The sequence below is a fragment of the Flexivirga sp. YIM B11880 genome, from assembly GCF_058148645.1.
Window position 1 is genome coordinate 56634 of record NZ_JBMAMH010000006.1, and the last position, 54733, is coordinate 111366.

Annotated in this window: 58 protein-coding genes (2 of these 58 only partly in view); 32 read left to right on the top strand and 26 right to left on the bottom strand. The window is 69.2% G+C overall.

Annotated features, from left to right (window positions below):
* On the bottom strand, positions 1-918 hold the 5' portion of the coding sequence (locus ACN8HC_RS10855; protein WP_490074849.1) for a glycosyltransferase family 9 protein. Its footprint begins 57 nt before the window's first position; 918 of the gene's 975 nt are visible here — the first part of the coding sequence; it begins with the start codon at positions 916-918; the stop codon falls past the left edge of the window.
* Between the two features lie 122 nt (positions 919-1040).
* Here ACN8HC_RS10855 and ACN8HC_RS10860 point away from each other — a divergent pair, with 122 nt between their 5' ends.
* The 3 genes from ACN8HC_RS10860 to ACN8HC_RS10870 all read left to right on the top strand — a co-directional run bounded on the left by ACN8HC_RS10860 (position 1041) and on the right by ACN8HC_RS10870 (position 4532).
* Positions 1041-1622, top strand: a complete 582-nt coding sequence (locus ACN8HC_RS10860; RefSeq protein WP_490074850.1) for a hemerythrin domain-containing protein — start codon at positions 1041-1043, stop codon at positions 1620-1622.
* Entirely contained in the window at positions 1619-2797 is a 1179-nt protein-coding gene (locus ACN8HC_RS10865; protein WP_490074851.1) for a zinc-dependent alcohol dehydrogenase, read from the top strand. Before ACN8HC_RS10860 ends, ACN8HC_RS10865 begins: the two co-directional genes overlap by 4 nt.
* Before the next feature lie 433 nt (positions 2798-3230).
* Positions 3231-4532, top strand: a complete 1302-nt coding sequence (locus ACN8HC_RS10870; RefSeq protein WP_490074852.1) for an HNH endonuclease signature motif containing protein — start codon at positions 3231-3233, stop codon at positions 4530-4532.
* Positions 4533-4562: 30 nt separating this feature from the next.
* Here ACN8HC_RS10870 and ACN8HC_RS10875 read toward each other — a convergent pair whose 3' ends face one another.
* Both ACN8HC_RS10875 and ACN8HC_RS10880 read right to left on the bottom strand, forming a co-directional pair.
* Entirely contained in the window at positions 4563-5138 is a 576-nt protein-coding gene (locus ACN8HC_RS10875; protein WP_490074853.1) for a GrpB family protein, read from the bottom strand.
* Between the two features lie 39 nt (positions 5139-5177).
* Positions 5178-5834: a UdgX family uracil-DNA binding protein gene (locus tag ACN8HC_RS10880; protein ID WP_490074854.1), complete on the bottom strand. Its 657-nt coding sequence runs from the start codon at positions 5832-5834 to the stop codon at positions 5178-5180.
* Between the two features lie 84 nt (positions 5835-5918).
* Between ACN8HC_RS10880 and ACN8HC_RS10885 the strand changes: the two genes are divergently transcribed.
* Positions 5919-6470: a type 1 glutamine amidotransferase domain-containing protein gene (locus tag ACN8HC_RS10885; RefSeq protein WP_490074855.1), complete on the top strand. Its 552-nt coding sequence runs from the start codon at positions 5919-5921 to the stop codon at positions 6468-6470.
* Between the two features lie 2 nt (positions 6471-6472).
* On the opposite strand, the gene ACN8HC_RS10890 is transcribed toward ACN8HC_RS10885, so the two are convergent.
* Positions 6473-7165, bottom strand: a complete 693-nt coding sequence (locus tag ACN8HC_RS10890; protein WP_490074856.1) for an HAD family hydrolase — start codon at positions 7163-7165, stop codon at positions 6473-6475.
* Entirely contained in the window at positions 7162-7779 is a 618-nt protein-coding gene (locus ACN8HC_RS10895; protein ID WP_490074857.1) for a D-sedoheptulose-7-phosphate isomerase, read from the bottom strand. The genes ACN8HC_RS10890 and ACN8HC_RS10895 overlap by 4 nt, the downstream gene beginning before the upstream one ends.
* 70 nt (positions 7780-7849) lie before the next feature.
* Between ACN8HC_RS10895 and ACN8HC_RS10900 the strand changes: the two genes are divergently transcribed.
* Both ACN8HC_RS10900 and ACN8HC_RS10905 read left to right on the top strand, forming a co-directional pair.
* Positions 7850-8899 carry an FUSC family protein gene (locus ACN8HC_RS10900; RefSeq protein ID WP_490074858.1) on the top strand — a complete coding sequence of 350 codons (1050 nt, stop codon included), beginning with the start codon at positions 7850-7852 and terminating at the stop codon, positions 8897-8899.
* Positions 8900-8980: 81 nt separating this feature from the next.
* The gene (locus ACN8HC_RS10905; RefSeq protein WP_490074859.1) at positions 8981-9940 is read left to right on the top strand and encodes a TIGR03557 family F420-dependent LLM class oxidoreductase; all 960 of its coding nucleotides are present in this window, start codon (positions 8981-8983) and stop codon (positions 9938-9940) included.
* Positions 9941-9992: 52 nt separating this feature from the next.
* On the opposite strand, the gene ACN8HC_RS10910 is transcribed toward ACN8HC_RS10905, so the two are convergent.
* Positions 9993-11873 carry a transketolase gene (locus ACN8HC_RS10910; RefSeq protein ID WP_490074860.1) on the bottom strand — a complete coding sequence of 627 codons (1881 nt, stop codon included), beginning with the start codon at positions 11871-11873 and terminating at the stop codon, positions 9993-9995.
* A 177-nt stretch (positions 11874-12050) separates the two neighbouring features.
* Between ACN8HC_RS10910 and ACN8HC_RS10915 the strand changes: the two genes are divergently transcribed.
* Complete coding sequence (locus ACN8HC_RS10915; protein WP_490074861.1) at positions 12051-13220, top strand: enolase C-terminal domain-like protein; 1170 nt, start codon at positions 12051-12053, stop codon at positions 13218-13220.
* 3 nt (positions 13221-13223) lie between these two features.
* Here ACN8HC_RS10915 and ACN8HC_RS10920 read toward each other — a convergent pair whose 3' ends face one another.
* From ACN8HC_RS10920 to ACN8HC_RS10930, 3 genes are read right to left on the bottom strand one after another with little or no spacing between them, the layout of a single operon-like run.
* Positions 13224-14894, bottom strand: a complete 1671-nt coding sequence (locus ACN8HC_RS10920; RefSeq protein WP_490074862.1) for an alpha-amylase family glycosyl hydrolase — start codon at positions 14892-14894, stop codon at positions 13224-13226.
* Positions 14887-16515, bottom strand: a complete 1629-nt coding sequence (locus tag ACN8HC_RS10925; protein WP_490074863.1) for an alpha-amylase family glycosyl hydrolase — start codon at positions 16513-16515, stop codon at positions 14887-14889. The genes ACN8HC_RS10920 and ACN8HC_RS10925 overlap by 8 nt, the downstream gene beginning before the upstream one ends.
* Positions 16496-16774 carry a DUF7218 family protein gene (locus tag ACN8HC_RS10930; protein ID WP_490074864.1) on the bottom strand — a complete coding sequence of 93 codons (279 nt, stop codon included), beginning with the start codon at positions 16772-16774 and terminating at the stop codon, positions 16496-16498. The genes ACN8HC_RS10925 and ACN8HC_RS10930 overlap by 20 nt, the downstream gene beginning before the upstream one ends.
* 131 nt (positions 16775-16905) lie before the next feature.
* Here ACN8HC_RS10930 and ACN8HC_RS10935 point away from each other — a divergent pair, with 131 nt between their 5' ends.
* Positions 16906-17445: a hemerythrin domain-containing protein gene (locus ACN8HC_RS10935; protein WP_490074865.1), complete on the top strand. Its 540-nt coding sequence runs from the start codon at positions 16906-16908 to the stop codon at positions 17443-17445.
* Positions 17446-17517: 72 nt separating this feature from the next.
* Here ACN8HC_RS10935 and ACN8HC_RS10940 read toward each other — a convergent pair whose 3' ends face one another.
* The 7 genes from ACN8HC_RS10940 to ACN8HC_RS10970 are packed head-to-tail and all read right to left on the bottom strand — an operon-like array spanning position 17518 to position 26005.
* Entirely contained in the window at positions 17518-18213 is a 696-nt protein-coding gene (locus tag ACN8HC_RS10940; protein WP_490074866.1) for an SDR family oxidoreductase, read from the bottom strand.
* Complete coding sequence (locus ACN8HC_RS10945; protein WP_490074867.1) at positions 18197-19585, bottom strand: PfkB family carbohydrate kinase; 1389 nt, start codon at positions 19583-19585, stop codon at positions 18197-18199. Before ACN8HC_RS10945 ends, ACN8HC_RS10940 begins: the two co-directional genes overlap by 17 nt.
* Entirely contained in the window at positions 19582-20808 is a 1227-nt protein-coding gene (locus ACN8HC_RS10950) for a glycosyltransferase (protein ID WP_490074868.1), read from the bottom strand. Before ACN8HC_RS10950 ends, ACN8HC_RS10945 begins: the two co-directional genes overlap by 4 nt.
* Positions 20805-21779 carry a glycosyltransferase gene (locus tag ACN8HC_RS10955; RefSeq protein WP_490074869.1) on the bottom strand — a complete coding sequence of 325 codons (975 nt, stop codon included), beginning with the start codon at positions 21777-21779 and terminating at the stop codon, positions 20805-20807. Before ACN8HC_RS10955 ends, ACN8HC_RS10950 begins: the two co-directional genes overlap by 4 nt.
* Positions 21767-22831: a glycosyltransferase family 9 protein gene (locus ACN8HC_RS10960; RefSeq protein WP_490074870.1), complete on the bottom strand. Its 1065-nt coding sequence runs from the start codon at positions 22829-22831 to the stop codon at positions 21767-21769. The genes ACN8HC_RS10955 and ACN8HC_RS10960 overlap by 13 nt, the downstream gene beginning before the upstream one ends.
* Positions 22828-24345: an HAD-IIIA family hydrolase gene (locus tag ACN8HC_RS10965; RefSeq protein ID WP_490074871.1), complete on the bottom strand. Its 1518-nt coding sequence runs from the start codon at positions 24343-24345 to the stop codon at positions 22828-22830. The genes ACN8HC_RS10960 and ACN8HC_RS10965 overlap by 4 nt, the downstream gene beginning before the upstream one ends.
* Positions 24338-26005 carry a carbamoyltransferase family protein gene (locus tag ACN8HC_RS10970; RefSeq protein ID WP_490074872.1) on the bottom strand — a complete coding sequence of 556 codons (1668 nt, stop codon included), beginning with the start codon at positions 26003-26005 and terminating at the stop codon, positions 24338-24340. Before ACN8HC_RS10970 ends, ACN8HC_RS10965 begins: the two co-directional genes overlap by 8 nt.
* Positions 26006-26260: 255 nt before the next feature.
* Between ACN8HC_RS10970 and ACN8HC_RS10975 the strand changes: the two genes are divergently transcribed.
* The 4 genes from ACN8HC_RS10975 to ACN8HC_RS10990 are packed head-to-tail and all read left to right on the top strand — an operon-like array spanning position 26261 to position 29262.
* Entirely contained in the window at positions 26261-27067 is an 807-nt protein-coding gene (locus tag ACN8HC_RS10975; RefSeq protein ID WP_490074873.1) for a SigB/SigF/SigG family RNA polymerase sigma factor, read from the top strand.
* Complete coding sequence (locus ACN8HC_RS10980; protein WP_490074874.1) at positions 27064-27999, top strand: glycosyltransferase family 2 protein; 936 nt, start codon at positions 27064-27066, stop codon at positions 27997-27999. The genes ACN8HC_RS10975 and ACN8HC_RS10980 overlap by 4 nt, the downstream gene beginning before the upstream one ends.
* The gene (locus ACN8HC_RS10985) at positions 27996-28271 is read left to right on the top strand and encodes a hypothetical protein (RefSeq protein ID WP_490074875.1); all 276 of its coding nucleotides are present in this window, start codon (positions 27996-27998) and stop codon (positions 28269-28271) included. The genes ACN8HC_RS10980 and ACN8HC_RS10985 overlap by 4 nt, the downstream gene beginning before the upstream one ends.
* Positions 28246-29262, top strand: a complete 1017-nt coding sequence (locus ACN8HC_RS10990) for a DNA topoisomerase IB (RefSeq protein ID WP_490074876.1) — start codon at positions 28246-28248, stop codon at positions 29260-29262. The genes ACN8HC_RS10985 and ACN8HC_RS10990 overlap by 26 nt, the downstream gene beginning before the upstream one ends.
* On the opposite strand, the gene ACN8HC_RS10995 is transcribed toward ACN8HC_RS10990, so the two are convergent.
* Genes ACN8HC_RS10995 through ACN8HC_RS11015 form a run of 5 tightly spaced genes read right to left on the bottom strand, consistent with a single transcriptional unit; the run spans position 29259 to position 31798 of the window.
* The gene (locus ACN8HC_RS10995; RefSeq protein ID WP_490074877.1) at positions 29259-29480 is read right to left on the bottom strand and encodes a hypothetical protein; all 222 of its coding nucleotides are present in this window, start codon (positions 29478-29480) and stop codon (positions 29259-29261) included. The genes ACN8HC_RS10990 and ACN8HC_RS10995 overlap by 4 nt on opposite strands.
* Positions 29477-29818, bottom strand: a complete 342-nt coding sequence (locus ACN8HC_RS11000) for a PRC-barrel domain-containing protein (RefSeq protein WP_490074878.1) — start codon at positions 29816-29818, stop codon at positions 29477-29479. The genes ACN8HC_RS10995 and ACN8HC_RS11000 overlap by 4 nt, the downstream gene beginning before the upstream one ends.
* Positions 29815-30204, bottom strand: coding sequence for a hypothetical protein (locus ACN8HC_RS11005; RefSeq protein WP_490074879.1), 390 nt, complete (start codon positions 30202-30204; stop codon positions 29815-29817). The genes ACN8HC_RS11000 and ACN8HC_RS11005 overlap by 4 nt, the downstream gene beginning before the upstream one ends.
* The gene (locus tag ACN8HC_RS11010; protein WP_490074880.1) at positions 30204-31433 is read right to left on the bottom strand and encodes an NRAMP family divalent metal transporter; all 1230 of its coding nucleotides are present in this window, start codon (positions 31431-31433) and stop codon (positions 30204-30206) included. Before ACN8HC_RS11010 ends, ACN8HC_RS11005 begins: the two co-directional genes overlap by 1 nt.
* Positions 31430-31798, bottom strand: coding sequence for a hypothetical protein (locus ACN8HC_RS11015; RefSeq protein ID WP_490074881.1), 369 nt, complete (start codon positions 31796-31798; stop codon positions 31430-31432). The genes ACN8HC_RS11010 and ACN8HC_RS11015 overlap by 4 nt, the downstream gene beginning before the upstream one ends.
* A 246-nt stretch (positions 31799-32044) precedes the next feature.
* Here ACN8HC_RS11015 and ACN8HC_RS11020 point away from each other — a divergent pair, with 246 nt between their 5' ends.
* The 12 genes from ACN8HC_RS11020 to ACN8HC_RS11075 all read left to right on the top strand — a co-directional run bounded on the left by ACN8HC_RS11020 (position 32045) and on the right by ACN8HC_RS11075 (position 42335).
* Positions 32045-32332, top strand: coding sequence for a hypothetical protein (locus tag ACN8HC_RS11020; protein WP_490074882.1), 288 nt, complete (start codon positions 32045-32047; stop codon positions 32330-32332).
* Positions 32329-33270, top strand: a complete 942-nt coding sequence (locus ACN8HC_RS11025; protein ID WP_490074883.1) for an SDR family NAD(P)-dependent oxidoreductase — start codon at positions 32329-32331, stop codon at positions 33268-33270. Before ACN8HC_RS11020 ends, ACN8HC_RS11025 begins: the two co-directional genes overlap by 4 nt.
* A 37-nt stretch (positions 33271-33307) precedes the next feature.
* Complete coding sequence (locus tag ACN8HC_RS11030; RefSeq protein ID WP_490074884.1) at positions 33308-33529, top strand: hypothetical protein; 222 nt, start codon at positions 33308-33310, stop codon at positions 33527-33529.
* 11 nt (positions 33530-33540) lie between these two features.
* A complete protein-coding gene (locus ACN8HC_RS11035; RefSeq protein ID WP_490074885.1) occupies positions 33541-35751 on the top strand; it encodes a catalase in 2211 nt (736 codons plus the stop codon).
* Positions 35752-35821: 70 nt separating this feature from the next.
* On the top strand, positions 35822-36961 hold the full coding sequence (gene tal, locus ACN8HC_RS11040) for a transaldolase (protein ID WP_490074886.1): 1140 nt from the start codon (positions 35822-35824) through the stop codon (positions 36959-36961).
* Positions 36948-37070, top strand: a complete 123-nt coding sequence (locus ACN8HC_RS11045; protein ID WP_490074887.1) for a hypothetical protein — start codon at positions 36948-36950, stop codon at positions 37068-37070. The genes tal and ACN8HC_RS11045 overlap by 14 nt, the downstream gene beginning before the upstream one ends.
* Positions 37071-37081: 11 nt before the next feature.
* Positions 37082-37822: a class I SAM-dependent methyltransferase gene (locus tag ACN8HC_RS11050; protein WP_490074888.1), complete on the top strand. Its 741-nt coding sequence runs from the start codon at positions 37082-37084 to the stop codon at positions 37820-37822.
* A 70-nt stretch (positions 37823-37892) separates the two neighbouring features.
* Positions 37893-38060: a CsbD family protein gene (locus ACN8HC_RS11055; protein WP_490074889.1), complete on the top strand. Its 168-nt coding sequence runs from the start codon at positions 37893-37895 to the stop codon at positions 38058-38060.
* A gap of 142 nt (positions 38061-38202) precedes the next feature.
* Entirely contained in the window at positions 38203-39891 is a 1689-nt protein-coding gene (ilvD, locus tag ACN8HC_RS11060) for a dihydroxy-acid dehydratase (protein WP_490074890.1), read from the top strand.
* 76 nt (positions 39892-39967) lie between these two features.
* The gene (locus ACN8HC_RS11065) at positions 39968-40171 is read left to right on the top strand and encodes an antitoxin MazE-like protein (RefSeq protein WP_490074891.1); all 204 of its coding nucleotides are present in this window, start codon (positions 39968-39970) and stop codon (positions 40169-40171) included.
* On the top strand, positions 40168-40509 hold the full coding sequence (locus ACN8HC_RS11070) for a type II toxin-antitoxin system PemK/MazF family toxin (protein WP_490074892.1): 342 nt from the start codon (positions 40168-40170) through the stop codon (positions 40507-40509). The genes ACN8HC_RS11065 and ACN8HC_RS11070 overlap by 4 nt, the downstream gene beginning before the upstream one ends.
* A 5-nt stretch (positions 40510-40514) precedes the next feature.
* Complete coding sequence (locus tag ACN8HC_RS11075) at positions 40515-42335, top strand: glycoside hydrolase family 15 protein (protein WP_490074893.1); 1821 nt, start codon at positions 40515-40517, stop codon at positions 42333-42335.
* Positions 42336-42376: 41 nt separating this feature from the next.
* Here ACN8HC_RS11075 and ACN8HC_RS11080 read toward each other — a convergent pair whose 3' ends face one another.
* Positions 42377-42712: a hypothetical protein gene (locus ACN8HC_RS11080; RefSeq protein WP_490074894.1), complete on the bottom strand. Its 336-nt coding sequence runs from the start codon at positions 42710-42712 to the stop codon at positions 42377-42379.
* Positions 42713-42956: 244 nt separating this feature from the next.
* On the bottom strand, positions 42957-43541 hold the full coding sequence (locus tag ACN8HC_RS11085; protein ID WP_490074895.1) for an SACE_7040 family transcriptional regulator: 585 nt from the start codon (positions 43539-43541) through the stop codon (positions 42957-42959).
* A 109-nt stretch (positions 43542-43650) separates the two neighbouring features.
* Here ACN8HC_RS11085 and ACN8HC_RS11090 point away from each other — a divergent pair, with 109 nt between their 5' ends.
* Genes ACN8HC_RS11090 through ACN8HC_RS11110 form a run of 5 tightly spaced genes read left to right on the top strand, consistent with a single transcriptional unit; the run spans position 43651 to position 49091 of the window.
* Positions 43651-44163 (top strand): MaoC family dehydratase, encoded by a 513-nt coding sequence (locus tag ACN8HC_RS11090; RefSeq protein ID WP_490074896.1) that lies wholly within the window; start codon positions 43651-43653, stop codon positions 44161-44163.
* The gene (locus ACN8HC_RS11095) at positions 44160-45020 is read left to right on the top strand and encodes an HpcH/HpaI aldolase/citrate lyase family protein (RefSeq protein ID WP_490074897.1); all 861 of its coding nucleotides are present in this window, start codon (positions 44160-44162) and stop codon (positions 45018-45020) included. Before ACN8HC_RS11090 ends, ACN8HC_RS11095 begins: the two co-directional genes overlap by 4 nt.
* On the top strand, positions 45017-46564 hold the full coding sequence (locus ACN8HC_RS11100; protein WP_490074898.1) for a carboxyl transferase domain-containing protein: 1548 nt from the start codon (positions 45017-45019) through the stop codon (positions 46562-46564). The genes ACN8HC_RS11095 and ACN8HC_RS11100 overlap by 4 nt, the downstream gene beginning before the upstream one ends.
* A gap of 5 nt (positions 46565-46569) precedes the next feature.
* Entirely contained in the window at positions 46570-48495 is a 1926-nt protein-coding gene (locus tag ACN8HC_RS11105; RefSeq protein WP_490074899.1) for an acetyl/propionyl/methylcrotonyl-CoA carboxylase subunit alpha, read from the top strand.
* A gap of 20 nt (positions 48496-48515) precedes the next feature.
* Positions 48516-49091, top strand: a complete 576-nt coding sequence (locus tag ACN8HC_RS11110) for a biotin transporter BioY (protein WP_490074900.1) — start codon at positions 48516-48518, stop codon at positions 49089-49091.
* Here ACN8HC_RS11110 and ACN8HC_RS11115 read toward each other — a convergent pair.
* Together ACN8HC_RS11115 and ACN8HC_RS11120 are read right to left on the bottom strand one after the other, a co-directional pair.
* Complete coding sequence (locus tag ACN8HC_RS11115; protein ID WP_490074901.1) at positions 49088-49588, bottom strand: MaoC/PaaZ C-terminal domain-containing protein; 501 nt, start codon at positions 49586-49588, stop codon at positions 49088-49090. The genes ACN8HC_RS11110 and ACN8HC_RS11115 overlap by 4 nt on opposite strands.
* 3 nt (positions 49589-49591) lie before the next feature.
* Positions 49592-50005: an ANTAR domain-containing protein gene (locus ACN8HC_RS11120; protein WP_490074902.1), complete on the bottom strand. Its 414-nt coding sequence runs from the start codon at positions 50003-50005 to the stop codon at positions 49592-49594.
* 241 nt (positions 50006-50246) lie between these two features.
* Here ACN8HC_RS11120 and ACN8HC_RS11125 point away from each other — a divergent pair, with 241 nt between their 5' ends.
* The 3 genes from ACN8HC_RS11125 to ACN8HC_RS11135 all read left to right on the top strand — a co-directional run bounded on the left by ACN8HC_RS11125 (position 50247) and on the right by ACN8HC_RS11135 (position 53397).
* On the top strand, positions 50247-51299 hold the full coding sequence (locus tag ACN8HC_RS11125) for a zinc-binding dehydrogenase (RefSeq protein WP_490074903.1): 1053 nt from the start codon (positions 50247-50249) through the stop codon (positions 51297-51299).
* A 108-nt stretch (positions 51300-51407) separates the two neighbouring features.
* Entirely contained in the window at positions 51408-52373 is a 966-nt protein-coding gene (locus ACN8HC_RS11130; protein ID WP_490074904.1) for an alpha/beta hydrolase, read from the top strand.
* 46 nt (positions 52374-52419) lie between these two features.
* Positions 52420-53397, top strand: coding sequence for a hypothetical protein (locus tag ACN8HC_RS11135; protein WP_490074905.1), 978 nt, complete (start codon positions 52420-52422; stop codon positions 53395-53397).
* A gap of 46 nt (positions 53398-53443) precedes the next feature.
* On the opposite strand, the gene ACN8HC_RS11140 is transcribed toward ACN8HC_RS11135, so the two are convergent.
* Positions 53444-54733: the 3' portion of an NAD-binding protein gene (locus ACN8HC_RS11140; RefSeq protein ID WP_490074906.1), read on the bottom strand. 45 nt of this gene lie beyond the right edge of the window; only the last 1290 of its 1335 coding nucleotides appear in the window; its start codon lies beyond the right edge, outside the window; the stop codon is at positions 53444-53446.

Consider the following 54733-nt stretch of genomic DNA (forward strand, 5'->3'; position numbering starts at 1 on the left):
CACCTCCTCGACGGTGATGGAGTCGAGCCGCGGGTCGATGTGGTCGCTGTGCGGGTCGCCGGCCCCGCCGTCGTCGTGCCAGATCACCCGGTGCAGGTCGGTGTCGATCGTCGGCCCCCACACGCGGGGAGACACCGGGCCGAACAACGTCACGGAGCGCACGCCGTATGCCGTCGCGAGATGCGCGATACCGGTGTCCCCGGAGATGACCAGCCTGCTGCCCACGACCAGGGCGGCGAGCTCGGCCAGCGTGGTGTCGCCGGCGCAGCACTCCACGGGCAACGCCTCGGACACCGCCCGGCAGATCTCCTGTTCGGCGGAGGTTCCGGTGACGACCACGGGGTGACGACTCGGCAGTCGGGTGATCACCTCCCGCCACCGCTCGACCGGCCAGCGCCGTGCTCCTGACGCGGCGCCGGGGTGGACGAGCACCCGAGTCGGCTCACCAGGTCCGCCGCTGCCCGGCAGCCGCAGGTCTTCCCGGTCGCACGCTCCGCCGATCCACCGGACCAGCGTGCACCAGCGGTCGACCTCGTGTTGGCGGCTGTCCCAGTCGGGCCCCTCGGTGAATCCTGCTGCAGGACAGGAGAACCCGAACATTTCTCCGGGCTGGGTCGCGCGGAGGACGGCGTGGCTCTGCGGGCCGCGTCCGTGCAGGTTGACGGCCACATCGGGACGAGGGACGTGGGGGAGTGGCGTCATACCTCTCGCCATACTCTTCGTCGGCACGACGTCGTCGACGATGCCCATGCCGGCCAGCCAGTTGCCCACGTGTTCGTCGCAGGCGAGCAGCAGCCGCGCGCCGGGAAAGGCGCGCCGTAGCCCGCGCAGCGCTGGGACGCCGGTCAGTGCATCACCGAGGCCGAGTGCGCGCAGGACGAGCACCGTCTGTGTGGCATGACGTCGTGGGGCAGCCATGCCGGTCGATTACCCGTGGCGGAGCGGCGGCAATCCGGCCGGTCCGCGGTTCGGTGCCCACGCTGCCGGGTAGGGGCTGAGGCAGCCAGCCCGAGACAGTTGTGTCGCAAAGGAGATCGATCATGGGTAGCGCCGCTGAGGACCGCGCGAAGGCAGCGAGTCTGCCGGAAGGAGACGTCATCCGGATCCTGCTGGAGCAACACGCGCGGATCCACGACCTGTGCGACGAGGTCGCATCCACCCGAGGCGACCACAAGCAGGCGGCGTTCGGCGAGTTGCGCGCGCTGCTCGCCGTGCACGAGACCGCCGAGGAAATCGTCCTGCGGCCGGTGTCGAAGCCACTCGCGGGAGACGGCATCGCGGACGCACGGAACGAGGAAGAGGCAGAGGCCAACGAGGTGCTCGCCACGCTGGAGAAGTTGGACATCTCGTCCACCGACTTCGACACCAAGTTCCAGGCGTTCCGCACCGCGGTCGACCAGCACGCCGAGAACGAGGAGAAGGAGGAGTTCCCCGCGGTGGTCGCCCAGTGCGACCTGGAGAAGCGGCGGGACATGGGCAGCAAGCTGAAGCGCGTGGAGTCGCTGGCCCCGACGCACCCGCACCCGTCGACTGCGGGATCGACTGCCGCCCAATTGGTGGTCGGCCCGTTCGCGTCTCTGGTGGATCGCACCCGGGACGCACTGAGCAGCGCAGACCAGTGAAAGCGCTGACCTGGCAAGGGCGCCAGCACGTCGCGGTGTCCGAGGTCGCCGACCCCGTGCTGCAGGAGCCGACGGACGCGATCGTGCGGGTCACGTCGACGGCGATCTGTGGTTCGGACCTGCATCTGTATGACGTGCTCACGCCCTTCATGCAGCCCGGCGACGTCCTCGGCCACGAGGTGATCGGCATCGTGGAGGAACTCGGTCGAGAGGTCGACCGGCTCACCGTGGGTGACCGCGTCGTCGTGCCGTTCAACATCTCGTGCGGGCACTGCTGGATGTGTGAGCGGGGATTGCAGTCGCAGTGCGAGACGACGCAGGCGCGCGAAACCGGAAAGGGCGCAAAGCTGTTCGGCTACAGCAGCCTCTATGGTTCGGTGCCCGGCGGTCAGGCGGAATACCTCCGAGTGCCGCAGGCCCAGTACGGACCGATCGTCGTCCCGTCGCTGCGCCCCGACGAGCGCTACCTCTACCTGTCCGACATCCTCCCGACCGCGTGGCAGGGCGTGCAGTATGCCGATGTCCACGCCGACGACTGCCTCGCCGTCATCGGGCTGGGCCCGATCGGTCAGCTCGCCTGCCGGGTCGGGTCGCGCCTCGGTGCCCGCGTGATCGGAGTGGACCGGATCGGTGACCGCCTGGAGACTGCTGCGCGGCACGGGGCGGAGACCATCGACATGCGCTCTGTGGACGACGTGCCGGCAGCGATTTATGACCTCACGAACGGCCGCGGTGCAGACGGGGTCGTCGACGCGGTCGGCATGGAGGCGCACGGCGACCCGATCGCCGAGACGGCGGCGGTCGTCGCGAGCCGGTTGCCGGCGGCGATCGGCCGGCCGGCCATGGAGCACTTCGGCATCGATCGCCTGGCTGCCCTGCGGACGGCCTTCGCCGCTGTGCGGCGTGGGGGGACGGTCTCGATCAGCGGGGTGTATGGCGGGAGCGTCGACCCCATTTCGATGATGGACCTGTTCGACAAGGGCATCACCATCCGGATGGGCCAGGCGAACGTGCGGCGCTGGACGGGCGAGCTCATGGACATGATCTGCGACGAGGACGTGTTCGACCTGGAAAACCTTGCCACGCACCGGCTTCCGTTGTCCGCCGGCCCCGACGCCTACCGGATGTTCCGGGACAAGTCCGACGCGTGCCTCAAGGTGGTCCTGCAGCCCTGAGCGCTCGGTCTCGGCGATGGCCGGACGAGGTCGGTCACCGTGGCCGGGTTCGGCACTTCGGTCATCGCTCGAGGTGCAGAACTTCTGCGCTACATACACGCGCCTCAAGTGAGGACCGCGATCCGGTCCGTCATACGGATGACGCCTGGCCGGCAAAGTGATCACCTCCCGCGTCGCGTGACCGGAGAACGGCTTCAGAACTCCTGGTCGACTCACCGCTGAACATCAACGCTCCTCTGGCTGCAAACCGGCGTTCGCACGCACGTTCCATTTCTGGAAAGGGATTGTCGGTGGTGCCCGCTAGCCTGAGAGCAGTCGAAATAGTTGTAGTGGGAGGAGGTGAGGCGTTATGGCAGTCGATTCCAGGATGGTGTTGCCGGAGCAACCAAGACGGAATGAGTCGCTCGAAGGCGTAGACGGTTCCGCGCGTCCGGTGCCGGGTCGGGGGCCGGAGGTGCTCGCGCAGTTGCGCGCCATGGTGGGGTTGTTGGAGGAGGTGCCGGGCACGGTGCATCAGCTCGGCGGGTCCGAGTTGACCGAGTTGGCGCAGGTGTTGCTGCGGGTGCATGTCCGGTCCGGGCAGGTGGTCACGGTTGCGACCGGTGATGCGGTCCAGCGGGGCACGGTGGCGGAGTCGGATGCGGCCAGCACCCAGCAATGGGTGCTGGGTGCGGCCGCGTCGGTGGGGTGTGCGCTGGAGCCTCGGGAGGCGCACACGATCGCGGTGGTGGCCGAAGCGTGTCGGGAGCGGCGTAACGAGGTTCTTGCCGCAGCGGTCGGTGATGGTGGGTGCACGTTGGCGGTGGCCAAGACGGCGCTGAACGCGGCGAAGAAGGTCGCGCCGGTGATCCCGACCGCGGACCGTGGCGAGATCCTGGGCTGGTACCTGCAACTGGACCCCTCGCTCGGGACCGCCGGGGTGGACGCGTTGACCCGGAAGATTCTGGCCGCTTACGGCCCGGAGGAGTTGTCGGTGGATGACGCGGAGTTGGAGGAGGCGGAGTCGCTGACCTGGTCACGCACCCCGGCCGGGATGCTGCGCCTGGTGGCCGAACTATCCCCGGCCAACGCGGCGATTGTGAAGGCGGCGATCAGCGCCGGGTCGGCACCCAAACCCGCCCCGGGTGGGTGTGCCGGGCACGACGAGCACGCCCACGCCGGGCGGGGAGAGGACTGCGCACGGGATGCGCGGACGCCGGGGAAGCGGCGGGCGGATGCGTTGCTGGAGCTGATCAATGCGGGCGCGAAAGCACTGACCGGGAAAGGCTGCCCGGCCGGGGCGGCGACCGTGCTGGTGACGATGGGGTTGGAGGCGTTGACCGCGGGTGTGGGTGGGGCGTCCACGCCGACCGGGGACGTGCTGGACGCGGGCGCGGCGCGCCGGTTGGCGTGCAACGCCACCCTGATCCCGGTGGTGCTGGGCGGCCCGAGTGAGCCGTTGGATGTGGGGCGTGAAGTGCGCCTGGTCACCGGCGGGTTGCGGGCCGCGGTGCTGCTTCGCGATGGCGGGTGCACGTTCCCGGGCTGTGACCGGCCACCAGGGTGGTGCGAAGTCCACCACGTGACCCCGTGGTGGGCCGGCGGTGATACGTCCCTGACGAATTCGGCCATGCTCTGCCGGCGCCACCACCACACCGTCCACCAACGGGGCTACACCGCAACGGTTTCCGGCACCGGCATCACCTGGCACCTGATCCCCGGCCGCATGCCCGGACACACCATCAACGCCGCGTGACCGGCGGCGGTACGCCGCGTCGCTCTTCGTTCAGTTCCGCGCGCCCTGCCCTGCGGGCGGCGCGCCGGGATCGGGCAGCAGTGGCAGACCGAGTCGCTCGAGCGTGTCGCGCACCCAGTGAATTTTGCGCACGGAGTACTCGGTCGGGTCAGTGGCACCAGAGGCGACTGCGTCGTGCTTGACCGCGGCGTACTGCTTCCGCAGAGCGAGATCGTCACGTAACGCCTGCGCGAGGCCGTGCTGCGCGCGAGCCTCATCGGATCCGGCGACGATCACATGCACGTGCACGTTCGTCACCTCCGCGTCGTGCTCGACCGCGCCGAGGAAGAACGGCCGGTCAGGGCGTGACCCTCGGGCATGCTCCAAGCCCAGCTGCTCCAATCCGCCGGACACAGAAGCGATCTCCGTCTTGCTCGCCGGTAGCACCATGACGTCGACATAGCCCTTGCCGGGCATGCCAGGCACCGAACTGCTGCCGATGTGTTCCACCGCCACGTCGGGCAGTTCGGCTGCGACCCGAGCTCGAACGGACTCGAAAACGTCTTCGGTCGCCGCGTCCCAGTCACGGACCTGCGCCGCCGCTCGCTGATAGGAGGTGAACTCCATGCTTCCCAGCGTATGACGGGCGGCGACGCCAGGAACCGGCTATGCGGCGCCGGACGCGACCCGGCGGGCGTGTTCGAGATCCTCGACCAATCCGGCGCGCAGCTCCTCACGCTGCTCACGACCGCGCAACACCGCCGACGGGTGCACGGTCGCAATGAGTGCGGGTGGGCGTTCGAGCGGGACCTCGTTCTCCGGCCAATCGAGCAGCGTCCCGCGGCTGCGCCCCACCCGGAAGGACGGGCCGAGCACGGCCTGCCCGGCGCTGGCACCCAGGAGCACGACCACATCCGGTTGCACGAGCTGGATCTCGGCCACCAGCCAGGGCCGGCAGGCGACGATCTGGGTGCGGTTCGGGGCCTGATGGATGCGCCGCTTGCCGCGCTCCCGGAACCGGAAGTGCTTGACGGCGTTGGTCATGAACGTTTCCGCGGGGTCGATGCCGGCCGCCTCCAGGGCACTGTCGAGCACCTTGCCGGCAGGCCCGACGAACGGCTCGCCGGCGATGTCCTCGCGGTCCCCGGGCTGTTCACCGACGAGCAGGTAGGCCGCCCGTGTGGACCCGGAGCCCATCACCGGCTGCGTCGCATCCCGGTACAGGTCACAGCCCCGGCACTCGCGAGCGCCCTCGAGCATCGTCTCGAGCGTGCGGTCCGCCGGCGCCGGCACCCAGGGCGACGCATCCGATCGCGAATTCATGGTGACGCTCTACCCGGGCCGACGACGAGCAATCCGGTCCACGAACACCCGTGTGAGTGCGCCACCGTTGGGTAACCCTGTCGCATGACTGATGAATTGCGAGGACGAAAAGTCGCGTTCCTGGCCACCTCCGGCGTGGAGCAGGTCGAGCTGACCGGCGCGTGGGACGCGGTCGAGAACGCCGGCGGCACACCGGTGCTGGTCAGTCCCGAGGCGGAGAAGGTGCAGGCCTTCAACCACGACGTCGAGCAGGCGGACACCTTCCCGGTCGACGTGCAGCTGGCGGACGCGAAGGCCGACGACTACGACGCGCTCGTGCTGCCGGGAGGCACCACCAACCCGGACAAGCTACGCATGATCGGTGAGGCCGTGCAGTTCGCGCTGGCCTTCCGCGACAGCGGCAAGCCGGTCGCCGCCATCTGCCACGGGCCGTGGACGCTCGTCGAGGCGGACGTCGTGCGCGGCAAGCAACTGACCAGCTGGCCGAGCCTGCAGACCGACATCCGCAACGCCGGGGGAGAGTGGCACGTCGACGAGGTCGTTATATGCCGGGCAGCCGGCTGGACCCTCGTCACCAGCCGCAAACCCGACGACCTGCCCGCCTTCACGCGCGAGCTGGTCAAGGCGTTCGGCTGACTTCAGCCGTTCTCCCGCGGAGCGCGAGTTCCGAGCACGGAGGACGGTATCCGCTCGACGAGCGCGAGCGCGTCGTCATACACCTCGTCCGCTCCGGCCCGCTGCAACTCGAACCTGCCGATGCCGCCGCTGGTGAGCCCGATGCACGGGTAACCGGCCCGGCCGGCTGACTCGACGTCCCAGACCGCGTCCCCTACGGCGATCGTGGCGTCAGTCGCCAGACCGTGCGCGTGGGCGGCCTCGGTCATGACCTCGGGGTCGGGCTTGCCGTGCGTCACGTCCTCCGACGTCGTGACGCCGGCGATCACGTCGTCGGCATCGATGATCGGCAGCATCCAGTCGAGGTCGGCCTTGCGCGCACTGGTGGCGAGCACCACGGTCCAGCCGAGTTCACTGCACCGACGGAGCAGATCGCTCGCGCTCTTCATCGGCTGCACACCGTAGCGCTCGCGCAGGCGCTGAAAGTGATCAGCGTGCGCGTCGACCAGGTCGGGGCGCTCCGCACCCGCCAGTCGCTCCACCAGCGCGGCGCTCGGCATGCCGATCGAACGGTGTATGTCGGCCATCTCGACACGCACCTCGTGGTCGCAGAACGCAGCCGACCAGGCGACGACATGCAGATAGTTGGTGTCCAGCAACGTCCCGTCGATGTCGAAGACGACGCCGGGACGAGCCGTGCTGTCCGTTCCGCTCATCCGACCGGGTCCGCGGTCCGGGCCCGGTCCAGCGCCGGGCGAATGCCCAGCGACTCGTCGACCGCCGCGCAGATGCCGTGCACGGCGATCAGGTGCCCCTCCTGGACCGCTGCTGTCGAGCGCGACGCGATCGATATGCATTCGTCGGCGTGGCGCGCCAGCGGGTTGGGCACCCGGCCGGTCATCGCCCAGACCCGCAAGCCGAGATCACGGCCGACGCCGGCCGCCCGGAGAACGTTCGGGCTGCGACCACTCGTCGAGAGCAGCACCAGCACATCGCCGGTGCGACCGTGCGCCGCGACCTGCCGGGCGAAGATCTCCTCGGTGCCGTAGTCGTTGAGAATGGCTGTCACGCTTGAGGACTCGGCAGATAGGCAGATGGCGGACAGCGGACGGCGCTCCTCGTCGAACCTGCCGACCAGCTCCGCCGTGAAGTGTTGCGCCTCGGCCGCGCTGCCGCCGTTTCCCGCGACGAGGAGGCGGCCACCGGTCACCAGGTGCGAGGCGAGCCGGGAGCCCCAACTCCGGATGCGCTCGTGCTGGCGCGCGAGCGACTCGATGCCGGCCTGCAGGTCTTGCACGTGCTCGGTCATCCACTGCGAATCAGCTGTCATGACCGCCCAGTACCCACCTGCTCGGTCGTCGAACCGAGTGGACCCGCTGGGTCTGGGGTACAGCCCCGGAATGGCTGAACGAGCCGACGAGCGCGCATCCAGCATCGCTCGCGCGGGCCGGCGCACGCACCACCGGATGGTCGCAGTGACGCTGAAAACCGCGCTCGCCGCAGGTGTCGCCTGGCAACTCGCGACGATGTTGCCGGCATTCCTGCCGCAGTACGCGTACTACGCGCCGCTGGGTGCTCTGACGGTGATGTACTCCGCTCTCTACGACTCCTTGGTCGAAGGGGTGCGTGCCGTCTGTGCCGTGTCCCTCGGCGTCCTCGTGTCCGTCCTGCTGCATCTGATAGCGGCACCCGACGCCTTGACGGTCGCGGTCGCGCTCGGAGTGGGCATGGTGCTGGGCAGCCTGCGGCGGTTCGGCGACCAGGGTTCGTGGGTGCCGATCGCCGCGCTGTTCGTCTTCACCGCCGGACGAACGAACACGCTGCACTACGTCGCGGGTTACGTCACCCAGCTGACCCTCGGCGCCGTGGTCGGGCTGGTGATCAACACCGCACTCTTCGCTCCGCTCGGACTGCACGAGGTCGAACGTGCGACACGGGCGGTCCGGCAGCAGATCGTCCGTGTGCTGAGCTCCCTGGTCGACCTGGTGGACGCCGACGAGGAGTCGATCGACGCGCGCGCCGAGGCCGTCGAGGCGGCCCTCGCCGATCTGCCCGAGACACGGCAACGGCTACGGACAGCACGAGCGCAGGCTCGGCGGGCGCAACACGGCAACCCGCGGCGACGGCGCTGGCGCCAGGAGCATACGGACGTCCTGGCACTCGCGACGTTCACCGACCGGGCGGCGAGTCTGCTGGAGGACCTGGCCCTCGAGATGCTCGAGGAACGCACGCCCCTGCGGCGAGCCGACAGCGCCCGGCTGGCGCAGGCAACCGCGGCGTTGCGGGATGTGATCGCCCAGTCGCGTCACGGCATACCCGACGAGGACCTGGTGCACCGGACCCGTGAATTGCTGGAGGACGCCGTGCCGGAGAACGCGCCGTTCGTCATGCAACGCACCGCCGACGGGCTGCGCCGCTGTCTGCGGATCGCCACCAGCTGGACCGAGTGACTGCGGCCTTGCGCGGTTTTGCTGCTCGAACCCGCGGGTACCCCACCGTGAGCAGCCACGCCACCACGTTGGAGGACCCACATGCGGATCGGCTATTTCCTCTCGTGCGAGGAATACACCCCGTACGAGCTCGTCGACCAGGCATGGGCCGCGGCAGACGCCGGCTTCGACTGCTTGTGGATCAGTGATCATTACCACCCGTGGAACGACGAGCAGGGGCAGAGCGCGTTCGTCTGGTCGATCATCGGTGCTGTGTCGCAGGCGTGCGAGCTGCCCGTGATGACCGCCGTGACGTGTCCGACGACGCGGATCCACCCGGCGATCATCGCCCAGGCGGCCGCATCGAGCGCTGTGCTCCTCAACGGTCGGTTCACCCTCGGTGTCGGCACCGGTGAAGCGCTGAACGAGCACATCACCGGCGACGTGTGGCCGCACGAGCAGACCCGGCTGGACATGCTGGAGGAGGCCGTGGACGTCATCCGCCGGTTGTGGACCGGTGAAGTCGTCTCCCACGAAGGGCAGTACTACACGGTCGACACCGCCCGGGTGTACTCGCTTCCGGAGGAGCCGCCGAAGATCTACATGTCCGGCTTCGGTCCCAAGGCCATCGATCTCGCCGGCAAGATCGCCGACGGCTTCATCTCGATGAACCCGGATGCCGGTGCAGTGGAACGGTTTCGGTCGGCGAAGGGAACGCACGCACCTGCGGAGGCAGGACTCAAGGTGGCCTTCGCGCCGACCGAGGAGGAAGGCATCGACCACGCGCACCGGCTCTGGGCCAACTCCGGTGTGCCCGGTGAGCTGGGCCAGGTGCTGCCCTCGCCGCAGCACTTCGAGCAGGCGTCCCAACTGGTCACCCGGGACATGACGGCGAAATCGGTTGCCGCCGGCGCCGATCCGGAAGCCCACCTGGCCGCGATCCGTCCGTTCGTCGACGCGGGCTACGACACGATCGCCATCGGCAACATGGGTCCGCACTACCGCGAGATGATCAACTTCTACGGTTCGGTCATCCTTCCCGAACTCGAATCGGACGACTGACGGCCCGAGTCGCGCGACGGACGATCACCGACTGATGATCACCGACCGACGATCACGCCGAGTCGTCGCCAGCACGCGCCGGCTGTTCGGCGCACACGTTCCGGGCAGCGTCGACGATGGCTTCCGCATCGATCCCGGCCGCTCGCATCAGCTCCTCCGGAGTGCCCGACGTCGGCATGATGTCCACGGCGAGCTTGACCACCGGCGGCCGGTCCGGCGCGTCGGCCAGCACGGCGAGCACCGCGTCGCCGAGACCTCCCTCGGCACGGTGGTCCTCGACGGTGACGATCGCGCCTGTCTCGGCGGCCGCGCGGCGGACCGTCTCCTCATCGAGCGGCTTGACCGAGTAGCAGTCGATGACGCGCGCCGAGATCCCTTGCTTGGCAAGCGTTTCCGCGGCATCCATCGCCTCGTCCACGGTGACGCCGCAGGCGATCAGGGTCACGTCGTCGTCAACGTCCTCCCGCAGGGTGCGGCTGCCACCGATCCGGACCGGCTCGTCGGCCGGGGTGCGGACGGTGGTCTTCCCGCGCAGCACCCGCAGGTAGGTGATACCGCTGCGGTCGGCCATCTCCTCCAGCAGTCCGGTCACCTGGTTGGCGTCGGACGGATGCAGCACGGCGCTGCCGTGGATGGCCCGCAGGGATGCCATGTCCTCCAGCGCCATCTGCGACGGCCCGTCCGCGCCGATGGAGACGCCGGCATGCGATCCGCACAACCGCAGATCGGCCCGGGACACGGCGGCCATCCGCACGAAGTCGTAGGCGCGGGCCCAGAACGCGCCGAAGGTGGACGCGAACGGCGTCCAGCCACGGGTGCCGATCCCGACCGCCGCGGCGGCCATCTGCTGCTCGGCGATGAACATCTCGAAGTAGCGGTCCGGCTCGACCTCGGCGAAATCGGCCGAGTGCGTGGAGTTCGACACTTCCCCGTCGAGGGCCACGATGTCCTCACGCGACATGCCGAGCCAGGCCAGCGCCGCGCCATACGCCTCCCGGGTCGAGCCCTCGGCACCGACCTCCCAGCCCGGACGGTCGGCGCTCTTGGTCGGGAAGCGGTGCGGCTGCGCGCTCGTGTCGGGAGGCTGCACCTCCACCTCGAGATCGCGGAAGCCGCCCAGCTCCTGAACCGCCGCCGTCGCGTCCTCGAGCGGCTTGCCGTGCTTGCCCGGTTGGTCCTCGGTCTCCTTGACGCCCTTGCCCTTGAGCGTCCGCGCGATGATCACCGTCGGCTTCCCGGTGACTCCCTCAGCCTCGTCGTACGCACGGTCGATGGCCGCCACGTCGTGTCCGTCGACCGTGATCGGGTGCCAGCCGAAGGCCGTCGCCCGCTCGGCATACTCCGACAGGTCGTGCCCCAGCATGGTCTCCCGCGTCTGGCCCAGCCGGTTGACGTCGATGATCGCGGTGAGGTTGTCCAGGCCGCGCCAGCCGGCATACTGGAACGCCTCCCAGATCGAGCCCTCGGCCATCTCCGAGTCGCCGCACAACACCCAGACCCGATAGGGCAAGCGGTCCAATTCCTTTCCGGCCAAGGCTATTCCGACACCGATCGGCAGCCCCTGGCCGAGTGATCCGGTCGCGACATCGGTCGGCGGGATCCGCGGCGTCGGGTGACCCTCCAGTCTGCTGCCGAACTGCCGGTAGGTGCGCAGTTCCTGCTCGTCGATCACGCCGGCGGCGTGCAGCATTGCGTAGTACAGCGGTGAGGCGTGACCCTTGGAGAAGATCAGGTGGTCGTTGTGCGGGTCGTCATTGAGGTCGGAGCGCAGGTGCCGGCACAGCAGCACCGCCATGAGGTCGGCCGCCGACATCGAGGAGGTCGGATGGCCCGATCCCGCCCGGTCACTCATCACCACTGAGTCGAGCCGTAGCTGTTGGCCCAGCTCCGTGCAGAAGTCGAGGTCCGGCCGGGTGTCCTGCGAGTCGCTCATGACCTGGCGCTCCTTCGTCGCGCTCCGTCATTCGCCTGTGCCTTTGGTCGCTCGCTGCGCTCGCTCATGAGTTCGCGCTCCTTTCAACGCTGATTCGGTGCCCTACCCGTCGCTCAAGGCGTGGAAACCGGCGCGGCGGAGCGAATGTGACTACGAACGGCCGGGTATTCGGCGGCCATGACGCCTGCAGCGGTGGTGGACCAGGTGGAAGTACGCGCGCTGTCGTTCCCCACGGCGGCGCCGCAGAGCGACGGGACCCTGACGTGGGACCACACAGACGTCGTGACCGTCGAGATCCGTGCCGGCTCGCGCGTCGGGCTCGGCTGGTCGTACACCTCGCCCGCGGCCGTGGAACTCATCCGGTCGGTCCTCGCGCGGGAGGTGCTGGGTGCGGACCCGTCCAGCCCCGGGCGGCTCTGGGCGCAGATGCACCGTGCCTGCCGCAACTTCGGGACGCGCGGCATCGTCCTGGCCGCGATCAGCGCCGTCGACATCGCACTCTGGGACCTGCGCAGCAAGCTGCTCGGCGTGCCGCTGGCGGAGCTGTGGGGTAGCCATCGCGACTCGGTCCCGGTGTACGGTTCCGGCGGCTTCACCTCGATGAGCATGGAGCAACTCGACGCCCAGGTTGCCGAGTGGCTCAGTGCGGGATGCGCAGCGGTCAAGGTGAAGATCGGGGAGGACTGGGGACGCAACGTCATACGGGACCTGGACCGTGCGGCGCGCGTTATGACGCTGGTGAACGGTGACGCCGATGTCATGGTGGACGCGAACGGCGCCTATTCGCGCTCCCAGGCGATGCACGTCGGTCAGGATCTCGACCTGCTCGGTGTCACCTGGTTCGAGGAGCCCGTGTCGAGCGAGGACCTGCGCGGACTGGCTGCGCTACGGGACGGTCTGAGTCTCGACGTCGCGGCGGGGGAGTATGTCGCGGAGCTGTCCGACGCCCGCTCGATGTGTGAGGCGGTGGACTGCCTCCAGCTCGACGTCACACGGTGCGGCGGGTTCACCGGGTGGCGGCGCTGTGCGGCATACGCGCACGCCGCCCACGTGCCGGTCTCGGCGCACTGCGCCCCGGCCCTGCACCTGCCGCTCGCCCTTGCCGACGACGCAGTCCGGCACGTCGAGTGGTTCAGCGATCACGTGGCGGTCGAAGCGCAATTGGTCGAGGGCGCCCCCACGGTCCACGACGGCCGTATGACGGCCCCGCGCTCGCCGGCTCCGGGGCACGGCTACCGGCTCAAGGACGTGTCGCAGTTCGTCGTCGACGAAGCCTCTTCCGAGCCGTCCGGCCTGCACGTCGTCACCTCGCTGGACTCCCGCCGCCATCGCCGGCGATCCACCTGAACCTCACACGGGATGGCGCCGCCGGGCGGGCGGTTCGGCGCGGATCCAGCGCGACTCGTAGGGACCGAGCCGCACGATGTGCTCCGGAGTGGGGTCGTCCTGCCGGCTCGGGCTGTTGCCGAGCACCCGGTAGGGTCCGTCCGGCAGGTCGTCGGGGTCGACCGCTCGCTTGATCTCGTGGCCGGACAGATTGTGCAGCACGACGACCGAGCGGCCCAGCCAGTCGTAGCGCAGCGCCAGCACGGCGTCGTCGTCCGTGGGCAGCGTGCTGCACTCCCCGTGGCCGATCTCGGCGCACTCGCGGCGAGCCGTGATCGCGCGACGCACGTCCGACCACATGCTGTCGTCGCGATACTGCTGGCCGGCGACCGTTTCCTCCGGCCCGGGCGGCGGGTCGGACGGCTGCCGGATCCACTCGTCCTCCGGAGCGGTCGAGAAGCCGTGCTCGACGGTCCACGGCATCGGCACCCGGGACGCGAGTCGCGCGGGCAGTGACAGGTTGTCGCGCAGGCCGATCTCGTCGCCGTACAGAACGATCGGCATACCGGGCAGCGAGAGCACGAGCTGGAGCAACAGCCGGATCCGGTCGGTGTCGTCGTCCACCAAGGACGCCAACCGGCGGCGCAGTCCACGGTCGTAGATGCGGCCGGCGCCGTCGGGGTCGAAGGCGTCCCAGACCTCCTGCTCCTCCTCCTTGGACAGGACGTTCTCGAAGGTGAGTTCGTCGTGGTGGCGGGCGAAGACGGCATACGCACAACCATGGGGCAGCACGGGGCGCTCGGCGAGCGTCCCGACGATCGGCGCGGCCGACTGCCGGGCGAGCGCGAGCCAGAGCGCACCCTGCATGGCGAAGTCGAACAGCAGGTGGGTCTCGGTCGACTCCCGGGGGCACTCCAGCGGTCCGAAGAAGCGTCGCTGCTCATCGCGCGGCACGTTGGCCTCGCCGAGCAGTACCGCGGAGCCGCGGCGTCTGCTGAGGAAGTCCCGCATGACCTCCAGGTGCTCGTGACGCTCGTCCGTCGACTCGCCGGAGCCGGGCTTGTCGATGAGGAAGGGCAGCGAGTCCACCCGGAAGCCGTCGACACCGAGCTCCAGCCAGAAACCGAGGATCTTGTGCACCTCGTCGTGCACCCGGTCGTTCATGAACGCCAGGTCGGGCGAGAAGTCGTAGTAGTGGTGGAAGTAGTAGCGCTGTGCCTTCTCGTCCCACGTCCAGGTCTCGGTCTGTTCGCCTGGGAACACCGGCGGGTGGGCGTCCGGTGGTTTGTCCTTCGACCACAGGTAGAAGTCGCGGTATGGCGACTCCGGGTCGCTACGTGCCTGCTGGAACCAGGGATGATCGATCGAGGTGTGGTTGACGACCAGGTCCATGATGACCCGGATGCCGAGGGTGTGTGCGGTGCGCATCATCTCGACGAAGTCGCCGAGCGAGCCGATCCGCGGGTCGACCGTGTAGTAGTCGGTGACGTCGTAGCCGTCGTCCCGGAGTGGGGACGGGTGACACGGCATCAGCCAGAGGCAGTCGACACCGAGTTCACGCAGGTAGGCCAGCCGCTCGGTGAGGCCCGGCAGGTCGCCCCACCCGTTCCCGGTGGAGTCCGCGAAGGTCTTCACATCGAGGCAGTAGCAGATCGCGTTGCGCCACCATACGTCGCTGGTTGCCTTGTCAGTCATACCGATTCGCTTCCGTACGGCGGTGCGCGTGCGGCTCGACGTCGGTCTGCTCGCGCCCGGCCGGTGTCGCCGGTGCGAGCAGGAGCGCCTGGTCCGGCGCGAGCTTCCCGTCATACGGCTCGAGCTCCGCCTCGCCACGGAACGCGCGACTGTCCACGTGCACCTCCCACTCGCCGTCCAGTGGCACCTCCCGCTCCGAATCGGTGAAGTTGACCAGGCAGACGAACGCCTCGTCGTCCAGCTCGCGCCGGAAGCCGAGCACGCCCCGGGTGATGTCCAGTTCGGACCATGCGCCGTAGCGCAGCGCCGGGCTGCTCGAGCGCAGCCGGATCAGCCGCCGGGTCAGGTGCAGGATCGAATCCTGATCTGCCCGTTGCGCTTCCACGCTGTGCTCGTCCGAGTCGGGTGAGAATGGCAGCCACGGCTCCGCACCGTCCCAGCCGTGCGGCGGCTGCCGCGTCCACGGGATCGGCCCGCGCGAACCGTCCCGGCCGCCTGGGTCGCGCCACTGGGACCTGCGCAGGTCGACGTCGGCGAGGCCGAGCTCCTCACCCTGATAGACGAAGACGGTCCCGCGCAGCGAGAAGAGCAGCACGACGGATGCGCGTGCCCGGTCGAGCGATCCGCCATACCGAGTCCGAACCCGCGAATTGTCATGATTGGCAAGGGTCCACACCGGCCACGCGTCGGCCGGGCCGAGGCGGTGCTCGATCTCGGCGATGATCGACCGCCAGACGATCGGGTCCCACGGCGCGTCCAGCGGCGGGAAGTTGAAGGTGAGGTGCAACTCGTCACCGCGTCCGTAGTACTCGACGATCGAGGCCTCGCGGCGCAGGTTCACCTCACCGACCAGGACCGCTTCGGGGTCGGCCTTGGTGACCACCGTGCGGATGTCGCGCAGCAGCTGGTGCGTCTGCGGCTGGTCGTTGAAGGAATTGATCGGTTCGCCGGCCAGACTGCGGTCGTTGTCGGAGAACGTCAGGTCCTTGCCGAGGCACTGGGTCGAGTCGATGCGGAAACCGTCGACGCCGCGGTCCAGCCAGAACCGCAACGTCTCGTGCATGGCCTCGACGACGTCCGGGTTCGTCCAGTTGAGGTCCGGCTGCTGGGGGAGGAAGAAGTGCAGGTAGTACTGCTCGGTCGCCTCGTCGAGAGTCCAAGTGCTGCCGAGGTCGATCGCCGACCGCCAGTTGGTCGGCCGGTCCCGCCAGTAGTACCAGTCACGGTGTTCGGCATCCCGGCTCGACCTGGCGTCGACGAACCACGGGTGCTGGTCGCTGGTGTGGTTGGGCACCCAGTCGATCAGCACCCGGATGCCGCGCTGGTGGGCGTCGTGCAGCAGCCGGTCGAACTCCTCCAGCGACCCGAAGAGGGGATCGACGCCGCAGAACTCGGCGATGTCATACCCGTTGTCGGCCATCGGCGACGGGTAGAACGGGCACAGCCACAGGGCGTCGATCCCGAGCCACTCCAGGTAGTCCAGGTGGGCCCGCACGCCGCCGAGGTCGCCCTGGCCGTCGCCGTCGGAGTCGGCGAAGGATCGCGGGTAGATCTCGTAACAGACGGCACTCATCCACCACGGACGATCACCGCTGCCCGGCTCAGTGTTCCCGGAGCGCATCGATGAGTTCGTCCTTGTTCATCGACGACCGGCCGTCGATGCCGATCTCCGCGGCCCGGTGCATCAGATCCTTCTTCGTCCAGTCCTCGTATGCCGGGTGTTCGCCGCCCTTGCGGCCGACTTCAGAGCGGGACGAGGCCGCGGCCGCATTGGCGATGCGCGCCGACTTCTCCTTGCTGTTGCCCTCCTCGCGCAGTTCCTCGTAGAGCTCGGGGTCCTTCACCGACGGACCGGGATTTCCACGTTTCTTGCCGGGCATCGGGATCATCTCCGTTCGTTGCGTTGCCGGTCGGCCTGCCGGTCCGGTCCTACCCGTTCTGCCCGAAGTCACGCATCGCGTCGGCGCTCGTAGCAGTGTCGGCGCGCTCTCGAGCGGGTATGTCGGGCGACATGGACTCCAGGCAGAGGAACATCGGCGAGGTACCCACCGCGACGGAGATCGCCGGCGCGGTCACGGCACAGCACGGCATGATCCGCGCGGCGTTTCACGCCGCCAAGACCGCGTCGGACGCGACGAAACAGGACGCCACCCGGCACTTGTTGCAACTCCTGGCGATGCACGAGGCCGCCGAACAGCTGACAGTGCACCCGGCACTGCTACGCGCCGGGGGAGGGGTGGTCGGCGTCGGTGAGGACCGGATGGAGGAGGAGCAGCAGGCGACCCAGCTCGTGGAGCGGCTTCAAGGTTTCGAGTACGGCACCTACGAGCACAACATGCAGTTCGCCCTCTTGGAGGAGGCGGTCACCCATCACGCCGAGGCCGAGGAGCGCTCCGAGCTGCCGCTCTTCGGCGAGTTGGACGAGACGGAGCGGTTGACGATCGCTCAGGCGCTGGGTGCGGTCGCGCGGGCCGTCGAGGAGGACGAGCTGGTCGCGTACGGCCCGTTCTCCACGATGGTGAGCGCAGCGACCTCGTGGCTGGCCCGCTGAAGCCTGCCCTCGGTATGACGCCCGTCTTCGCTCGGGACGCGCGGCCGACGCCCTCGACCACCGATCAGCCGGTCAGGGCCACGACGGCTCCGTCGGGGCAGTGACGATCAGCTCGCGGATCTCGGCACCTGCGGGCTGACGCAGCGCCGTCAGAACCGCTGCCGCCACGTCCTCCGGATCCATCAGGTCGGCGTCCGGTCCTGGGCGGTACTGCTCGGGCCGGCCGTCGAAGAAGTGCGTGCGCATCCCGCCGGGCACGATCATCGTGACGCCGACCTCACCGGCCAGTTCCATGGCGAGGGCCCGGCTGAAGCCGACGATCCCGTGTTTGGAGGCGCAGTATGCCGTGGCGTCCCCGGCCGGCCGCAGACCCAGGGTGGACGCGATGGTGACGACGCGGCCGTGCCCCGATCGCAGGTGCGGCAACGCGGCTCGTATGACGGCCGCCGTGCCGAGCAGGTTCACCGCGAGGACGCGGTCCCACGCCTCGCCCGGCACCGCGTCCAAGGCACCACAGACGTCGGTGCCCGCGGCGGTCACCACCGCGGTCGGCGCCCCGTGCTGCTCGATCGCCCGGGACACCGCCGCCTCGGTCGCCCGGGTGTCCGCCAGATCGACCTCGACGTGCGGTAGTTCGGCTTCCGGGGTGTTGATGTCGAGGACGACGGGGGTGCCGCCCTCCTTCAGCACCGCCTGCGCGACGGCTGCTCCGAGCCCGCTCGCGCCTCCGGTCACGAGAACCGTGCCGATGTCAGCTGACGTTGTCATGAATGTTCCTTTCCTGGTGTCGCCGAAGCAGTGATGTGGTGGAGCGTCCGTTCAGATAGGGCAGGAGCACGACCCGTCCGCCCCAGGAGCGGACGACCTCCGCCTCGGGCAGCGAGTTCGCGTCGTAGTCGCCGCCCTTGGCCCAGATGTCCGGGCGCACGTGGCGCAGCGCGTCGCGCGGATCGTCCTCGTCGAAGACGACCACGTCGTCCACGATCGACAGCGCGCGCAGCAGCCGGGCCCGGTCCTCCACGGGCTGGACCGGCCGGCCGGGCCCCTTGAGCCGGCGGACCGACTCGTCGGAGTTCAGCAGCACGACCAGGCTGTCACCGAGTCGTCGCGCCGCCTCCAAGGAAGCCAGATGCCCGGCGTGCAGGACGTCGAAACATCCGCCGGTCGCGACGACGACGCCGTCGGCCCGGGAAGGAGCGGTTTTCGGCCGGCTGACGGCTGGTGGCGCGGTGCGCTCCCGGAAGCCGGTCGTCCCGCCACGCTCAACCCAGCGGGACGCCTGTTGCACCGCTCGACTGACGGCCTCGGGGGGAGTGGCGCCCGAGGCGAGGGCCACCGTCGCGGTGGCGGCGAGGCAGTCTCCGGCACCGCACGGGTCCCCCGCGGCGACGGACGGTGCCGGGGCGAAGTAGGGCTCGGGCGACGTGGTCGCCAACCACGCGCCCTGCGCACCGGAGGTGACGCAGACAGCGCACACCTCCCACTTCCGGTGCAGTTCGGCGGCTAGTTGGGCGCCGTCCCACGACGAGGAATCCCCGGCGGTCGCACCACGCGCCTCGTCGAGGTTCGGCGTCACGAGCGTGACGCCGGTGACCGGTGGACCGCCGCGCGGGTGGGGGTCCCACACGACGATCCGGTCCTCCCGCGCCCGCTGCTCCAGCGCCGCCCGCAGCCCGTGGTGTGCCGAGGTCCCGGCGCCGTAGTCGGACACCAGCACGGCGTCGGCGGCCGCGATGCGGTCGAGCGCTTCATCCGGGACGCGCGAGCCCGGTGTGCCGGGGCCGCCCTCGTCGAACCTGGCCAGCGAGTAACCGCCCGCCCGCACGCGCGTCTTGCAGCGCGTCGGGCCGGCGTGGTCCAGTGCGACCACGCTGACGTCCTCGGCGGCGAGCAGCTCGCGCAACTCTGCGCCATACGCATCTGCGGCGACCGGCGCGACGAGGGTGACGTGCGCACCCTGCCGCGCGCAGATGACCGCGGCCAGCCCGGCGCCGCCGGGACCACTGGCCACGGTGTCGACGTCGACGACCGGTGCCGGCGCGTCCGGGCAGAGCCGCTCGGCCCGGCCGACGACGTCGCGGTCGAGCAGCAGGTCGCCCACCACGACGACCTGACGTTGCCGGTTCGCGCCGGGTGTCATGACGTCACCGACCCGGCCACGGACCGAGAGCGGTCCAGCGTCTCGTGGAAGACCTGTTCGGTCTGCTCGGCGATGCGCGGCCAGGCATACCGTTCGTGTGCCCGCTCCGCGGCGCGCACTCCGTAGTTGCGGGACATGCGCGGTGAGGAGGTGATGCGCGCGACGGCGGCGGCGAGCGCGTCGGGGTCGCGTGGTGGCACCAGGAGGCCGGTCCGCTCGTGCACGACGGTGTCGAGCAGACCGCCGACGGCGGAACCCACCACCGGCCGGCCACATGCCGCCGCTTCGACGGGTGTGATGCCGAATGGCTCGTACCACGGGCTGGCGACCACGACGTCGCAGGCGTGGTATGCCGAGGGCATCCGGTCATGGGCGACGCTGCCGGCGAAGCGGACGCGTCCCAGCACGCCGAGGGAGGTGGCGATCCGCTGCAGGCGGACGGCCTCGGGGTCGGACGCCAACTCCGACCGGTCCGGTCCGCCGATCACCAGCAGCCGGGCGGTCGGCAGGTGTGGCAGCGCCTGGATCGCGGTCTCGATGCCCTTGCGGGGGACGAGGCGCGCGACGCTGAGCAGCAGCGGGCCCCGTGCGGTGTTGCGCCCGGAGTGTTCGCCCGGCCGGAAGAGCGAGGTGTCCACCCCACACGGAACCACTCGGGTTCGTGTCGTGTCCACGCCGGACCGCTCCAGCTCGGCGACCTCGTCCGTACAGGTCGCGATGATCACGTCGGCGCGCTGCCCGACGCGGGCCTCGTCGGCGATGCGCGAGGGCGGACTGGTGTCCTCCGCGCCCTGGTGGCGGCGCTTCACCGTGCCGAGAGCATGAAAGGTCTGTGCCATCGGCACGCCGGTGGCGTCCGCGGCACGGACGGCGGCCAGGCCGGACATCCAGAAGTGCGCGTGCATGATGTCCGGTCGCCCGTGCCGCGCCCAGTCCGCCTGCATCCAGTCGGAGAAGTCGTTCATCAGGGGCAGCAGGTCGTCCTTCGGCACGTGACGGGACGGCCCGACGGGGACGTTGACGACCGTCACACCATCGGCGAGGGCCACGCGCTCGGGGAGGTCGTCCAACGGACGATCTCTCCGGGTGTACACAGTCACATCGTGTCCGCGACCCGCAAGATGCGTCGCGAGGGCCGCGACGTGCACGTTCTGTCCTCCGGCGTCGACACCACCCAGCGTTGCGATCGGGCTGGCATGTTCCGAGATCATCGCGATCTTCATGATGTTGCCCTTTCCAGTAGGAGGTCCCAGTCGGCCAAAAACCTTGCCAGGCCATATCTTTCGAGCGCGTGCCGACGAGCGGCCCGACCCGCCTGCCGTGCGCATTCCGGATCGTGCGTCCACTCGTCGGCGCGGCGCATCAGCGCGCCGACGTCGCTGGAGACGAGACCGGCATCAGGGGGCACCGCGGCCGACGCCTCGGTCGTGTCGACCGCGAGGACCGGCATCCCGAGCAGCATCGCTTCGATGAGCGACAGCCCGAGGCTGGTCCACCGGCACACGTGCAGGTAGGCACGGTGATGCGGGAGCCGGTCCAGCAGGACGTCCTGTGGCAGGTCGTCGTGCAGGTGGCACCGCCACGAGTCCAGTCCGGCTGCCGTCGCCGCGGCCGCGAGTTCCTGCATGCCCATGCCGTAGACGTCGAGCGGCCGGCGGGTGGCCAGTTCCAGCAGCAGGTCGGTGCCCACGACGCGGCCGCGCCGGACCGGCTCGTTGACCACGGACGCGAGCGCCGGGTCTTCTCCGGTGTAGCGATAGCCCGGGTCGACGACGCCGTGTTCGACGACGGTGGTCGGAGCGTGCCCGCAGTCCCACATCAAGCGGTTGAAGTGAGTGACGTGGACCACCGAGACGGCGTTCTGCTCCGCCATGGGATGCCGGGTCGTCGCAGCTCGACCGTTCGGCGTGTTGTGCTCGACATACAGAGCCGGGACGTCCACCCCTGGTCGGCGCCCCGTCCACTGCCGGCACAGCTCCACCTCGTGCGGGCGCTGCAGGAGGATGCAATCGAACTCCTCACGCGCGAGTTCGTCGGCCGGCACCTCGCGGACACGCTGCGGCCAGTCCCAGGTGCGGGCACGTCCGCGGCCGTCGGGACCACGGGTGTCGTCGACGGGCAGCACGACCTCGTGCCGGCCCTGAACGAAGGCAGTGGTCCACGAGCCGTGGACGTGCCACATCAGGATGCGCATGACGCCTCCTCGACCAGTTGCTCTGCGACGGTGAGTTCGTGCACCGCGTCGACGACCCGTTCGCCGGAAAGCACGCTCACGCAAGGGTGTCCGGGCACCGGGCAGGCGCGGGCCCGGGTTCCGGCGCACGGCGCGTGCTGGTCGCCGAGCAGGACGTGTCGCACGCCCCAGGGCCGCCAGCGTTCGCTCGGAACGACCGGTGCGAAGACTGACACGACGGGTGTGCCGACCGCGGCGGCGAGGTGCGCCGCGCCGGTGTTGCCGACGACCGCCGCGGCGGCGCCGCCGAGCACCAGCCGGAGCCGGCGCAGGTCGGTGTGGCCGATCAGGTCGGTGATCGCCGGACCGTGCAGGTCCTGCACCAGCTCGTGGTCGGCACGGTCACCGGTCAGCACGATCCGATGCCCTGCCTCGACAAGGGATTCGACCGCGTCACGGGTGAGGTCACGGCCGAGACCGCGAGACGGCACCGACGCACCCGGGTGCACCACCACGTAACCCGGTCGGGGCAGGTCCTTCGGCTCGGGTTGGGCGGCCGTGAGGCGGAGGCGCCCGTCGTCGCCGGGCGGCAGCGCGTAGCCGGCTGCCGCCACGAGGCGGAGCGCGGCCACCACCTCATGCCCACCTCGCGGGCTGCCGTCGTCGTCGGTGTCACCGCCCAGCCTTCGGTGCCGGACGTCGAGCAGCCCGCCGGGGCTGTCGTCGCTGCTGCCGACGACGCGCGGGATGCCCGCCAGTCGGCATACCATCGCGGCCGGCAGGGGGCTCTGGTGGAACGAGGTGAAGATGATCGCCTCGTCATACCGGCCGCGCAGTTGCCGTACCAACACGGACAATTCGCCGGCGAACGACGAGTGACACGGTGCTCCCACCCAGGGTGCGTCGTAGCCCAGGACGTCGACGACTCCGGGCAGCAGCTCCGCCGCTGCGGCCCCCGCGGTCGACGCGAGATAGTCCACCTGGGCGGCCCGAGCAGCGACGGCACGCACCGCGGGACCGGTCAGCAGCACGTCGCCCATGCCGTCCATCCGCACCACGAGCACCCGCGTCACGGCTGGGCCTCCCGCAGCACCCAGGAGACCGCCGCTGGCAGATCGGCTGCCACGTGAGGGGCGTCATCGATCTCACTGCGCCGCGTGGCCGCGTTGGGCACCAGGACGTCGCGCGCACCCGCCCGCCGGGCGGCGAGCAGGTCACCCTCGGTGTCACCGACGACGACACACTGCAGCGGCGACACTCCGAGCGCACGGGCCGCCGTCCGCACCATGCCCGGCGCCGGCTTGCGGCAGCCGCAGCCGTCGGTGGCACGGTGGGGGCACGCCTGCCAGGTGTCGAACGGTCCGATCGCCTTGTCCACAGCGGAGTTCCGGATGGCCAGGTGCGTCGGTGTGATGCGGCCCTCGCCGACCGCCGACTGGTTCGTGACCACCCCGGTGGCGATGCCGTGGGCCCGAAGTTTCGTGACCGCCTCCGCCGCGCCGTCGAGCGGGTGGATCGTCGCCGGGTGCGCCGGCTGCTCGTCGTTCTCGATCAGTGTTCCGTCCCGGTCGAACAGCACGGCGCGGATCGGCAGCGGCCACGGCTCCGCCCGGCGGTGCCGCACATGCCCGCGGACCGCGTGGGCGACCGCGCACCACGGGATCAGCGGCGTCGTGACAGCCATACGCAGCACCTCCGCCGGGGTTCGCGGACCCGGCACGATGCGGCGCGCGGCGAACTCGGCGGTCGTCGCGGCCCAGCCGAGCGCCGCACCGAGGGCCAGCCGCCGGCTCCACCGAGTTCGCGCAGCGGCACCGGCGAGCGCGACACCTCCGAACGCGACCGTCGTCAGGTGCCAGCGCATCCGGCCACGGCCGGCTCCGGCCGCGGCGCGCCACGACGGTCCGTGCAGCCGGCGCATCAGCGCGTCGTCGGCGTTGCCGCGCTGGGCCCGGACACTCGCCCACATGCCGGCCGGACGCACCGGATGGACGACCTTCCGGTCGCTCTTGCACAGCCGCCAGCCGGCGTTCCGCAATCGCAGGGCGAGGTCCGCGTCCTCGCGGTATGCCCGTGGGAAGCGCTCGTCGAACCCGCTGACGTCCTCCAGCGCTGACCTCCGGAACGCCATTTCCGCCGTGATCCAGTGGGAAGTGGCGAGACCGGCGGTGCTGCGCTCCCAGTCGGTGGGCCGGCGATGGCGGGGGAGCGGCACCTCGAGCGACGCCTGGATGCCCGCCACATCGTCGTCGGCAGCGGCGAGGTCGCGGACCAAACCTTGCGACCAGTGAGGAGGGAGCACGACGTCGTCGTCGACGAACACCACCCACGGCGCGGCGGTGATGCGCCAGCCCAGGTTGCGCGCCGCGGCCGGGCCCCGAGCGGGCCCGCGCACGATCCGGGTGCGGCGACCGGCGGTGAGCGCGGCGGGGGCCGACAACGGCGCGCCGTCAGTCGGCCGGTCATCGACCACGACGACCTCGGCGGGCGGGTGGTGCTGCGCGGCGAGACCGGCCAGTGTCGTCTGCAGGCTTGCGCGGCCGACGGTCGGTACGACCACCGCGTAGTCCGCGGTTCCGTTACGCATCGTCACCTCCGAAAAGGCTTCGGCGACGGATCACGTGCGGTCCGAGCACCAGCAGATCGACCGGCGCGGAGCCGAAGATCTCCAGTGCCTCCCGCGGCGTGTCCACCATGGGGCGGCCGGCCGTGTTGAGGCTGGTGTTGATCACGACCGGCAGCCCGGTGAGCTCGTCGAAACGGGCCAGCATGGCCGCGAGCTGCGGCTGGACCTCCGGGTCGACGGTTTGCGCCCGCGCGGTGCCGTCGACATGGGTCACCGCCGGAATGCGTTCCTGCCACTGCGGATTCACCCGGTGCACGAAGAGCATGTACGGGCTCGGGAGCGGTCCGTCGCTGAACACCTCGTCGGCGCGTTCGATGCGCACCATCGGGGCGACCGGCCGGAACTGCTCGCGGCCCTTGATGTCGTTGAGCTTGCGCAGGTTGTCCGGATTGCCCGGGTGCGCCAGCAGCGAGCGCTGTCCCAGCGCCCGGGGACCGAACTCGCTCCGGCCGGTGAACCACGCGACCACACCGTCGTTCGCCAGCTCGGCGGCCACGACTGTCGCGAGATCGTCCGGCGTCTCGAACGGGACGTTGGCGCGCCGCAACTCCGCTGCCAGTTCTTGTCGGCTCCACTCGCGGCCGAGTGCAGCGGTCGGGAACGGAGCACCGCCCTGCTGCCGCACGTCCTCGGACGCCGCCAGGGCCGCGCCGAGAGCCGTGCCGGCATCGCCGGCGGCCGGTTGCACCCACACCGACTTGAACGGTGACTCACGCCAAAGCCGTGAGTTCGCAACACAGTTGAGCGCGGTGCCGCCGGCCATCGTGAGATGGTCGTTGCCGGTCTGCGCGTGCAACCACACCGTGAGTTCGAGCAACGTCTCTTCCAGGCAGGCCTGGACGGACGCGGCGAGATCCGCATGCTGCGCCGACCAGTCCTCGTCATCGCCGCGAGCCGGCGCCCACCGGCGCCAATCCGGCACGCGGGCGAAGAAACCCCCGTCGCCGGTGGCGTGGATGCTTTCCCGGATCTCGCCGACGTGCCGGGGACGGCCGTACGCTGCGAGCGCCATGACCTTGTACTCGTCACTGGACCGCAGGAAGCCCAAGTGCTCGGTGAGCGACTCGTAGACGAGGCCGAGTGAGTCCGGGAGCCGCTGAGCCGCAAGCGTGTTCAGCTTCCCTGCCTCGTACTCGCCGGCCAGGTGGGACGCGCACTCTCCTCGCCCGTCCACCACGAGCACGCTGGCGTGGCTGTCCGCGTCCTGGCCGGCGCGGATGAGCCCGGCGGAGGCAGCATGTGCGACGTGGTGCGGCACGAACCGGAACACGCCCGGCGGCAACTCACCGAGCGCGTCCGCGATGAACTGCGGGGCCCGCTCGGCATACCGCTGCCGCAGCCAGTCCCAGGGGTCGTCGAGCCCGAGCTGGTCCGCCGGAGCGGCGAGGGCAGGGTCGTAGGAATACGCCACGGCGTCCAGGTCGCCCGCTGACAGACCACCGCGCTGCAGACACCACGCCATGGCATTCGTCGGCAGCTCCCAGGCCGCGAACGGCACCGGTCGTTTGCCGTGCTTGCGACGGCTGAACCGTTCTTCCTCCGCCGCCGCAACAATCCGGCCGTCGACCACCAGGGCGGCCGACGGATCGTGGAACAAGGCATTGATCCCGAGCACTCGCATGCCCCGGTCCGTACCCCATCGGTATGACGTCGAATCATCCGCGCGAACACCGGCTCTGCCGAGTCGGTCGACCGACCACGGTCACTGGCCGTACCTTCCAGGAAGCAATTCGACAACGAATAGTCCTGTGCCGAAACAAGTTTCGGCCGACACTTCGCCGGGGGACTTGTGGGAGATGGTTCTTCGTGTAACGCTGGTCATACGTGCCGGCTCAAGACATGTGGTCGGTGTGGTTTCTCGTGGAAGACATGGGCCATGCCGCACACAACAGTCATCAGCTGTTCGTCCCAGAAGCGGAGCGACCGGGCCGAGTACCTCCTCAACAAGGCCCAGCACGCAAATCGCAAGACAGCAGCGCGGCTGCGCCATGAGGTCGTTCTCGACCACCTGGCGCTCGCCACCTCCATCGCCCACCGCTACGACCACCGCGGCCTCGAGCGCGAAGACCTCGAACAGGTCGCGCTGCTCGGCCTCGTGCAGGCCGTGCGTCGCTACCGGCCCGGCCAGGGTTCCGGTTTCCTGGCGTTCGCGGTGCCAACGATCACCGGCGAACTCAAACGACACTTCCGCGACCACGGCTGGGCGGTCCGGCCACCGCGGCAGTTGCAGGAGCAGAGTCTGGCGGTGCGCGCGTGCTATGAGCGGCTCTCCCAGGAGCTCGGTCGCGATCCCAACTGCACGGAGGTGGCGAACGAACTCGGGCTCACCATCCGCGATGTCGAGCACGCCCAAGCCGTCGATGCTCAATACGTCGCGCGTTCCATGGACGCACCCGTCGACCGCGACAGTGGTGTGTCGTTGTGCGACACACTCGGCGAGGCGCCGACCGACCTCGAGCGCGTCGAGGCGTTCGAGACGCTCCGTCCGGTGCTCCGCACGTTGAAGGCGCGGGACCGGCTCATCGTGCGGTTGCGGTTCGTGGACAACCTCACGCAACGGCAGATCGGCGAGCGGATCGGGGTGAGCCAGATGCAGGTCTCCCGGCTGCTGGCCGACATCCTGCGCCGGTTGCGTGACGCCCTCGCTGTCGAGGACTACGACGACATCGGCACCGCGTCGTGACCGCGCCGGCGACGATCTCGCCGCCGGCGCGTGCAGCGCGGACCCGCAACCTCACCGTCGTACTCCTCACCCACGACTGCGCCGGATGGATCGATCGGACGGTCCGCGAGCTGCTGCGGCTCGACGTGCCGGTGATCGCGGTCGACAACGCCTCAACCGACGACACCGTCGCGCGGCTACGCCGGCACGGCATACCCGTGACCGCATTGGCCAGCAATCTCGGCGCGGCGGCCCGCAACATCGGGGCCGAGCAGGCCGCAACGCCATACATCGCATTCTGCGACGACGACGGCTGGTACGAAGCGGCCGGACTCGAGCGTGCGGTCGACCTGCTCGATCGCCATCCGAAGCTGGCCGTCGTCAACGCACGGATCCTGGTGGGCGAGGAAGAGCGGCTCGACCCGATTTCCCGGGAGATGGAGCAGAGTCCGCTCATCGGGGAGGACGACATTCCCGGCAAGGTCCTGCTCGGCTTCATGGCCGGTGCGGTCGTGGTCCGACGTGCGGCCTTCCTCGAGGTGGGCGGCTACGATCGCCGTTTCTTCATCGGCGGAGAAGAGGAGACCGTTGCCGTTCCGCTGCTGCGGCGTGGATGGCGGATGCGCTACGTCCCGGAGGTCGTGGTCCACCACTACCCGAGTTGCGTGAACGCACCGAGGCTGCGGCATTTCGGGGTCCGCAACACCCTGGTCAACGCCTGGCTGCACCGGCCGGTGCGCAGTGCCTCCGCGTGGACCTGGTTCATCGTCCGGACCACGCCGTCACGGCGTGCGCTCGCGCGCGGGCTGCTGATGTTCGCGCGGGAGACCCCGTGGATCGTCCGTGACCGCGCGGCCATGGGACGCGACCTCGATGACCTGCTGCGTGTGCTCGACACCCGGCGGCGAACCGCGACCTCCGGCCGTCACCGCGGCCGTGAGTCGGTGTGGTGACCGTTGTCACCGATCACATCGCGCACGACTCCACCACATCGCTCGCTCGGGAGGACCTGATGACCGACAACCTACGTACCCTCATCGCCAAACTGGCAGCGCTCGAAGACGCGGCACGCACCGTCCCGGCGGCGGCGCCCGGCGACGGCAGCGCCGCCGTCAACCCCGTTCTGCAGGACGTCATCGACCAGGAACGCATCGTCGTCGAACAGATCCGGCAGCTCCGGGCCACCACCCTCGCCACCGGTGATCGTGACGCTGCGGCGTGCTGATCCTGCCGAACCGGGCATCAGCCGCCGCCGCGCGGGTCGAGGATTCGCCTACCGCGATCCTTCCGGGCAGCTGGTCGATCCCGAAACACGTGCCTGGATCGAAGGACTCGCGATCCCACCCGCCTGGAAGCAGGTGTGGATCACCACTCACCCGCGGTCCCATCTGCTTGCCACGGGCGTCGATGCCGCCGGACGCACCCAGTACCTCTATCACCCCGAGTGGCGGGCCCAGCGGGATGCGGAGAAGTTCGAACGGGTCGTGCGACTCGGGCGCCGGCTGCCTCGGATACGGCGGCAGCTGCGGGCCGAGCTGACGGGCTGGAGCAGCGCGCGGAGCGCCCCCCGATCGGGGGTCGAGGCGCTCGCCCTGCTCCTCCTGGACACCGGCGCGGTGCGGATCGGCTCCGAGATCTACGAGCAGGAGAACGGATCCCACGGCGTGGCGACGCTGTTGATCCGGCACGTGAAGCACCCGGGAGCCGGCCTCACCCTGGAGTTCCCCGCGAAGGGCGGAGAGCTCGCCGAGGTGAAGGTGCCCGATGCACTGCTGCGGGAGCGGATTGTGGCGCTCGCCCGGCATCGGCACCCGGACGACTACCTGCTCTCCTTCCACGAGGACGGCGTATGGCGACACGTGACCAGCGGCATGGTGACCGAACGATTCCACGCACTCACCGGCGCGGAGTTCTCGGTGAAGGATCTGCGGACCTGGGCCGCCAACGTCGCAGCCGCCGAGTCGCTGGCGAAGGATGCCGGCGCACCGGAAGCGGAACGGTCCGCGCACGTCCGTGATGCGGTCGCCGACGCTGCCGAAGCACTCGGTGACACCATCCCGGTGGCAAGGGACAGCTATGTCGATCCGCGCCTGCTGCGCGGTTACGAGCGCACCGGCCGCACCGTGGGGCGGTGTCGCGGGCCGGTGCTGCAGCACAGCGCTTCGGTCCGCCGACGCGTCGAACGCGAGCTGCTCGGCTTGCTCGAGAGCTCCTAGGCCGAGGTGTGGTCGTCGGTGTCGGCGTCGTTCGGCACGCCGGGCGACCCGCCTTGCGCGTCGCTCGATCCGGCGTGGACCGATCCGTTCTCGTCCGAGCGCATCGCCCGGCTCACCGGGTCGTCGTGATGGCGCAGCACCACCCAACCCAGCAGGGCGAGCAACACGCCGAAGGTGACGCACGCGATCAGCACGTCGAGACCGCCGTTCTGCGTCATGAGTTCTCCTCCAACACATCGGCGCTGCCGTTGCTCCGCACCGTGATTCGGCGTGACGCACACTCCACCACCTGGGACCACGGGATCTGCGTCGAGCGCGCCGCCAGTCGCTTCAGGATCAGCGTCAGGGGCCACGGCCCGTTCATCTCGCCTCGGCCATAGCCGAGCCGGTGGCCGATGCCGGCCGGGCCGACCACGAGCTCGCTGATCGCGAAGGCCGGCTCGCTCGAGTCGGCCAGCGGCGGTGCACCGGACGCCAGCAGGAGGTCGTGCACGATGCCGAGCTGCTCCCCCCGCTCGTTACGGACCTCTGCGCCGATCAGGTCGAGCGTTCTCATCGGTTTCCTCCCGGGATCGGTCGCACGATGTTGTCCCGTGTCCAGTCGGTCAGTCGCTTCAGCTGCTCCGTCGGCGCGCTCTCCCGCAAGCGGATCTCCCGGCGATTGACCGCCGCCACGGCGCTCATCGGGATGCGCGCCGGTTCTCCTTCCTTGCGTGAGAGCCGGCTGCCGACCGCCCAGATGAGCAGGCCGACGATGCCGCCGACGCGCGGGCCGAATGCGGTGGGACCACTGAGCAATGCGGTCAGCACCGGAGCACCTCCGTCTGGTGGGCGGGTGAACTCCAGGTCGTCGACCTTGCCCACCGGCTCACCGTCGGCCGCGTAGATCTGGACGTCGAGGAGTTGACCCACAGCAGCTGCTTGCCACTCCCACTCGGTCATCAGGAACCTCCTCGGGTCCAGAACAGCAACGGCAGGGTGACGATGGAGACGACGCCGATGATCAGCAGGAAGCACACTCCCATGATGTTGGCGAACTTGCCGTTGACGTATTTGCCCAGGTAGTCGCGGTCGTTGGCGACCACGAGCACTGGCAGGAAGGTCAGGGGTATGGCGGCGGCGCCCAGCACCACCGACACGATGGTGAGTGTCACGGGGTCGATCGTGGTCAGTGTGAGGAGCGTGCCGGCGATCACCGTGAGCAGGCAGATGACGTGGAACTGCGGCGCGGCCGATGGCTTGTGCCACTTGCCCCACGACCACCCGAAATACTGCGCCACTGCATAACCGGTCGACATGGTGGACTCGGCGCCGGCTACGAACGTGGCGGCGAAGAAGCCGACGAGCGCGAAGGCAAGGCCGATCTTTCCGAAGGCGATGGCGACCGGGAGACCCACCTGACTCAGGTGTCCGCCGTCGGCGCCGAGCGGTTGCAGCACGACGGCCGAGGTGGCCATGATCGCGACGCTGAGGATCCCGCCGAGCGGGAAGCCGACGATCGTGTTGAGGCGCATCTGCAGCATCGACTTGGTGGTCCACTGCTCCTCGATCCCGCCGGAGGAGAAGAAGATGATCTGGTAGGGCACCAGGCAGGCGCCGATGAGGGACGCGGCGTAGAAGAAGTAGGTGGTGTAGGCCTCGTTCGACGGCACCGACGGGTGCAGGGCGCTGTGGGCGAGGGTGCCCCAGTCGGTCGGCAGCCAGAACAGTGCGAGCACGAACACGAGCAGGGCGAGGCCGACCACACCGAAGATCCGCTCGATCGCGTTGAACGGCAGCCGCCAGATCACGCCCCACATGGCCAGCGCGATCAACGGCACCCACAGCAGGTAGTTGACGTCGCTGGCCAGTTGGAGCGCCAGCCCGACACCGCCGACCTCCGCGGCGAGGGTGAGCAGGTTCAGGATGCAGCACGCCAGCAGGTTGAAGGCGCCGAAGCGGACGCCGAGCCGCTCGCGAACGACATGGAACACCGGCCGCTGAGCGACTGCGGTCACCCGGCCGGCCATCTCGGCATACACCGTCATCCCGATGGTGCCGACCACGATCGCCCAGGTCAGCGACATGGAGAAGCGGGCGCCGGTCACGCCGCTGGTGACGATGTTGCCGATGTCCACGAACCCGCCGATCGCGGTGACCAGGCCGAGCGTGACGATGAAGACCTTCTTCACAGGCCCACCTGCTCCATGCCGTTGAGCAGTGCGCGCGGCTTGACCAACGCCGCGGCGGCCTTGGCGACTCCGGCACGATCACCACGACGCAGTGCAATCCGCAGATCCGTCAAGGCACTCGAGACCTGCTGCAGGGGTTTGTCGAGCTTGTTCTTCAGCGCGATCGCTGCGCTGGTGGGCGGTTGGCGGCTGTCGTAGGTGGAGATGATCGAACCCACGTCCGTCTCCGCCTCGGTGATCATCGTGTCGGCATACTCCCGGGTCAGCTGGCCCCGCGACCACTGCTCGGCACCGGTGCGCGCGACTCCGGCGATGCCGGCGACCGCCCGGGCCGTCGTCCGCGTCTTGGTCTGATAGTCCGACATCGTCAGGGACGGGGAAGCGCAGCCGGCGGCCAAGAGCGCAACGGCACACAGGACAACCAGGGGTCGACAACAACGCAGCAGACGACGGGACGACATGTTCGTAAGTTACCCGCGTCGCCTGGTGACAATCGGCGAGCGGCGTCGCCGGAAACCATTGGGGTCGTTCGATGCCGCGGGCGGGTTTCGCGGACCCGGGTGCGGGTAGTGCGCAGGCTCGGATCCCGAATCGCGAACGAGGAGGACGCCATGGCGTCGAAGTCGATCGAGCACACCACCCAGGACCACGACGAGATCCGCGAGTGGGTCGAGTCCCACGACGGCGTCCCGGTGGTGGTGTCGGACACGAAGGACGGTGACGGGGGAGTGCTGCGCATCGACTTCCCCGGTGGCACCGACGAGGGGTTGACCGAGGTCAGTTGGGACGAGTGGTTCGAGACGTTCGATGACCGTGACCTGGCGTTCCTCTACCAGGAACGCAAGGCGGACGGCTCGGACAGCACGTTCTGCAAGCTGATCGACGCGAAAGATGCATGAGCATCCGTGAGCCGGCCCGCGCGGTGGTCGCCGGCGGGTCGCGCGGGCTCGGGCTGCTGATCTGCCGAGAGCTGGCCGAGCGCGGCTACGAGGTGCATGCCTGTGCCCGCTCGCAGGACGAATTGGACCGCGTCCGAGCCGAATTCGCCGGTGACGGGCTGACCCTGCACACAGCGGTCTGCGACGTGCGGGACGCGGGGCAGGTGCGCGACTGGGTCGACGGTGTCGGGCCCTCCGGCATCGAGGTGGCGATCCATGTCGCCGGGATCATCCAAGTGCTCCCGGCCGGCGCGGCGACGCTGCCGATGTACGAGGATGCGGTCGCGACCATGCTGCTCGGACCCGTGCATCTCATGGACGCCGTGCTCGGGCCGATGCGCGCGGCCGGGCGTGGTCGCACCGGAGTCGTTTCTTCGCTCGGCGGGGTGGTGTCGGCTCCGCGGCTCGTGCCGTATGGCGTGGCGAAGTTCGGCGCCCGGGGACTGTCCGAGGGCTTGCACGCCGAACTGGCCGGCACCGGTGTCACGTGCAGCACCATCGTTCCCGGGCTGATGCGGACCGGGGGACACACCCACGCGCGGTTCCTCCGGCGTGGTGAGGGCGACTACGACTGGTTCTCGGTGGCGGCAGCACTGCCCTTGCTGTCGATCGACGCAAACCGGGCCGCTCGGCGGATCGTCGACGGGGTGCTGGCCGGCAAACCGTGGATCTCGTTGACGCCACTGGCCTGGTGCGCGGTGCGGGCGCGCGGCCTGGCGCCCGGTACGACGATCCGATTGACCGGCCTCATCTCCCGCTGCCTGCCGACCTCTCCCGCCTCCGGTGAGGAGAGCACCGACGACCTGGTGCCCGGCGCGACGCTCCGGCGGCAGACGCCCAGGGTCATACGACTGCTCAGCGCGCTCGGTGACCGGGCGGCCGCGAAGAACAACGAATAGCCCACATCGGCCGCTGACACCATGAGAGGAAGCAGCGATGACCGGAACACCGGAGAACGACCCGCCGACGGCGGACGACCCGGAGCGGGACGATCCGCGGGAACTGTCGGAGGTCCGCAACTTGCAGGAGACCGACGAGGACCGGGGGCTGCAGATCGAGGAAGGCATTCCTCCGGCCTCGGCCGCACGGCAGGAAGCACAGGGTCCACCGGACGAATCCGAAGGAAACGCAGTGCGATCCACCCCTCGCATCGACTGAAGGAGAACGTCGTGCCAGAGAACCACGAGCAGCACCCGGTCCGGGTGGAGGTGCCGGGCCGGCCCGGTTCGGAAGCTCCGCCGGTCGAAGAACCGACCACACCCCGAGAACCGTTGCCGCCCAAGGCAGATCAGCGCGGCCCGGCGCCGACGTCGCCCACTGGGCAGCCGCTGGAGGTGAATCCTGACTTCGCCGCGCAGCAGGGGGAGTACCTCACGACCGCCGGCGGCGTGCGGCTGCGCGAGACCGACATCTCGCTCAAGGCGGGTCCGCGAGGGCCGGTGCTGCTGCGCGATCATCACTTGCGCGAGAAGATCATGCACTTCGACCACGAGCGCATCCCCGAGCGCGTCGTGCACGCGCGGGGCGCCGCGGCGCACGGCCGTTTCGAGGCCAACGGCGCCGCCGAGCAGCTCACCTGCGCCGCGTTCCTCCGATCGGGAGCGGTGACACCGGTGTTCGTGCGGTTCTCCAACGTGGTCGGTTCCCGCGGCTCGATGGACACGGCACGTGACACCCGCGGCTTCGCGACGAAGTTCTACACGGAGGAGGGCGTCTTCGACCTGGTCGGCAACAACATCCCGGTCTTCTTCATCCAGGACGGCATCAAGTTCCCGGACATCGTGCACGCCGTGAAACCGAACCCCAGCAACGAGATCCCGCAGGCGCAGAGCGCCCACGACGGGTTCTGGGACTTCGTGTCGTTGCACACCGAAGCCCAGGCGCACGCCATGTGGCAGATGTCGGACCGCGGCATCCCGCGCTCCTACCGGATGATGGAAGGCTTTGGCGTTCATACGTTCCGGCTGGTCAATGCCGACGGGGAGACGTCGCTGGTCAAGTGGCACTGGAAGCCCGCGTGTGGAGTGCATTCGCTCACCTGGGAGGAAGCGCAGCTGGCGGCCGGTGACGATCCGGACTTCCATCGCCGCGACCTCTCGGATGCGATCGAGGCGGGCGCGTTCCCGAGCTGGGACCTCGGGATCCAGGTGTTCCCGGACGCCGAGGACCAGATGTTCGAGGGCATCGACCTGTTGGACCCGACCAAGTTCGTGCCCGAGGAGCTGGCGCCGGTCCAGCTCGTCGGCACCATGACCCTCGACGCCAACCCGGTCAACTACTTCGCCGAGACCGAGCAGGTGGCGTTCCACCCAGGCCACCTGGTGCGAGGCATCGACGTCACCAACGACGCGCTCCTGCAGGCCCGGTTGTTCTCCTACCTGGACACCCAGCTCACCCGGCTGGCCGGTCCCAACTTCGAGCAGATCCCGATCAACCGGACACACGCACCGGTCAACGACATGCTGCGCGACGGCTTCCACCAGGACGGCGATCAGGGCGGCGCGGCGCCATACCACCCGAACTCGCTGGACGGCGGCTGTCCGTTCCTGGCCGACGACTCGTCCGCCGCGTTCATCGACGTGCCGGAAGCCGTCGCGGCGAGCCACACGGTCCGCGAGCAGCCGGCCAGCTTCGACGACCACTTCAGCCAGGCCACGATGTTCTATCGCTCGCTGTCGCCCGTCGAACGCCAACACGTCGCACAGGCCTACTCGTTCGAGCTCGGCAAGTGCTATGAGGAGGCGGTCCGGCAACGGCAGCTGAGTTGTCTGGCCGCCATCGACGCCGGACTCGCCGAGCAGGTGGCGAGCGCGCTCGGGCTACCGGTGCCGGCGCCCGCGACGTCTCCGGCGACCGAGGTCGAGACGAGCGCGGCGCTGAGCCAGCTCGGTCATGCGTGGCCGGTGGCCGGTCGGCGGGTCGCTCTCGTCGTCGATGCGACGAGCGACGCGGACGAGCTGGAGCAACTCCGCACGCAGTTGCTCGAGGCAGGCGTGCTCGCGGTCCCGGTCGGTCCCAACGGCGCGCCGGTGGCGGGCGTCCACATACAGCGCACCTACCTCACCGCCGCATCCGTCGAGTTCGACGCCGTCGTGCTGACGACCGCAGCTGCTCCTGCCGCCGACGCCGATCCGAACCTGGACGCCAAGGCCGGGTATGACGATTCGCCCGAGTGCCGGACGGATCCGCGGGTGCTGAAACTGGTCGGCGAGTTCTGGCGGCACGCCAAACCGATCGGTGCAGTCGGCGGCGGACTCGATGTCCTGCCCGTCGCGGGCGTCCCCGGAGGAGCCCCCGGGGTGCAGGTCGGCGACGCGGCCGCGGTGGCCGATGCTGTGCTGAACGACCTGCGGCAACACCGGGTGTGGCGCCGGTTCTGAGCGCTGTCTCTTCGTTTGCCGGACAGTTGACCGGGTACTCCGTCACCGGACGAGCGGTGACGAGATGGTGGTGGGTGAATTGATCAAGGTCCCGAAAACGGATGCCTTGCAAAGGCTTTCGGCGAGCGGAGTGGCCGTCTGGTTGGACGACTTGTCGCGGGAGCTGCTCGCCGAGGAACTCGACGACCTGATCGAGCACTATTCGGTCGTCGGCATCACGACGAACCCGACGATCTTCGCATCGGCGCTCGCACGGGGCACTCGCTACGACGAGCAACTGGATCGGCTCGCGCAGGAGCGCGCCTCGGTGGACGAGGCTGTCTTCCGGATCACCACCGACGACGTGCGGTCGGCGTGCGACCGGCTGCGGACGGTGTATGACGCCACGGGGCGCCTCAACGGACTGGTGTCCCTCGAGGTCGACCCGCGTCTCGCGCACGACACCGAGGCGACGATCCGGCAGGCCCGGCGGATCTGGGAGACGGTCGACCGCGAGAACTTGATGGTCAAGGTTCCGGCGACGGCGGCAGGAGTGCCTGCGGTCGAGCAGCTGATCGGCGAAGGCATCAGCGTCAACGTCACGCTGATCTTTTCCCTCGGCCGCTACCGGGAGGTTGCGGACGCCTTCGTGGCGGGCCTATGGAAGGCGGCGGAGCGCAAGCTCAGCCTGGCCCGGATCGCGTCCGTTGCGTCGTTCTTCGTCAGCCGGGTGGACTCCGCGGTCGCCGAGCAGCTCGGCGAGGGCGAGGCGCTGGACGCGCTGCGGGGGCAGGTGGCCGTCGCGAATGCCCGGTGTGCCTACCGGGCGTTCGAGACCACGCTACGCACCGACGACTGGCGCGACCTGCGCGAACGCGGTGCCCGTCCGCAGCGGCCGCTGTGGGCGTCGACCGGCGTCAAGGACCGCAGCCTGCGCGACACCCTCTACGTCGAGGAACTGGTGGCACCGCAGACCGTGAGCACGATGCCGCAGGCCACCCTGTTCGCGGTCGCCAACCACGGCGACATCGCGACCGACACCATCACCGGCCGTTACGAGAGTGCCGAGCGGACGCTCGAGACGGCGGAGAGCCACGGCCTCGACCTGGCCGCGATCACCGACGAGCTCGAGGCGGACGGCGTGCGCAAGTTCGAGGCGAGCTGGATGCAGCTGTGTGAGACGGTCGAGAAGGAGCTGGCGAAGCGGGACGAGCAGGATGGGAGCGAATGACGTGCAGGCGCAACACCTTTCGTCATACCGAAGTCTTTTCGCCTCCGCGCTGTCCGACGTGGTGCCGCATGCCGTGTATGGCGCGACGACCGCCGCCTTCCTTCCGTGAAGGAGCTCGGCATGGACCGGTCCAGCACCGAATTCGAGCGAGCACGCCGCGAGACGATCCGCTATCACGAGGAGCTCTACGGCGCGACCGGACTCGGACAGCCCGACGCCTGGCTGAAGAAGCCGCATCCCCTGGTGTTCGACGCGGTGCGGCTGCTGTCGGCGAGCCATCCGGTGACGGCATACGACCTGGGAGCGGGCATCGGGCGGCATACCGCACCGATGATGCGGTTGCTGCCGGCCGGATCCCACGTCCATGCCGTCGACTTGCTTGCATCTGCGCTGGGACGCCTCGAAGCCGCTGTTCCCCGGCGGGGGTCGACGCTGCACACGCAGCAGGCGGATCTCGCGGACTTCGTTTTCCCAGCGACCTCGGATCTGTGCTTCGCGTTCTCCGCGATCGAGCACCTGCCCGACGAGACGGCCATCCGTGCGGTCCTGCGCAGGATCGCCACCGCGACGCGGCCGGGAGGAGTAGTGGCGCTCGGGATCGTCGCGGACCGCTTCGAGATTCACCGCGACGGGAGTCGTCGGCCGGCGCTGCTGGAGAGCGGTTTGTCGGTCGCCACGACCCGCGCACTGCTGGCCGACGAGTTCGCCGACTTCGTCGTCGATGGGCTGGTGACCGGCCCCGCCGAGGTCGACGAGCACCGTGACGGTGTGCCCTACACGTTGTCGTCCACGCTGGTCACGTGGCTGGGCCGGCGGCCTGGCGTTCCAGAGGCGGGGTTAGGCGTCCGCGATTACGGGTAAGAGAGGGCCGACCTGCCCGTCGGTCGGAGCCGGCTGGGTACAACCTCAACCACAGGAGGTCCTCATGGGGATGTTCGACAGGGCAAAGAACAAGATGGAGGACGCCAAAGGCAAGGCGAAGGAAGCCGCCGGCGACGCCACGAACGACGACTCGACGAAGCTCGAGGGCGAGGGCGACCAGGCCAAGGCCGCCGTCAAGGACAAGGTCGAGGACGCCAAGGACTACCTCGACGAGTGAGCTGACGCTCCACGAAGCCTCCGTCCCAGCTGGGGCGGGGGCTTCGTCGCGTGCACATGCGGGCGGATCGAGGTGCCGCGCGCCGCGCGAACCCGTCAGCGCCATCTACCAGCGCGGCGTGCCGACCTAGTACGTTCGGTCAATGAGTGACGGTGCACAGATCGACATCAAACCCCGCAGCCGCGACGTCACGGACGGGTTGGAGAAAGCCGCGTCCCGCGGCATGTTGCGAGCGGTCGGCATGGGCGATGAGGACTTCGCCAAACCACAGATCGGGGTGGCTTCGAGCTGGAACGAGATCACACCGTGCAACCTGTCGCTCGACCGCCTCGCCGACGCCGTGAAGAACGGTGTGCACGCAGCGGGCGGCTATCCGCTGGAGTTCGCGACGATCTCCGTCTCCGACGGCATCTCGATGGGCCACGAGGGCATGCACTTCTCCCTGGTGTCGCGCGAGATCATCGCCGACTCGGTGGAGTGCGTGATGATGGCCGAGCGCATGGACGGCTCCGTGCTGCTGGCCGGCTGCGACAAGAGCCTGCCCGGCATGCTGATGGCCGCAGCGCGGCTCGATCTCGCGTCGGTCTTCCTGTATGCCGGGTCCATCATGCCCGGTCAGGTCGACGGCAAGGACGTGACGATCATCGACGCGTTCGAAGCCGTCGGCGCCTGCCTCAAGGGTCTGATCACCCGGGAGGAGGTCGACCGCATCGAGCGGGCGATCTGTCCGGGCGAGGGCGCGTGCGGCGGCATGTACACCGCGAACACGATGGCTTCGGTCGCCGAGGCGATGGGTATGTCGCTGCCCGGGTCGGCCGCTCCTCCGGCGGTGGACCGTCGACGCGACACCTTTGCGCACCGCTCCGGGTCCGCCGTCGTCGAGCTGCTGCGGCGAGGCATCACGGCCCGGCAGATCATGACGATGGAGGCATTCGAGAACGCCATCGCCGTCGTCATGGCGCTCGGCGGTTCGACCAACGCCGTGCTGCACCTGCTGGCCATTGCGCGGGAGGCCGATGTCCCGCTGACCATCGACGACTTCAACCGGATCGGCGACCGCGTGCCGCACCTGGGCGACCTCAAACCGTTCGGTCGCTACGTCATGAACGACGTGGACAAGGTCGGCGGGATCCCGGTCGTGATGCGAGCTCTCCTCGAGGCCGGTCTGATCCACGGTGACTGCCTGACGGTGACCGGCAAGACCGTCGCCGAGAACCTGGACGAGCTCGCACCGCCCGCGGCGGACGGCGACATCATCCGCTCGGTCCAGCAACCGATCCACCGCACCGGCGGCCTCACCATCCTGAAGGGCTCCCTGGCGCCGGAGGGCGCGGTGATCAAGAGCGCCGGCTTCGACGAGGACGTGTTCGAAGGAACGGCAAAGGTTTTCGACGGCGAGCAGGCTGCCATGTCGGCGCTGGAGGAGGGCGCGGTCGTGCCGGGCGACGTCGTCGTCATACGTTATGAAGGCCCGAAGGGCGGCCCGGGCATGCGCGAGATGCTGAAGATCACCGGTGCCATCAAGGGCGCCGGGCTCGGCAAGGACGTGTTGCTGCTGACCGACGGGCGGTTCTCCGGTGGCACCACCGGCGCCTGCGTCGGTCACGTCGCGCCCGAGGCCGTCGACGGCGGACCGATCGCATTCGTCCGGGACGGCGACCGGATCCGGCTGGACATGGTCCACCGGCTGCTCGACCTGCTGGTCGACGACGACGAACTCGCCCGGCGCGCCGACGGGTGGGCGCCGCCGCCTCCCCGATACACCCGTGGAGTGCTGGCCAAATTCGCCAAGTCGGCTCAGTCCGCCTCGCACGGAGCAGTCACCGGGTGAAGAACGACCGCAGTAGAGAAGAGACTCAGCGATTCGTTACGTGCAACAGACATGCGTTCCGCGTAACATGGACAGTATGAGCAATCGGGTGGCCGAGCATCGAGCCCGGATGAAGGAACGCGGATACAAGGAAGTGCGCTACTGGGTGCCGGACACGAGTAGCCCGGAGTTCGCTCGGCGAATCCGGCGAGAAGCACCCACGCTCAACGACGCCGACGATCGAGCACACACGGCGGAGTTTCTTGACGACATTCAAGCCGACGTGATGGATCAGCGGTGACGCCTGAACCCAAGCGCGGTGATCTGTGGACAGTCGCCGGGGGTGGCGGCCGGATAACCAGCAGGCCACGGCCTGCGCTCGTTCTCACCAGTGACGTGTTCTCCGATTTGGACTACGTGACGATCCTGCTCGTGACGACGGACCCAACAGAGGCGTTCACCCGGATCCCGGTTGCCGCCACGAGAGAAACCGGTCTCACGGAGCCGTCCATGATCCAGGCGGACAAGATTGCGACGGTCCACCGTCGCAATCTGCAGCAACGGTGCGGCTACGTCACCCCGGCGGTGCTGGCAAAGGTGCGCGAGGTTGTCAGCGCTTATCTCGGATTCGGGGGATGACGGAGATGACACTGATCGAGGACTACGCACTTGTCGGTGATCTGCAGACTGCGGCTCTGGTCAGCTCGTCGGGATCCGTTGACTGGCTGTGCTTTCCACGCTTCGACTCACCCGCCTGCTTCGCCGCGCTGCTCGACGGACCCCGCGCCGGTCGCTGGTCGCTCGCGCCGGCCGGCGGCGGCCGGTGCACGCGTCGGCGGTATGTCGACGAGACGCTCGTCCTGGAGACCGAGTGGGAAACCGAACAGGGGACCGTCCGGCTGATTGACTTCATGCCGCCGCGCGGGCAGGCACCCGACATCATCCGCATCGTCGAGGGCGTCAGCGGCGCAGTGCAGATGTATGGCGAACTCACCCTCCGCTTCGACTACGGCAGGGTCCGGCCCTGGGTCCACCGCGAGGACGACCAGCTGCTCGCCGTCGCCGGGCCGGACGCGGTCCGGCTGCGCACTCCGGCACCGTTGCGCGGCCACGAGTGGTCGACCATCTCGGAGTTCACCGTCCGCGCCGGCGACCGGGTGCCGTTCGTTCTCACCTGGTCTCCGAGCCACGAGCAGCGCCCGCCGACCGTCGACGCGGAGGAGTCGTTGCGCGACACGTTCGCGTACTGGCACGAGTGGTGCAAGCGCGGGCACGACGTCAGCGGTCCCTACGGGGACGCCGTCCGCCGGTCGTTGCTGACCTTGAAGGCGCTGACCTACGAGCCGACCGGTGGCATCCTTGCGGCCGCCACCACGTCGCTCCCCGAGCAGATCGGCGGTCCGCGCAACTGGGACTACCGCTACTGCTGGCTGCGCGACGCGACATACACCCTCCAGGCACTGATCGCCGGCGGCTATCTCGACGAGGCGAACGCCTGGCGCGACTGGCTGCTGCGCGCGGTCGCCGGTGACCCGGCCGACCTGCAGATCATGTACAGCCTCGACGGCACCCGCCGGCTGCCGGAGTTCGAGTTGAGCTGGCTGGCCGGCTACGAGAAGTCCGCGCCGGTCCGGGTGGGCAATGCCGCCGCGGACCAGCTGCAGCTGGACGTCTGGGGCGAGACGATCGACGGTCTCGCGCTGGCTCGTGAGTCCGGTCTGTCCAGCACCGAGGACGCCTGGGACCTCCAGGTGGTGCTGATGGAGCACCTCGAAGGCATCTGGGACAAGCCGGACAACGGGCTGTGGGAGGTACGCGGCCCGAAGCGGCACTTCACCCACTCCAAGGTGATGGCGTGGGTGGCCGCGGACCGGATGGCGAAGGCCGTGCGCCGCCACCCGACCCTGCACGGACCGGCGGACCGCTGGGAGGAACTGCGCGACACCATCCACCGAGACGTGCTCGCGCACGGGTTCGACGCGGACCGCAACACCTTCGTGCAGTCGTATGGCGCCTCCGCACTGGACGCCAGTCTGCTGATCATTCCGCGCGTGGGGTTCCTGGCGGGCGACGACCCGCGGGTGCTCGGCACCATCGACGCGATCTGCAAGGACCTGACCGAGGACGGCCTGGTCCTGCGCTACCAGAACTCCGAGTCCGACGACGGTCTGCCCGGTGGCGAAGGCCTCTTCCTGGCTTGCTCGTTCTGGCTGGTCGACGCACTGCATCTGGCCGGGCGACAGCGCGAGGCGATCGAGCTGTTCGAGCGGCTGCTCGATCTGCGCAACGACGTCGGCCTGCTCAGCGAGGAATGGGATCCGAGGCACCGGCGGCAGCTGGGCAACACGCCTCAGGCGTTCAGCCATTTCGCGCTCGTCACCAGCGCCTTGCAGCTGCACGCGGGCCGTGGACACGGCAGTCATGAGCCGATCGGGCACCCCGGCGTGCCGTCCGCGCGGGGCTGAGCGTGGCCCGGCTCCGAGTCGCACGCGCTGCCTGCCGCCGCTCAGATCATTCCGCTGGGCGGCGGTTCTGTACGTGAGACATCCGTCTTCTCGGTGATCCGTTTGACGACGTCACCGGCCAGATCTTCCTGTGCCTTCCGCCGCTCGGCTTCTCGTTGCTGGACCTCGGTGCGCGCCGCCTGCCAGGCGGACCAGTGCCCGGACACCAGCGCCCACAACGACAGCGCCGACACGTAGACCACCGAGCTGAGCCACCCCATGAACAGCGAGATCGGGATCATGGCGATCCAGAACACCGCCAGCCACCCGTTGACCCGGCGCATGAACGTCGGGTCCCCCTGGAACATGTTCCACAGCTTGCGGGTTCGTTCGACCATCTCAGTCTGTCCTTCCGGCGGCTCGAGCCGTAGATTTCGCGTCGACGGGGCAGCTACCCGCGCGAGCCAATGGTTCACCGAAATTTGGCTGGGAAATCGCCGGGTATGACGACGCGGCACATGCGGAACGCGCGGCACCGCAGACGCTGCTCGTCGCGACGTGACGAAGCGATCCCACGCACACCGATTACGGATCAGTGCTCGGCCGCGCCACGCATGAGCAGTTGTTCCGTGTATCCGCTCCTCAGGCAGTTGCGGTGATCGCGGCAACTGCCATGCGGTGCAGCAACGCAGTCATCTGCTCGCCGTCGAGTCGCGCGCTGTGCGGCGTGGAGTTGATCAATGCGAAGACGGCGTGCGCGGCGGCGCGGGCGTGATCCTCGTCGGCCGGCACGACCGAGCGGATGACCTCGACCCAGCGCTCGACATACTTGCGCTGCAGGCGCCGGACCTTGCGGCGGTCCGGATCGCTGAGGCTGTCGAGGTCGCGGAACTGCACGGTGATCAACGCCGGGTAGGTCAGCGCGAATTCGATGTGCCAGCCGATGAGCGCGTCGAGGGTCGCCTGCGGACCCTGCTCGACGGTTGCCCGGTAGCGCCGTTCGCCCTCGTCCAGCAGCCGCTGGCTGATGCCGATCAGCATCTCGGCGAGCAGCGCATCCTTGCTGGTGAAGTGCTTGTAGAGAGCCGGACCGGACAGACCGAGTGCGGTGCCGAGGTCAGCGATCGAGACACCGTGGTAGCCCCGCGCGGCGAACAGATCAGCCGCGACGTCGATGATCTGCTGCCGTCGCGTCCCCGGGGGGCTGGGCGCTGCCGTCCTGGCCATGCCGACACTCTAGACAATCGGGTTAATGATTGCTAACTTTATGATGGGTTAGTGATCATTAACTTGGCCATATGGCGCAGGCCGGTTCGGTCGACGACAGGGAGCACTGATGGACGAGACGAGGAGCGCCGCGGACGATTCTCCGCGGGTCGTGCAACGTGGTTTGTGGTTCGAGGAGTTCGAGGTAGGGACGACGTATGAGCACCGTCCCGGCCGGACCGTCACCGAGGCCGACAACGTGCTGTTCACGACGTTGACGATGAACACCCAGCCGCTGCATCTGGACGCGCACGAGAGCAGCCAGCAGCCGCCGTTCCACGAGCGGCTGGTCAACTCGATGTTCACCTTCTCGACGCTGGTGGGCCTGTCGGTGTCCCAGCTGACGCTGGGCACGATCGTCGCCAACCTCGGTTTCGGCGAGGTGAAGTTCCCCGCGCCGGTGCGGCACGGTGACACCCTGTATGCCGAGACGCTGGTCACCGGCAAGCGGCCGTCGTCCAGCAGACCGGGGGAGGGCGTGGTCAACCTGCGGCACATCGCCCGCAACCAGCACGGCGACATCGTCGCGGTGGCCGACCGCAGCACGCTGGTCCGGATGGCACCGGAAGAGACGAGTCGATGACCGAGCCGACCGACTGGCAACCGGGGCCGGCGTGGCTGTTCTGCCCGGCCGACCGGCCGGACCGCTATCCCAAGGCGCTTGCGGCCGCCGACGTCGTCATCCTCGACCTGGAGGATGCTGTCGCACCCGACAAGAAGTCCACAGCGCGTGACGCGGTGCGTGCGCTGGTCGGCGACGGCGCGTTCGACGCCGATCGGACGGTCGTGCGCATCAACGGGGCGGACAGCGCCGAGCAACCGGCCGACCTACAACTGGTCCGCGAGTTGTCGATTCCTCGGGTGATGCTGGCCAAATCAGAAGATCCGCAGCACATTCGGGCGGTTTCGGCCGACGTCGTCGCCCTCCTCGAGACCGTGCGCGGAGTGGAGCACGCACGGGAGCTCGCCGAGCCGGACAACGTCATCGCGATGATGTGGGGCGCGGACGATCTGGTCGCGAGCATGGGCGGCACCGGCAGCCGCCGCGCCCACGGCGGCTACCGGGACGTCGCCCGGTTTGCCCGGGTTCGGGTGCTGACCGCGGCCAAGGCCGCCGGGTTGCTTGCCCTCGACGCGGTGCACATGGACATCCCCGACACGGCCGGGCTCGCGGCGGAGTGCGAGGACGCGGTGGCGTCCGGTTTCGACGCGACCGTCGCGATCCATCCGAGCCAGATCCCGGTGATCCGCTCGGTCTACGCGCCGTCGGCGGAGCAGATCGACTGGGCGCACAGGCTGTTGGCGCACGTCGGTGACAACCGTGGTGTCACGACGTTCGAGGGCCGGATGGTCGACGGCCCGATCTACAAGCAGGCCGAGCGGGTCATCCGGCTCGCTGCCGTGACGCACGCAGCCCCGAAGGAGGCGTCCGACCGATGACGGACCTACGACACCTGACCGAGCAGTTGCGTGAGCGGCTCCTGCGTGCCCGGCAGGGGGGCAGCGAGGCGGCTCGCCGCAAGCACACCGACCGCGGCAAACTGCTGGTGCGGGACCGGGTGGACCGGTTGCTCGACCCGGGCAGCCCGTTCCTGGAGCTCAGCTCGCTCGCGGCATACGACATGTATGGCGGCGGCAAGGATGCCTGGGCGGTGCCGGCCGCCGGGCTGGTGACCGGCATCGGCCGGGTCGCCGGCCGCGAGGTGATGGTGATCGCCAACGACGCGACGGTCAAGGGCGGCACCTACTACCCGATGACGGTCAAGAAGCATCTGCGCGCACAGACGGTCGCCGCACAGAACCGCCTGCCGTGCATCGCGCTGGTCGACAGCGGCGGCGCGTTCCTGCCCAAGCAGGACGAGGTGTTCCCCGACCGCGAGCACTTCGGCCGGATCTTCTTCAACCAGGCCAATCTCTCTGCGCAGGACGTCCCGCAGATCGCCGCCGTGATGGGGTCGTGCACCGCAGGCGGTGCTTACGTCCCCGCGATGTCCGACGAGACGGTGATCGTCGCCAACGAGGGCACGATCTTCCTGGGCGGCCCGCCGCTGGTGAAGGCCGCGACCGGTGAGGTCGTCACCGCGGAGGAGTTAGGGGGCGGCGACGTGCATGCCCGGACCTCGGGCGTCGCCGACCACCTCGCGCAGGACGACGACCACGCCCTGGAGATCCTGCGCTCCGTCGTCGGCACCTTCGACCGGCCCACCGCCGGTTCGCTGAGACCGATCGACCCCGAGGAACCGGCCGAGGACCCAGCGGACCTCTACGACGTCGTGCCCGCCGACTCGCGCACGCCGTACGACGTGCGGGAGGTGATCCGGCGCATCGTCGACGGCTCCCGGCTGCAGGAGTTCAAGCAGCTGTATGGCGAGACGCTGGTCTGCGGCTTCGCGCGGATCCACGGCTACCAGATCGGCATCGTCGCCAACAACGGCATCCTCTTCAGCGAATCGGCTTTGAAGGGAGCCCATTTCATCGAGTTGTGCAACCAGCGTGGCATCCCGTTGCTGTTCCTGCAGAACATCACCGGCTTCATGGTCGGCCGAGAGTACGAGAACCGCGGCATCGCCAAGGACGGCGCGAAGCTGGTCACCGCGGTCGCCTGCTCGGTGGTGCCGAAGTTCACCGTCGTCATCGGCGGTTCCTACGGTGCCGGCAACTACGGCATGTGCGGCCGCGCCTACGATCCGCGGTTCCTGTGGATGTGGCCGAACGCTCGCATCTCCGTGATGGGCGGTGAGCAGGCCGCATCGGTGCTCGCCACCGTCCGCAGCGACCTGCACACCGACGAGGAGGTCGAGGCGTTCAAGGCGCCGATCCGGGCGCAGTACGACGAGCAGTCCTCGGCCTACTACTCCACCGCACGGCTCTGGGACGACGGCATCATCGACCCGCTCGACACCCGCCGGGTGTTGGGCATGGCCCTCGCCACAGCGGCCAATTCGCCTGTCCCTGCACCCAACTACGGCGTCTTCAGGATGTGATGACCTTGACCGACACACTGTCCATCCGGTCCGTCCTGGTCGCCAACCGCGGCGAGATCGCGCTGCGGGTCTTCCGCACCGCCCGCCGGCTCGGACTGCGCACCATCGCGCTCTACACCGACCTCGACGTCGCCGCTCCGCACGTGCGCGCCGCCGACGTCGCGGTCCGGGTGCCGAGCTACCTGGACATCGACGCCGTTGTCGCCGCTGCGGTGGAGACCGGAGCCGACGTGGTGCACCCGGGCTACGGGTTCCTCTCGGAACGCTCGGCATTCGCATCCGCGCTACAGAAGGCGGGCATCGCACTGGCCGGACCGAGCCCGGAGGTCATGGAGCTGATGGGCCGCAAGGACGCGGCTCGCGAGGTCGCCGTCGCGGCGGGTGTGCCGGTCGTCCCGGCATACTCCTTCGACGACGATCCGGCCACATTCGCCTACCCGATCCTGGTCAAGGCGGCTGCCGGGGGCGGTGGCAAGGGCATGCGGATCGTTCGCTCCGCGGACGAGTTCGCCGAGGCCGTCGCGGCCGCTCGTCGGGAGTCGGCCGGCGCGTTCGGGGATGACACCCTCCTGCTCGAGAAGTATGTCGAGTCCGGCCGGCACCTCGAGGTGCAGGTGATGGCGGACACGCACGGCACCGCGTTGCACCTGTGGGAGCGCGACTGCTCGACGCAACGGCGGCACCAGAAGGTGCTGGAGGAAGCGCCGGCCCCGACGATCGACGAGGACCTGCGGCACCGACTGTGTTCGGCCGCAGTCGATCTGGCCGAACAAGTCGGCTATGTCGGAGCGGGCACCGTCGAGTTCCTGCTCGACGTTGCGACGAACGAGTTCTACTTCCTGGAGATGAACACCCGGCTGCAGGTGGAGCACCCGGTCACCGAGTCGATCACCGGGCTCGACCTGGTCGAGCTGCAGCTGCTCGTGGCCGACGGGCAGGCTCTGCCGCTGTCCCAGGAGCAGGTCACCAGCACCGGGCACGCCATCGAGGCACGGGTCTACGCGGAGGACGCGTTCGGCGGGTTCCTGCCGCAGGCCGGCACCGCGAGCGCGGTCCACTGGCCGGAGGAGATCGCGCGGGTGGACCACGCGCTGGCGTCTGGCCAGGTGGTGAGCACGTCATACGACCCGATGCTGGGGAAGGTGATCGTGTATGCCGCCGACCGCGAGACGGCTCGTCGCGGTCTGATCGCGGCGCTGGACGCGACGGCGATCTTCGGCCTGACCACGAACACCGGTTTCCTCCGAGCGCTCTTGGCCACCAACGAGTTTCGGGATGCAACCATCGACACCGCGTGGCTGGACCGCAACGAGGTGACCGCCCCCGATCCGGCGCCGGCGCGCGCGATCGCAGCATGGCACCTGGCGACGCACCGCACGGGCGCCGGCTCACCGTTCGACGCGGACGGCTTCCGGATCGCCGGGGACCCGGCGCCGGTGCGGGTGCGCCTGGACGAGGCCGTTCAGGTGCAGCCGTCCACCCGCCGAGTGGACGACCTCACCGTGCGCGAGCTGAACGACACCGTGCTCTCCTCGGACGGCGTCAGCCGGCTCGACGTCGACCTGGAAGGCGTCGGCCGCACCACAGCCTTCGTGCGCCCACTGCGGCACGGCGTCGAAACCGTATGGCGGGGACAGCGATTCGTCTTCATCCCACCCGACCGAGCAGCCGGCGGGACGGCTGCCGCCAGCGACGGCACCGTCGTCGCACCGATGCCCGGCACGGTGCTCGACGTGCGCGTGGCCGTGGGTGACCAGGTCCGCGCGGGCGACGTCCTCGGTGCCCTGGAGGCCATGAAGATGGAGCTCACCCTCAAGGCACCGCACGACGGCACCGTCAGCAGCGTCGCCGCCCGGGCCGGCAGCCAGGTCGCACTCGGTGCCCGGCTGTTCGAGGTCGAACCCGACGCGCTAGTTTCCGAATCCCACTGAGCGCATTCCCAGGAGAACCCATGTCCACCAATACTTTGGCGCCCACCGTCGTCCGTGTACCAGCCGTATGGCGCGAGGCCGCCCTCGTGTCCGCGGGTGTGCTGTTCGTCGCGCTCTCCGCGCAGCTCGCGATCCCGCTGCCCTTCACGCCGGTCCCGATCACCGGGCAGACCTTCGCGGCACTGCTGGTCGGGGGAGCGTATGGCGCCGTCCGGTCGGCCGCCACCATTGCGGCATACATCGGCGTCGGGGTGCTCGGCGTGCCGGTCTTCGCCGACGGCGCGCATGGCATCACGACCGTCCTGTCGGCCACGGGCGGCTATCTCGTGGGCATGCTGTTCGCCGCCATGATTGTCGGCGCGGCTGCCGAACGTGGTTGGGACAAAGCGCTTTTCAGCTCAGTCCTCGCGATGTTCGCCGGCAGTGCGGTGATCTATGCGATCGGCGCCGGCTGGCTCGCGATCGACCTCGGCATCGACCCGCTCCGGGCCGTCCGCCTCGGGGTCGAGCCCTTCGTCGTCGGTGACCTGCTCAAGCTGGCTCTCGCGGGCGCGTTGCTGCCGGCGGCGTGGCGGTTGCTGGCCCGGACTCGCTAGACCCCTCTCGGGCGAGGTTCGTCGCCGTCCGCACCAGCACGCGACCGGATCAGACAGTCGACCTGGACCCGCAGCACCGGCTTGCTGTGCTGGTTGCGCAGGACACCCTCGATGACCGCTGCGCAGCGGCCGGGACGATCCGGTTGCACCGACTGCACAGTGACCGAGCAGCTGAGCACATCGCCGGCGCGCACTGGACGCAGGAACTCCACCGGCTGCAACGCCCGGCCGGCGATGATGTCGTAACGCTGGTAGACAGCCGTGACGGCGAGTCGCTGGTAGATGGACAGCGTGTGCAGGCCGCTGGCGATCAGCCCGCCGAAGTCACTCGTCGCCGCTCGGGCCGGGTCGAGGTGGAAGTACTGCGGGTCCCACGCGGTCGCGAACTCGATGATCTCCGCCTCGGTCACTTCGTAACTGCCGCAGTCGAATTCCCGCCCGATGGGCAGGTCTTCGGCCGGAAGCAGCGCTTCCGTGGTCGCGGGGATCGAGTGCATCGCTCAGAATGTACCGCTGCGCCCGCTCGGTGGTCGTGTCACGGCGGCGACCAGGTCGTCGACGTTGATGGTGATGCGGCCGGAGCGGACGAATCGCTCCGCGAGCACCCGGACCGCGACGCCGTGCTCCTGGCCATAGCGCTGCAGCACTTCGTAGGACTGGTTCTTGGTGAGTCCGCAGCGCTGCATGAGCATTCCTTGTGCGACCCCGATGGTTTCCCGGGCGAGGAGGGCGTTCCGAAGACCGTCCGTCAGCTCTTTGAGTGAGACCCCGGTCGGCGGGAAATGCACCGACAGAGGTCGGCTCGGTGTGCTCTGAACCGCGGTGTTGAGGGCGAGGGCATCATCGATCCGGGTCAGTTCGGTGATCGGCGCCGGCGAGGATCGGAAAGCGGACTGCGACGTTTCGGTGGTCATGGCGCCTCCACGGGCCAAGGGCACCGCGGCTGCAGCGGCGCAGAACGAACCCCGCTGCTTGAGGCACGTCAAGGATCCGACACAGCGAAGGTGTCTGTCAACGTCCGTAGTGGGGCGCCGGTGCGCGTACGGCGGGGCAGACGACCGGAATCTGCCACGCTCGGCGGTTCCGCGAGTGACTGCCGCCCGCCGACACTGGCGGGGACGCGAGCAGCGTGGTGGTCTCAACGAAGGACAGGACATGAAAGCAGCACGGTTCTACGGCAAGGAAGACCTGCGCGTGGAGGAGGTGCCCGAGCCGGTCCCGGGTCCCGGCGAGGTGAAGCTGAGCAACGCGTTCGCCGGCATCTGCGGATCGGACTTGCACTTCTACTTCTATCCGGAGGCGCTGCCGTTCGACGTCACGCAGCCGCATCCGCTCAGCGGCGCCGCCCTGCCGCAGATCCTCGGTCACGAGTTCTCCGGAACGGTCGTCGAGGTCGGGGAGGGCGTCTCCGACATACATGTCGGGGATCGGGCAGCGGTCTTTCCGATGGAGGTCTCGTGCGGGAAGTGCGTGGCATGTCGTAGCGGGAAACCGTTCTCCTGCCCACTGATGGGATCACTCGGCGCAAGCTGCCCGGGCGGCGGCATGGCGGAGTTCACGACCTGCAAGGCGTCGCTGCTGCACGTGCTGCCGGAGAACGTCGACCTGCGCTTGGGAGCGCTCGTCGAACCGATGGCTGTCGCCTGGCACGCGGTCGCGCAGAGCGGCGTCCGGCCGGGCGGATCCGCGCTCGTCGCCGGCGCCGGACCGATCGGCATCGGTGCCTGGTTCGCGCTCCGGAGCCGCGGTGTCGAACGGGTGCTGGTGTCCGAGCCGAGCCCGGAGCGACGTGCCGTCCTCGCCGCGCTGGGTGCGCGCGTGGTCGACCCGGTCGACGGCGACCTCGCCGCCGAGGTCGCCGAACTCACCGGCGGTGACGGCGTCGACGTGGCGATCGACGCGGCCGGTGCCGCGGCAGCCGTCTCCTCCGCGCTGGCCAACCTGGTCCCCGGCGGCCGGCTGGTGGTGGTGGCGCTGCACGAACAGCCGGCGCAGGTGCCGCTGACCCGCCTGATGATGACCGAGACGGAGATCGTCGGGGCGGTGGGCTACCGGCCCGAGGAGTTCGATGCCGTGATCGCCGGTATGGCGAACGGCTTCTACGACACGACGGGCTGGGTCACCGAAGTGCCCCTCGACGACGTGGTCGACGCCATCGCCTCGCTGCGCACCGGATCGGGCTCGAAGATCCTGCTCCCGGTCGGCTGAGCGCACCTGCGCTGGTCGAGTAGCCCGGAGCGCCAGCGGAGGGCGTATCGAGACCACCTTGACGAGACCGCCATACCCACGAACTTGCAAGCACCCAAGGAGACTCCCATGACCGACACGACCCCACGACCGCCCTTCGACCCCGAACTCGATGCGGTCCTGACGCTTCTGGCCGACCAGCTGCCACCGACGATGACCGCCGACATGATCCCGTCGATGCGGCTGGAGTCACCGGCGGACGTGACCGACGCAGACCTCGATGCCGCCGGTCTGACCCGGCGTGACGTCACGATCCCCGGGTATGGCGGCGACGAGATCACCGTGTCGGTGATCGCGCGGCGTGATCACGAGGGACGGGGACCGGGGATCTACCACACGCACGGCGGGGGAATGGTCTCCGGCAATCGCTTCTCCGCGCTGACCCAGGTCCTGCCCTGGGTCGTGGCGCACGACGCGGTGCTGGTGAGCGTCGAATATCGCCTGGCGCCGGAGTTTCCGGACCCTTGCCCCGTCGAGGACTGCTACGCCGGTTTGCTGTGGACCGCTGCGAACGCCGCCGAGTTCGGCATCGACCGGGATCGCCTGATCATCGCCGGGCAGAGCGCCGGTGGCGGGATCGCGGCCGGTGTCGCGCTGCTGGCACGGGACCGGCAAGGGCCGCCGCTGATCGGCCAGGTGCTCATCTACCCGATGCTGGACGACCGGGACCAGACCGTCTCCGCGGCACAGTTCGACGGCGTCGGCGTGTGGGACCGGGGGAGCAACGTGATGGGCTGGACGGCACTCCTCGGTGATCGGCGCGGCGGTGCGGACGTCTCGGTGTATGCCGCGCCCGCTCGCGCCACCGACTTGTCGGGACTGCCTCCGGCATACATCGACTGCGGCTCGGCGGAGGTGTTCCGCGACGAGGACGTCGCGTATGCCGCCATGCTGTGGCGCTGTGGCGTGCAGGCCGAACTCCATGTGTGGCCGGGCGGCTTCCACGGGTTCGACCTGACCGCGCCGCACACGGCGCTCGCCCAGGCGATGACCGAGACCCGAAATGCTTGGGTCGCAAGGGTTCTCGGTGCCTGACCGCGGCGACCGGTAGACTGCTGGGACTGCGCGAAGGAGCGGCGCAATGCAGCAGCTGGTCGGACGACTGAACTCACTGGACCCCGAGGCGGGCGAGATCCTGCAGGTGGTGTCATACTTCGACGTGCTGATCTCGCGCGGAGCCGGCATCGACGGACTCCTGCGCGGCGCGGCGCTGCTGTCCGGGACCGTTGCGGGCGCCGAGGTGCGCGGCCGCGTCAGCCGGCGGGATCCCGACGGCCGGACACCCGGCCCGGATCCCGCGGCGTCGCACTGCATCGAAGAAGGCGGTGCCACCTGGCGCGTGTGGCTCGAACGATCCACCGACCCCGGGCCTCACGACGCCATCATCGTGGAACGTCTCGCGGTCGGCGTGCAGGCCCTCGAGGCGCGCCGGAGTCCGGAGAACGCCGTCGAGATCGTCGTCGATGCGAACCGGCCCCTCGAGGAGCGCGTGGCGGCGCTCGCGCGGCTCGGCATACGGCCCACCCGGGGGCTGCGCGTGCTCGCCACTCCGGCCGCTTCGTATGAAGGAGGCGCTCCGTCGGCCGTGGTGCCCACGCGAGCGGGTCTGCTGCGTGCGACGCTCGACGTCTCGGGTGATGGCGTGACGGCACGGCCGTTGGGCATCGGGCTCGAAACGACGGCGGACCGGGCTCCCGAGTCCTGGGACAGTGCCGTGATCGCCCTGCACCTCACCGACGACACGGTGACCGCGCTGGACGCGTCGGACCTCGGCGCCATGCTGCTGCTCGCGAAGTCCTACGACCCACGCGCCCCGCACGCGGACGTCGTGGCACTCGGCCGGCTGGACCAACGCTCGGCGGAGGTGCTGCAGGCGCTCGTCGAGTCCGACAGCATCCGCTCGGCCGCGAGCAAACTGGCGATGCACCATTCCACGCTGCAAGCGCGTCATCAGAGCCTGACCCGGACTCTCGGCTACGACCCCCGGACCGCCCTGGGCCGGATGCGCTACATCGCCGCGGCTCTGCTGCTGCGTCTGAGCGAGGCTCCGCGCCGATAGCGCGACCTCGGGCTCATCCCCCGGACGCGTCCGTTTGTGATGGTTCTCAGCGGTCGCCGCATGAGCATCTGGTCGGTTGGCGTGATGTGAGAGTGGTGCCGTCCTGCGTTCGGATCGCTGCGTAGCTGACGCCGTCGTGCCCGAAGGTGAGGACGGGTTGCTGGTGCTGAGTGTGCAGCATGGCGGACATTGCGGTCTGGGCGGAGACGTTGATCACTCGCCCGATCCGAAACAGCGACCGGGTCTCGGCCACCACGGGGTCCTCGCCGGCGCGCAGGACGACACGCACGTCAGGGGCGGTGGCCAAGGCCGAGATGGCGACGGTGACGTTGTCGACTTCGTCGGAGCCGAGGGCCGCCACGGCGCGGGCTCGAGCTAGTCGGACCCGGTGCAGGGTGGCGCGGTCTTCGGCGTGGCCGATCAGGACCGGTATGCCGGCACCCCGCGCGAGGCGGAGGTTTTCGGCGGCCGGATCGCGCTCGATCGCGACGACGGGAATCCTCAACTGCTTCAGTGCCAAACAGGTGCGTAGCCCGACCTGTCCCAGTCCGGCGACCACGATGTGATCACGGCGTGGGATGGCCAGACGACCGAACAGGCGCACCGAACGGGTGGACATCAGCCAATCGACGAGGCCGGCGATGAAGGTGCCGGTGAAGACCAGCCCGGCGAGCATGAAGAGGGCCGCCAGCAGCAGATACCACCCGGGAGCCTGGTGAGCTTCGGCGTCTGCGGGGCCTACCGCGGTGACGACCCTGGTGGACACGTACAACGCGTCCGGGAACGATTCGTGCAAGGCCACCATCGACAAGAAGCCGTCGGTGAGCAGGATGACGGCAAGTCCTATCAGTCCGGCGAGCATGAGACCGGGTGACCCGCCATACCAGCGTGGGACGTATCGCTCCGCCACAGCTAGTTTGCCATGGCGAGTGTGCCACGGTGTTTCGGTCAGTCGTTGCGAGGACGATTCGTGGCACACCAGCGCGGGGCCCGCGTCGCCGACGCGCAGTGCGACTGCATCGTTGTCCAGCAGTGCCCCGACGATCGATGGTGCGGCGATGTCAGCCGGTGACTTGGCAACGCAATTGGGCACCACGGACACCAACTGCGCTGCGACGGTCGCATCGAACACGGTGGTGATGATCGCCACCTTGGGTTGGCAGTGCGCGGCCAGGAGCGCATAGCGCAGAGCCTGGATGTCGGAGTGGACGATGATGACCACCGTGTCGACGCGGTGGGTGAGCGCATCGGTGACGTCACGCTCGGTCGGGTTGAGCAAATGGTCCACCTCGCCACCGGATTCGCTGAGCAGCTGACACGTCAAGCGAGTGGCTTC

Coding starts and splice junctions, on each gene's coding strand:
- ACN8HC_RS10860 (WP_490074850.1), top strand. CDS start 1,041: ATGGGTAGCGCCGCTGAGGACCGCGCGAAGGCAGCGAGTCTGCCGGAA.
- ACN8HC_RS10875 (WP_490074853.1), bottom strand. CDS start 5,138: ATGGAGTTCACCTCCTATCAGCGAGCGGCGGCGCAGGTCCGTGACTGG.
- ACN8HC_RS10880 (WP_490074854.1), bottom strand. CDS start 5,834: ATGAATTCGCGATCGGATGCGTCGCCCTGGGTGCCGGCGCCGGCGGAC.
- ACN8HC_RS10885 (WP_490074855.1), top strand. CDS start 5,919: ATGACTGATGAATTGCGAGGACGAAAAGTCGCGTTCCTGGCCACCTCC.
- ACN8HC_RS10890 (WP_490074856.1), bottom strand. CDS start 7,165: ATGAGCGGAACGGACAGCACGGCTCGTCCCGGCGTCGTCTTCGACATC.
- ACN8HC_RS10895 (WP_490074857.1), bottom strand. CDS start 7,779: ATGACAGCTGATTCGCAGTGGATGACCGAGCACGTGCAAGACCTGCAG.
- ACN8HC_RS10900 (WP_490074858.1), top strand. CDS start 7,850: ATGGCTGAACGAGCCGACGAGCGCGCATCCAGCATCGCTCGCGCGGGC.
- ACN8HC_RS10905 (WP_490074859.1), top strand. CDS start 8,981: ATGCGGATCGGCTATTTCCTCTCGTGCGAGGAATACACCCCGTACGAG.
- ACN8HC_RS10910 (WP_490074860.1), bottom strand. CDS start 11,873: ATGAGCGACTCGCAGGACACCCGGCCGGACCTCGACTTCTGCACGGAG.
- ACN8HC_RS10915 (WP_490074861.1), top strand. CDS start 12,051: ATGACGCCTGCAGCGGTGGTGGACCAGGTGGAAGTACGCGCGCTGTCG.
- ACN8HC_RS10920 (WP_490074862.1), bottom strand. CDS start 14,894: ATGACTGACAAGGCAACCAGCGACGTATGGTGGCGCAACGCGATCTGC.
- ACN8HC_RS10925 (WP_490074863.1), bottom strand. CDS start 16,515: ATGCGCTCCGGGAACACTGAGCCGGGCAGCGGTGATCGTCCGTGGTGG.
- ACN8HC_RS10930 (WP_490074864.1), bottom strand. CDS start 16,774: ATGCCCGGCAAGAAACGTGGAAATCCCGGTCCGTCGGTGAAGGACCCC.
- ACN8HC_RS10935 (WP_490074865.1), top strand. CDS start 16,906: ATGGACTCCAGGCAGAGGAACATCGGCGAGGTACCCACCGCGACGGAG.
- ACN8HC_RS10940 (WP_490074866.1), bottom strand. CDS start 18,213: ATGACAACGTCAGCTGACATCGGCACGGTTCTCGTGACCGGAGGCGCG.
- ACN8HC_RS10945 (WP_490074867.1), bottom strand. CDS start 19,585: ATGACACCCGGCGCGAACCGGCAACGTCAGGTCGTCGTGGTGGGCGAC.
- ACN8HC_RS10950 (WP_490074868.1), bottom strand. CDS start 20,808: ATGAAGATCGCGATGATCTCGGAACATGCCAGCCCGATCGCAACGCTG.
- ACN8HC_RS10955 (WP_490074869.1), bottom strand. CDS start 21,779: ATGCGCATCCTGATGTGGCACGTCCACGGCTCGTGGACCACTGCCTTC.
- ACN8HC_RS10965 (WP_490074871.1), bottom strand. CDS start 24,345: ATGCGTAACGGAACCGCGGACTACGCGGTGGTCGTACCGACCGTCGGC.
- ACN8HC_RS10970 (WP_490074872.1), bottom strand. CDS start 26,005: ATGCGAGTGCTCGGGATCAATGCCTTGTTCCACGATCCGTCGGCCGCC.
- ACN8HC_RS10975 (WP_490074873.1), top strand. CDS start 26,261: ATGCCGCACACAACAGTCATCAGCTGTTCGTCCCAGAAGCGGAGCGAC.
- ACN8HC_RS10995 (WP_490074877.1), bottom strand. CDS start 29,480: ATGACGCAGAACGGCGGTCTCGACGTGCTGATCGCGTGCGTCACCTTC.
- ACN8HC_RS11000 (WP_490074878.1), bottom strand. CDS start 29,818: ATGAGAACGCTCGACCTGATCGGCGCAGAGGTCCGTAACGAGCGGGGG.
- ACN8HC_RS11005 (WP_490074879.1), bottom strand. CDS start 30,204: ATGACCGAGTGGGAGTGGCAAGCAGCTGCTGTGGGTCAACTCCTCGAC.
- ACN8HC_RS11015 (WP_490074881.1), bottom strand. CDS start 31,798: ATGTCGGACTATCAGACCAAGACGCGGACGACGGCCCGGGCGGTCGCC.
- ACN8HC_RS11020 (WP_490074882.1), top strand. CDS start 32,045: ATGGCGTCGAAGTCGATCGAGCACACCACCCAGGACCACGACGAGATC.
- ACN8HC_RS11025 (WP_490074883.1), top strand. CDS start 32,329: ATGAGCATCCGTGAGCCGGCCCGCGCGGTGGTCGCCGGCGGGTCGCGC.
- ACN8HC_RS11030 (WP_490074884.1), top strand. CDS start 33,308: ATGACCGGAACACCGGAGAACGACCCGCCGACGGCGGACGACCCGGAG.
- ACN8HC_RS11045 (WP_490074887.1), top strand. CDS start 36,948: ATGGGAGCGAATGACGTGCAGGCGCAACACCTTTCGTCATACCGAAGT.
- ACN8HC_RS11050 (WP_490074888.1), top strand. CDS start 37,082: ATGGACCGGTCCAGCACCGAATTCGAGCGAGCACGCCGCGAGACGATC.
- ACN8HC_RS11055 (WP_490074889.1), top strand. CDS start 37,893: ATGTTCGACAGGGCAAAGAACAAGATGGAGGACGCCAAAGGCAAGGCG.
- ilvD (WP_490074890.1), top strand. CDS start 38,203: ATGAGTGACGGTGCACAGATCGACATCAAACCCCGCAGCCGCGACGTC.
- ACN8HC_RS11065 (WP_490074891.1), top strand. CDS start 39,968: ATGAGCAATCGGGTGGCCGAGCATCGAGCCCGGATGAAGGAACGCGGA.
- ACN8HC_RS11075 (WP_490074893.1), top strand. CDS start 40,515: ATGACACTGATCGAGGACTACGCACTTGTCGGTGATCTGCAGACTGCG.
- ACN8HC_RS11080 (WP_490074894.1), bottom strand. CDS start 42,712: ATGGTCGAACGAACCCGCAAGCTGTGGAACATGTTCCAGGGGGACCCG.
- ACN8HC_RS11085 (WP_490074895.1), bottom strand. CDS start 43,541: ATGGCCAGGACGGCAGCGCCCAGCCCCCCGGGGACGCGACGGCAGCAG.
- ACN8HC_RS11090 (WP_490074896.1), top strand. CDS start 43,651: ATGGACGAGACGAGGAGCGCCGCGGACGATTCTCCGCGGGTCGTGCAA.
- ACN8HC_RS11095 (WP_490074897.1), top strand. CDS start 44,160: ATGACCGAGCCGACCGACTGGCAACCGGGGCCGGCGTGGCTGTTCTGC.
- ACN8HC_RS11100 (WP_490074898.1), top strand. CDS start 45,017: ATGACGGACCTACGACACCTGACCGAGCAGTTGCGTGAGCGGCTCCTG.
- ACN8HC_RS11110 (WP_490074900.1), top strand. CDS start 48,516: ATGTCCACCAATACTTTGGCGCCCACCGTCGTCCGTGTACCAGCCGTA.
- ACN8HC_RS11115 (WP_490074901.1), bottom strand. CDS start 49,588: ATGCACTCGATCCCCGCGACCACGGAAGCGCTGCTTCCGGCCGAAGAC.
- ACN8HC_RS11120 (WP_490074902.1), bottom strand. CDS start 50,005: ATGACCACCGAAACGTCGCAGTCCGCTTTCCGATCCTCGCCGGCGCCG.
- ACN8HC_RS11125 (WP_490074903.1), top strand. CDS start 50,247: ATGAAAGCAGCACGGTTCTACGGCAAGGAAGACCTGCGCGTGGAGGAG.
- ACN8HC_RS11130 (WP_490074904.1), top strand. CDS start 51,408: ATGACCGACACGACCCCACGACCGCCCTTCGACCCCGAACTCGATGCG.
- ACN8HC_RS11135 (WP_490074905.1), top strand. CDS start 52,420: ATGCAGCAGCTGGTCGGACGACTGAACTCACTGGACCCCGAGGCGGGC.